Below are 55628 nucleotides of genomic sequence, written 5' to 3'. Positions count from 1 at the left end.
TTGCGGCAAGTCGCGGCAGGGCAAGTTCCTGATCAAGCGGAAATCCCGCCGCGATCGTATGCGGATGAAGTTGCAAGCCGTGAAGCAGGAGCTGCGACGGCGTATGCATCAGTCAGTCCCCGAACAGGGTAAATGGCTGAGGCGAGTCATCCGTGGCTACTTCAACTACCACGCCGTACCGACCAACAGGCGGGCGGTCGCAAACTTCCGGGAGTTCGAGGCTGGTGGCGGACGCTGAAGCGTCGCAGCCAGAGGCGCTCGCTTGGATGGGAGCAAATGAGGCAGCTCGCGGACGTGTGGCTCCCCAAACCGGAAATCCTGCATCCTTGGCCCAACCGGCGGTTCGCCGTCAGACACCCGAGGTAAGAGCCGTATGCGGGAAAACCGCACGTGCGGATCTGTGCGGGGGGGCGCGAGGCAACTCGCGTCCCTACCGCGACCACTCAGTGCACGCTCGACCTGATAGATCGCAAAATAGCTAGTTAAGTGCACTGTCACCGGCTGGCTATCGTGACTCCTTCGCTCGCGACAGCTCAAAATATTCGGAGATCGCCCAAGCTGAGAGCCCGAAACTAGCGACCGGGCGTCATGAAGCACGAAACGTTGTGGTTCGTCGTCCCGGCCCTTGGGGTAGTAATGCTGTTGATCGCAATCATCCTGCTCCTTGGCAGGTAAGCGGCCGTCCGCCGGCTACTTGAACGGATCCTGGATCGACGGTGAGGACTGCCGGACGCGGCGCACGCTCACCGGCGTGCCGTCGGAGACGAACAGCAGCTCGTACCTGCGGCCTTCGTTGTCGGTCGCCGTGCAGGTGATGTTCGAGACCTGCCGGGCGGCGAAATTGCCGGTCTGGCGGCAGACGCCGGTGGAGATCTGCTCGGCCGGCACCGGCAGGCCGTCGACCCTGGGCCGGTCCTTGGAATTGAGCAGCATGCGGTCGATCGGCAGCTCATAGGAATTGTCGTCGGCGCGCTTGCCGTTCTCGCCGGAGAACGAGACGACGTGGCTGTCATCAGTGGGGTCGTCGATCGCGACCGCGAAATTGACGCGGCCCTTGTCACCATGGGCGTAGGCCACCGTCTTGCAGGCGAACTCGCGCCCCGCGATCCGCAAGGTCTTGCATTGGCCCGACATCAGCGCCAGCAGGTCGATGAAGGAGTTTTGCGGCTCCGCCTGGTTGTTGACTCCTATGGGGGCGGAAGACCCGGCAAAACAAGGAGTTGCGAGAGCAATCAGGCTCGCGGCCAGAACCGGTCGGAAGCGGCGGCGCATCATGGGGCTCGCATGGCGCGTGGCGGAAACGGAAAAGTTCCGTGCCTCAACCATCCAGCCACCAATTGGTTGCGATCCCGTTTGTTGTGCGAAGCACATGCCCGTCTGGAATACCACCGCGCCACCCGCCGGCGATTCACGAAAACCGCCTCAACCCCGACCCGGCGCGCACTTGCCGCCAGGGCCATGTTTTTTTCGTGGCAAAGCTTGTCGCCGCCACCGCCCTCCGGCAGTGTCTCCGGAAATCTACGGGGAGGCTTCGCATGACCAAGGTCATCCCGAGCCGCGTCGCCGGCCGGATCGAAGGCGATTTCGTCGTGTTTCTGATCGGCATGCGCGTCAACAAGCCGTGGGCGCTCCACAAATGGCTGCCGGTCGCGCTCGCCATGCCGAGGATGATCAAGGAGCTGGAGAAGGCCTCAAGGGAGGTGGGCTTCCTCGGCCACACCGAGCTCGGCCTTCTCAACATGGTGCAGTATTGGCGGAGCTTTGATCATCTGGAGCGCTACGCCAGGGCGCACGACGCGCAGCACTGGCCGGCCTGGGTCGATTTCAACCGGCGGCTGAAGGACAGCCGCGGCGACGTCGGCATCTGGCACGAGACCTACCGGGTCCACGCCGGCGACTATGAAGCGATCTATAGCGGCATGCCCCCGTTCGGCCTCGGCAAGGCCGGCGCCCCCAGCGGCATCACCGACGCCAACGACAGCGCACGGCAGCGGCTCGGCGCTGCCTGATCGAAACTTCTCACTGGAGTGCAGTCTGCCAGCGCGCATCGCGCAGCGAGGGGCGGCGATGCAGGCGGGCATCGAGTAGGGCATGGGCCCGCGCGAGTTCGCCGCTGCGCATCAATGCGACGATAAAAGTGTCCTCTATAAGCTCGCGCTGGGCATGGCTGCCGCCGATCCGCACGACCTGGCTGAGAACCGGCGCAAGCTGGCGCACGCAGGCGGCATAATCCTCGTCGGCGAAGGCCGTGAACGCCCGGCAGATCGCGGGCACGACGGGGCCCGCAGGCAGCTTGCCGTCGGCCAGCCGCTGCTCGATGACGGCAAGACGCGCGGCAAGTGCTTCGCGATCCTGCGTGGCGGCCGCGAACAGCGCCATGTGGACGTCGGCAAAGGGGATGCTCGATTTCGGAAACAGCTTTTGCGCGGCGGCGTCGGCCTCGATCCAGAGCTCTTTCGGCACGGCGTGACCATAGGCCAACAGGCGCCACAACAGCGAGGCGCCGTCGGTGATCACGTTGAGCGGCGGCGCCTGTGTCATCGACGGTTGCAGCACGTCGGCATAGATCGCGAGCGCGCGCGCCGCATTGCGGTGCTCGAGCGCACCAAGCGCCTGGTGCCAGCGGATATGGCCGTGCAGGATTCCGGAACGGTCATAGCCGCCGATCCATTCGTCGACGAGGCGGTCCGCCTCGTCGATTGAGCCGTCCTCGAACATGGCATGCAGCACTGCGTGGGCGCCATGCGCATTTTTGCGCTTCAGGCCAAAGCCGCGCTCGGTGATCGCGCGGCCGCGCGTAACATCGCCGTTCTCGGTGATCGCCCAGCCGTAGAGCGTCAGGAACCACCAGTCCTCGCCATAGTGATGCGCGATGCTTGCGCAGAGATCCTGCCGCGCGCGGTCGTGATCGGCCATGCCGGAGAAGGCGAACAGGCCGAAGGCGCCGAGCGGCAGCGCCAGCACCACCGCATCGCGTGGCCAGGCCTCGATATGCTTCAAGGTCGCGGCCAGCGCTTCGGGCATCCGCCCTTCGACCGCGAGCGCCAGCGCCTCGACGTGCGAGCGTTCGCGCTCCGTGCCGCGCTTCGCCACCAGCTCGCGCGCCAGGCCCGCTTTCTTCCGCGCGAGCTCGCCCTGCTGATAGAACGAATGCACGCGTGCGCGCGCAATGTGCGCCAGCGCGAAATCAGGATCAGCCTCGGTCGCGCGCTCCAGCGCTTCCGCAGTGCCCGTCCAGCCTGCGAGCAAGAGGTCGATGCCCTCGCGATAGGAGGTCGCAGCCGCATCGGATGTGGTGGAGAGCGGAAGCCCGTAGCGGTCCTGATGCGCCATGCTCACTTCCTTATGCTGTTCGCGCGCGGCGGCCCTCGATCGGATAGGCCGGGTCATTGTAGCCCGGTGTCGAGGGATGGCCCGACGTCACCAGGGTGTCGATCAGCGCTTCGTCCTCTGCGGTGAAGCGATAGTCGAGCGCTCGGATGTAGTCGTCCCACTGCTCCTCGGTGCGCGGGCCGGCGATTACCGAGGTGACGCAGGCGGAGTTGAGCACCCAGGCGACGGCGAACTGGCCGGCGGTGATGCCCTTCTTCTCCGCGTGTTGCTTGATCTCCTGCGCGAGCTTGAGCGACTCGGGACGCCATTCCGTCTGCATCATGCGGGTGTCATTGCGGCCTGCACGCGTCTCCTTGTCGGGCGGCGCATCGGGGCGGTACTTGCCTGTCAGCACGCCGCGCGCCAGCGGGCTATAGGGCACGATGCCGAGGCCGTAATAGCCGCATGCCGGAAAATGCTCGACCTCCGGCATGCGGTTCATCGCGTTGTAATAAGGCTGGCTCACCACGGGCCGGTCGATGCCGAGCCGGTCGCAGATGTTGCAGATCTCGGCGACGCGCCAGGCGCGATAGTTCGAGACGCCGAAATAGCGCACCTTGCCGGCGCGGATCAGGTCTCCCATCGCGCGCACGGTCTCCTCGAGGGGTGTCGCATGGTCTTCCTTGTGTAGATAGTAGATGTCGATGACATCGGTGCCGAGGCGCTTCAGGCTTTCATCTGCCGCCTGCAACACCCAACGCCGCGACAGCCCGCTGCGATTGGGATCATCGCCCATGGGATTGGCGAGCTTTGTGGCGAGCACCCAGGCGTGACGGTTGTTGGCGATCGCGCGGCCGACCACCTCTTCCGAGCCGCCGTTGGAATAGGCGTCCGCGGTGTCGATGAAGTTGACGCCGGCCTCGCGCGCCTTCGCGATGATCTTTTCGGAATCGGCTTCATTGGTGGGGCCACCGAACATCATCGTGCCAAGGCAGATCGGCGACACTTTCAGGCCGCTGCGGCCGAGCTGGCGGTATTGCATGGGTCAATCCTCGATGCGTTTGTGGGTACCACCATAGCGATCTCACTCCGTCATTGCGAGCGCAGCGAAGCAATCCAGTATTGCCTCAATACGCGTGCTCTTTCAGTATCGTCGTCCTGGACAAGCGAGCGGAGCGAGCGCTGATCCAGGACCCATAACCCCAGGAAGTAGTTTGGCGGAGACTCGTGGTTACGAGCTCGCGCGACAATTGCGCCATGGGGTAATGGGTCCTGGCTTTCGCCAGGACGACGTCGGAGGACGTCTTGCAATGAGGCTACTCCGGCCCCTTCAAGATCTTGAACACCCCATTCGCCATCACGATGCAGCGGTCGTCGACGGTGACTTCGGTGCTCATGAAGATCAGGCTGCGGGTCGAACGCACCACGCGCGGGCGCGAGATCAGGATGTCGCCGACCTTGCCGGCCTCGACGAAATGCGTGTCGAGCTGCGCCGTCGCCATGTACTGCTTGCCGGTGGCATAGCGCGCGGTCATGCCGCAGGTGCGATCGGCGAAGGTCATCGTCACGCCGCCCTGCACCATGCCGCGGCGATTGTGATGCTTGTCCTGCGTGATCAGCGCGTATTCGTATCGGCCGTCGACCTGGCGCTCCCACAACGGACCGATCAGGTGCATGAAGCCGGTGGTTTCGACAACGGTCCAGCCGTCGTGCTTGAGTCTCGCGGCGGCCTTGTCGATCATGTCCGGGTCCGTCTGTGAAAGCGGGCATCTGCGCCTCATTTCATCAAGCGCGCTCCTGGTGTAGTCAAGCATCATGAGACCGTTCGACGATGCCACACGGCGGAATATCGCCGGCGCCTGCGCGGCGTTTGCGCGCCTGCCCGATGATGGCGAGCCGCCGGCGCTGAAGCGCGCCGCGGTTGCCATTGCGCTTGCCGCGGCAGGCGAGGGGCGCGACACGGCGCTGCTGCTGACCTTGCGTGCATCTCACCTGCGCGCTCATCGCGGGCAATGGGCCTTGCCCGGCGGGCGCTGCGATGACGGTGAAACGCCGGTCGAGGCGGCGCTGCGCGAGCTCGACGAGGAACTTGGATTGAGGCTTAGCGCGGACGCGGTGCTCGGCCTCCTGGACGACTACCCGACCCGCTCCGGCTATCTGATCACGCCCGTCGTGGTCTGGGCCGCGAGCGGCACGACACTGGTGCCGAACCCGCAGGAGGTCGCCTCCGTGCACCCGATTGCACTTGCTACGATCGAGCGCGAGAACGCTTTCGACTTCGTCGCCATCCCCGAAAGCGCGCGGCGTGTGATCCGCTTCCATCACGAGGAGAGCCTGATCCATGCCCCGACTGCGGCGCTGATCTATCAGTTCCGCGAGGTGCTGGCGGGGCGCGCAACCCGCGTTGCCGAGCTGGAACAGCCGGTGTTCGCCTGGAAATGACCTTAGACGTAAACGGGTTTTAACCTGACAGTCACGCGATGCTTGCTACAACGGTGCCATGCATCACCAACCGATTCGGCGCGCCCTGACGCTTGCACCGCTCGCGCTCGTCCTGCTCGTGCCGCCCGCGCTTGCGCGCGACTCGTCTGCACTGCCACCCGCCGTCAGCAACGCGATGGCGCAGGTATCGCCCCAGGCCATCCTCGAATATCGCCGGCGCCTCCAGGAATATCAGGAGGCGCGCGCGGCTTTCGACGCGGAGGCTGGCGCCTATTGGGGCGCGATCTCCGAGAAACGCCGCACCCGCAATGCCAAGCGGCGCGGCGGGCAGCAGATCACGCTCGACGACTACGTGCTGGAGCAGCCGCCGCTCTATACCGGGCCGAAGCGGCCGGTGAATCCGGAGCCCACCGAGGAGCCGGAGCCGCGCCCGCGCAAGCCGATCCCCGTCGTCGCCGATCTCTTGCGCGCGGCGCAGGATCTCTACCAGTTCACGCCGCAGCGGCCGGCGACCGAGGTCGAGTTCAAGCGCGCCTACGCCCGCTATTCACTCGCTTTCGGGCTGACGCGCGAGCAGGCGGTGCGGGTCTATTCGTTCGAGACCGGCGGCACCGGCAATCACGACGTGCAAGCGGGAATTGAACATGGCGGCAAGCGCGCGATCTCGACGGCGATGGGCTACAATCAGTTGCTGACCACCAACAGCGTCGAGCTGCTCGCCGAGCAGGGCCACGAGTTGATCCGCGCGCTTTCCGAGAAGACCGCACAGAGCTCGGGCGCCGCGCGCAAAACGCTCGAGCACAAGCTCGCCGTGTTGAAGAAGATGGTGGCGCAGGCGAAGTCGGTGCCCGACACCTGGTCGGAGCATGAGAAGATCGGCGACACCGCACAGGGCTGGGCGATGCACGCCATGGTGCTCGACATCGACGTCGGGCCGATGCTGCAGACCCACAAGCTGCTCACCTCGGTGCTGTTCGCGCGCGCCAAGGGGTACACCCGCCCGCTCACCGCCGCCGAGCTCGAGATGATGAATCTCACCGGCGACGGCACCGGACTCGACATGGTGACGATGCCGCAAGCCATGCGCGTGCAGGTGCCGACCTCGAACTTCTTCCAGCGCAGCGGCTATGAACGCAACCCGGTCGCGATTCGTCACAACACGGTGGCGAAGCTGCTGGCGGTGACGGATGCGCGGATGGACAGCAACAGCAACAATGCTGGGGCAAAGGAGCTGGCGGGGGCGTTTTAGAAGGTGGCCGTCATGCCCCGCGAAGCGAAGGCGGGGCATCCAGTACGCCGCGGCCTCTCCGTATCCCATCGCTGTCTCTGGAATACTGGATCACCCGCTTTCGCGGGTGATGACACCGACTGAATGGCGCCGCTCCGCCGCCCCCTTATTGATCCGGACCGAACTTGAACCGCCCGTCGCCCTCGAGGTACGGGCCGGTGCGCATGTAGAGCTGGCCGTTCTGGCCGATGAAGAACAGCGTGCCCCGCGGCACCTTCTTGGCGCCCTTCAGGAGGTCGCCGGCATTGCTGGTGCCCATCTTGTAGGAGAATGTCTTGCCTTCCTTGTCATAGGCATAGCCCATGTCGGGCTTCAGCTCCCACGGCGTCGCGGCGGTCTGCGCGACGGCCGGCGCGGCGAGCGCCCCGAGCATCGCCGCGGCCATCAAGGCCTTCGTTGGAAATCCAGTCATCCTCATCCTCCCCGTAACTTCTTGGTTGCCGTTCCGAACAAATCACGAACGGTCTTTGCCGGTCAATACGCGCCTCGGTCGCAACGCACGTCCCGTCAGGCGGGTCGTCGTGCCCAATCACATCCCGACCAGCAGTTTGTGATTTTCCCTTCGCCCTCTCGCGACTATGTTCCGCTTTCCGTCTAGAACGCAATTCGACAAAGAGATTGGGTAGGGATGATTCCAATGAACCATGTCATAAAAATTTGCTTGTCCGCCGCCTTGCTGGTGACGCTCGCGCCCGTCGCCCATGCCGATGACTACCAGCTCAGCCACAACCAGCGGATCTCCTGCAGCCGCGGCCTTGCCCCTGGCAAGCTGAACACCGCGACCTGCAAGTCCTACACCTATCTCTTCAACACCAAGACCTCGGAATATTTCCGTTGCCAGGTCTCGCTGGCGCTGACCCGCGACAACAAGGAAGTCATCAACGTGCAGACCGACGGCGGCTGCACCAAGAAGCCGCGCATCTTCGAGACCGACGGCCACTACGATTTCGATGCGACCGAGACCGAGCCGCCGAATACCAATTCGTTCTTCGGCCCCGGCGGCTATTCGGTGTGGGCCGCAGACGTGACCACGCAGAAGGTGCGCGGCTGCATCATCATTTCCTCCGGCCTCGGCTCCGACATTTCCAAATGCCTGGACATGACGTTCCAGTGAGGGGGCGCTCCCTCCCCCGCTTGCGGGCGCTTGCGGGGGAGGCATAGGCGGCCTTTGGCCGCCGTTCTCAGGAAAACGCCGATGCGAAGCATCGGCTATGGGAGAGGGTGTCTCCGCAATTGAGAACCCGAGAGGACAGAGTCCTCACCCGCGCCTTCGGCATAGCCGAGGCGCTTTGCCTCCGCGTCTCTAAGAGGACGGCCGCCGAAGGCGGCCTATGCTCTCCCGCAAGCGGGAGAGGTGACCGAGACCGCGGCTCAGTCGATCCGACTCGAAGCTGAAGTGCGCCACGTCGCCGCACCCGCCGAGCTCCCTGAAAATCAGGCATAACGGCTGTTTCGTGCAGCCCTGTTTTGCCTTTTGGATGGGTTGACCCGCACCCCCCATCCGGCCAATTTCGCCGCCGGTTTGGGGAGATGAAAATCATGAAATTGAAGTTGATCGGCGCAGCCTCGGCTCTTGCTCTGGCGGCGTCGGTGCCCTTGTCAGTCTCTTGTGCGCAGGCACAATCGTTCATCAACGTGCTGACGGGCGGCACCTCCGGCGTCTACTATCCGCTCGGCGTCGCGATCGGGAAAATCTACAGCGACAAGATTCCGAACGTGAAGACGCAGGTGCAGGCCACCAAGGCGTCGGTTGAGAATCTCATCCTCCTGCAGCAGGGCCGCGGTGAACTGGCGTTCACGCTCGGCGACTCCCTGAAGGCTGCCTGGGATGGCGAGGAGGAGGCGGGCTTCAAGAACAAGCTCGACAAGCTCCGCACCATCGGCGCGATCTATCCGAACTACATCCAGATCGTCGCGACTGCCGAGAGCGGCATCAAGACCCTCGCCGACCTCAAGGGGAAGAGCCTTTCGGTCGGGGCGCCGAAATCCGGCACCGAGCTCAACTCGCGCGCGATCCTGGCCGCCGCCGGTATGAGCTACAAGGATCTCGGCAAGGTGGAATATCTGCCGTTCGCCGAATCCGTCGACCTCATGAAGAACCGCCAGCTCAACGCGACGCTGCAATCGGCGGGCCTCGGCGTTGCCTCGCTGAAGGACCTCTCGACCTCGAGCCCGATCACGGTCGTCGCCGTGCCGAAGGAGACCGTCGACAAGATCGGCCCGCCCTTCATCTCGGCCGTGATCCCCGCCAACACCTATACCGGTCAGGACAAGGACGTGCCCACGGCGGCGGTCGTGAACTATCTCGTGACGAGCGCGGCGGTCTCGGATGATCTCGCCTATCAGATGACCAAGCTGATCTACGAGTCGCTGCCCGAGCTTGCGAACGCGCATGTCGCCGGCAAGGAGATCAGGCTCGAGACGGCGGCGACCGGCAGCCCGGTCCCACTGCACCCCGGCGCGATCCGCTATTACAGGGAAAAGGGACTGATCAAGTAGCGCGACTTTCTCCGTAGTCATTCCGGGGCGGCTCGAAGAGCCGAGCTATGGTGCGCAGTTGCGCACCTGAGAATCTCGAGATTCCGGGCTCGATGCTCCGGGCCGCGCTTTGCGGTCCCGTCGCATCGCCCCGGAATGACGGAGCAAAGCGCATGACGTATTCAGGACGCAGCGCAAATGCTGTAAGAACGCCCCCATCGGGGCGCGGGGAAACGGGCATGTTGCAGGCGGAGGGCGCACAGGCGCCCATCAAGGTCGAATTCGACAATTTCGAGCATGGCTTTCCGGAAGGATTCGGACCGGGCTGGTGGGGTCATCTCGCCTACTGGATCGGCATCGCGTTTGCGGCCTTCCAGCTCTACGTCGCCGCCTTCAACTATCTGCCAAGCCAGGTGGTGCGCGGCGTCCATGTCGGCTTCCTCGTGCTGCTCACCTTCGGCCTGATCGGCAACTTCACGGCCCGAAGCGATGCCGGCCGCGCGATCGGATGGCTGATCGGCGGCGCCGGATTTTTGTGCGGCCTCTATCAATGGATCTTCTACGCCGATCTGATCGCGCGCGACGGCGATCCGACGCAGGTCGATCTCGCCGTCGGTACGCTGCTCGCGGTGCTGATCTTCGAGGGCACGCGGCGCCTGATGGGCGCGGCGCTGCCTTTGATGTGCGGCGCGTGCCTCGCCTACTGGTTCTTCGGCCAGTACCTGCCGTCGCCGCTCAACCATCGCGGTTATGACTTCGACCAGATCGTCACGCATCTGTCCTTCGGCACCGAAGGTTTCTACGGCGTGCCGATCTACGTCTCGGCGACCTACATTTTCCTGTTCATCCTGTTCGGCTCGTTCCTGGAGCGCGCCGGCATGATTCAGCTCTTCACCGACGTCTCGCTCGGCCTGTTCGGCCGCACCCGTGGCGGCCCTGCCAAGGTCGCGGTGTTCGCCTCGGGCATGATGGGCACGATCTCGGGCTCGGGCGTTGCCAATGTCGTGACAGTCGGCCAGTTCACGATTCCCCTGATGATCAAGTTCGGCTACCGCCGCGCCTTTGCCGCCGGCGTCGAGGCCACCGCTTCGATGGGCGGGCAGATCATGCCGCCGGTGATGGGCGCGGTGGCCTTCATCATGGCGGAGACGCTAGGGGTCCAGTACTCGGAAATCGTGAAGGCGGCTGCGATTCCTGCGGTGCTCTATTTCGCTTCCGCCTTCTGGATGGTGCATCTGGAAGCCGGCAAGCACGGGCTCACCGGCATGAAACGCGGGGAAATCCCGAGCGCCTGGAAAGCGCTGGTGACGCGCTGGTACCTCGTGCTGCCGCTTGCGGCGCTCGTCTACATGCTGTTCGAAGGCTTTACGCCGCTCTATGCCGGCAGCATGGGCCTTGCGCTGACGGTGACGCTGATCCTGGGGGCCAGCATCACGGCGGGGGCATCGGCCATGGTGATCCGCTACATCTTCTGGATCGGGCTTGCGCTCGTCGTCGCCGCACTGTCGCGCGACGGCCTTCAGATCGTGCCGGTGTCATGTGTCGTCGCCGGGTTGATCGTGATCACCGCCTTCGTCCGCGGCGGGCTTGCCGCTTTGCGCGCCTGCCGCGATGCGCTGGCCGAAAGCGCGAAATCCGCCATCACGGTCGGCATGGCCTGCGCCATCGTCGGCGTCATCATCGGCATGATGTCGCAGACCGGCGTCGGCACAATCTTCGGCGGCTGGGTGATCGGGCTCGGCGAGAAGAGCCTATTCCTGGCGCTGATCATGACCATGCTGCTGTCGATCCTGCTCGGCACCGGCATTCCCACGATCCCGACCTACATCATCACCGCCGCGCTCGCCGCACCCGCGCTGGCAAAGTTAGGGGTGCCCCTGATCGCGAGCCACATGTTCGCGTTCTACTACGGCATCATGGCCGACCTCTCGCCGCCGGTCGCGCTCGCCGCACTCGCCGCCGCGCCGATCGCCAAGGAGAATCCGGACAAGATCGGCTGGGAGGCGATGCGCATCGCGCTCGCCGGTTACGTCATCCCCTTCATCTTCGTCTACTCGCCGGCGTTGATGCTGCAGGCGGGCGATCCGATGGCCGCAAAGCTCGGCTTCTATGGCGCGGTGGCGCTCGCGACCTTCAAGGCGCTGGCGGCGATCGGCCTGTTCGGCATGGTCGCGATCGGCTTCCTGTTCACGCGGCTCAGCTTGCTCGAACGCGCGCTCGCGCTCGGCGCCGCGCTCTGCCTGCTTGGCGACTTCCCGCTCAGTGACACCATCGGCTTCGTGCTGATGGCCGCGATCGTGCTCTGGCAATGGCGGCAGCGCCCGCCGGCAACGGTCGAGGCGGTGTGAGCCTCTGCCTCGCCTCGGCCGGAAGCGTGAAGGCGCTGGCGCTCGCAGCCTTCACGCTTGTCTGGACGCATTCGATCGAGAAGATCGACTGGCAGGAAGACTGGCGCGTCACGCCGGAGGGCCTCGAGCTCGTGCAGGCGCGAGTCAAAGGCTCCGGCGCCGGCATGGAGCCGCCGCCCGAGGCGCGCCTCACTGACGGCTGGTTCCAGTGGCGACCCGCGCGCCCACCCATGCGTGAGGTGATGCTCGGCAATTCCGGCGTCGCCGGGGAGTGGCGGTTGTGCAGCGAAGGAAAATGCCGGACGTTGTCGGAGATCATCGGCCACGCCGTCGGTACTGATGTCACCCGCATGAGCGTCTGCGAAGAACAACAGAAGTAAGGGAGAAACGCGATGGATCGGCTCAAGGGCAAGGTCGCGATGGTAGTCGGCGCCGGCTCGATCGGACCGGGCTGGGGCAACGGCAAGGCGACAGCGGTGACCTTTGCGCGTGAGGGCGCGTCGGTGTTTTGCGTCGATCGCAGCGGCACTGCGGCCGAGGAGACCGCGAAGATCATCACAAGCGAGGGCGGCAAGGCGGCCGCTTTCACCGCCGATGTGTCGCGCGCGAGCGACATTGAGGTCATGGTCGCAGTGTGCCTGAAAGCCTATGGCCGCATCGACGTGCTCGACAACAATGTCGGCATCGCCGAGATGGGCAGCGTGGTCGAGGTGACCGAGGAGAGCTGGGATCGCGTCTTCACCGTCAACCTCAAGAGCGCCTACCTCGCCATGAAGCAGGTGATCCCCGTGATGACAAAGCAGGGCGGCGGCTCGATCATCAACATCTCCTCGATCGCCTCGATCCGCCACATGGGCCTCTCCTACGTCAGCTACGGCACCTCGAAGGCTGCGATGAACATGATGACGCGCACCACGGCGGTCGAGTTCGCGCGCCACCATGTCCGCGTCAACGCGATCCTGCCCGGCCTGATGAAGACGCCGATGGTCGAACATTCCGCAGGTCTCGCTGCCAGCTACGCCAAGGGCGACGTGGAGGCGATGTGGCGCGCCCGCGACGCCCAGGTGCCGATGGGCCACATGGGCGACGCCTGGGACGTCGCCAACGCCGCGCTGTTTTTGGCCTCCGACGAGTCGAAATACGTGACGGGTATCGAGCTCATCGTCGACGGCGGCATCACGTGTAAATCAGGGGCGTGATCGCCAGCCACACCCTCCTCTGTCGTCCCGGATCTGCGCTTCGCTTGTCTGGGACGACGACTGAGCATCATCCCCCCGCGCTCAGCTCGGCACGATCCAGCTCTTCCTCGAGCTTGTGAAACGCGTCGTCGCCGATGACCTCTGTGGCACGCAGGTCGAAGATGGTCTTGCGGGCGGCGTCGATGGCGCGGCGGCGCAGGGGATCGGCGGGCAGCTCGCCGCTGGCGACGCCGCCATTGGGATCGTTCTCGGCCTGCATCAGCAGCGCCCGGTATTCCAGCCGCAGGATCTCGGCCTCTTCCGACGGATCCGCATCGATCTCGTCGAGCGCGGCCTGATAGGCGAGCGCGCGTCCGCGAGCGACCTCGCCCGCGACGGGATCATCGTCCTTGAGGTCGAACGCCAGGATCAGCGGCCGTAGCGTCAGGCCCTGGATCACCAGTGATCCCAGCACGACGGCGAAGGCTATGAACAGGATGAAGTCGCGATAGGGGAAATTCTCCGGCAGCGCAAAGGCGGTGGCGAGCGTCACCAGCCCTCGCATGCCGCACCAGGATACGATGATGCCGCCCTTGGGCGAGGTCACTGCATTCGGGTCCGTCGGGCAATAGATGCCGTACGCGACGAGGATGCGCAGGATCGTGCGGTAGGTCATCACCCAGGCGAGCCGCACCAGGATCACCGTGAGCAGGATCCACGCTGCCGCCACGCAATACTCCCAGCGCACATCCTCTGCGAGGCGCGACCAGATCGGCTGAACCTGCAATCCGATCAGTATGAAGGCGAGCACGTTGAGCACGAACACGGTCGTCTCCCACACCGCGTAGGACGGCACCCGCAACCGCGCCGGCATGCGCGCCGGCGCCATGCGCGCGACGGCCATGGCGTAGACGACGATGGTCAGGATACCGGAGAGGCCGAGATGCTCGGCGCCGATCCAGATCATGAAGGTCGTAGCGAATTGCACGATGATCGCGCTCGGCGCTTCCGTGATCCGCGTGATGAACAGCGGCATGATGCGCGCCGCGAGATAGCCGGCGATGACGCTGCCGCCGAGCGCGAGCGCGATTGTCGGCGCGATCTCGCTCCACTTCAGGTGCTCCATCACGACCGCGCCGACCGCGATGCGATAGATCAGCAGCGCGCTCGCATCATTCAGCAGACTCTCGCCTTCGAGGACCTTGACCATGCGATAAGGCAGGCGGACTTGACGCAGGATGGCGACCGCGGCAGCCGCATCCGGCGGCGCGACGATCGCGCCGAGCGCGACCGCGGCGGCCCAGGGCATATCGGGGACCAACCGATGCGTCACCAGTGCGACACCGGCCGTGGTCAAGCCGACCGCGGCGACCACAAGCGTCGAGACCGGAACCCAGTTGTTGCGGAGATCGCGCAACGAGGTGTCATAGGCGGCATCCAGTAGCACCGGTGCTACAAAAAGCGCCAAGGCGAGATCGGGCTGGAGCGTCCAGGAGGGGCTCGCGGGCACGAAAGCGAGCAGCGCGCCGCCGATGGCGAGAAAGGTCGGGTAGGGGACCTTGATCCGCCGCGCCAGCGCCGATAAGGCAACGGCGCCGAGCAGAAGTGCGATGATCCATTCGAAGGTCGACACGAGATATCCCCAAACCGTCAGCGGTACGATGCTAGCATCAATCCGGCTGTATAGTGGAGAGCGCCTCCACGACGCGAGAATTTCCGACTGCAACGATGATGCGCCGATCCATTCTGATTCCGAGCCTCTGCACCGCCATGATCCTGTGCGTGCTGCCGGCCCATCAAGGCCGGGCCGCGACCGGCGGCGAGCCGGCCGCAGTCGCGCAGATCGACATCGCGCCGTGCCTCGCCGCGACGGCGGCGGATGACGTCGAGAAGGCAATGTCCGCCTGCGGTGACGTGATCGACAACGAGAAGACCGCCAAGCCCGATCTCGTCAAGGCGCTGGTCGCGCGCGGCGCGCTGCTTGCGCGGCACGACCAGATCGATCGCGCCATCGCCGATTACAGCCGCGCGCTATTGCTCGATCCATCGCTCGCCGACATCTTCAACGCGCGCGGCGAGCTCTGGCTGAAGAAGGGCGATCGGCCCAAGGCGGTGCAGGATTTTGGTGCGGCCTTGCGGATCAATCCCAATCACGAGAAGGCCAGGGCCAACCACAAGGCGATGGCGCAGGAGCTCGAGCGTCTGGGCGCGCAGATGGCGATCGCCGGCAAGCCGAGCTTCAACTGCGCACGCGCCCGCCGCGCCGTGGAGAAGGCGATCTGCGGCAGTCCCGAGCTTGCCGATCTCGACCGCGAGATCTTTGCCGCCAGCGCGCGCGTCACGCGCGAGGCCCGTAGTCCCGCGGAAGCCAAGACCCTCCAGCGCGAGCAGGACGATTTCATCGCCCGCCGCAACGCCGAATTTGGCCGGCCCGGGTATGATTTGAAGAAGGCGATGAAGGACCGCTTGCAGCGGCTGAACGGCGTGGATGGGTACTGAACTGCTTCGGCGCGGGAGGTGCGCTCCCTCTCCCGCATGCGGGAGAGGGTTGGGGTGAGGGTGTCTCCACAGAGAGAGATTCCCTGAGGGGAGAGAGCCCCCACCCGGCGCTTCGCGCCGACCTCCCCCGCAAGCGGGAGAGGTGCACCGAGCGTGTGGCGCCGTCTTGAACCTGTCTCCGCGCGACTGCGACAACGGAGAAAGCCGTCGTCTCGGAGCCATCGCCATGTGCGGTCCGCATCATTGCCCGCAACTTTCGTTCCTTGCCAGAACCTCGCTGCTTGGCGCCAGCCTTGCGGTCGGCCTCACTCTTGCTGCAGGCCCCGCCGCGGCCGGCGGAACGCCCGTCGATTGCGTGCTCGGCAGCAAGGAATCCATTCCGCGGCTCATTGCGGCCTGCACCACGATCATCGACCAGACCGCGAATGCGGCGACCGACCGCGCCGCGGCGCTGGTGGTGCGCGCCGATGCCAACGCGAAAACCTCCGGCGGCTCGGCGGACGCCCTGAAGGATCTCGATCGCGCGATCGCGCTCGATGGCAGGAACGCGCGCGCCTTTCGCCTGCGCGGCGATCTCCTGCGCGAGGCCGGCGGCGATCTCGGCCGCGCCGCGGCCGACCTCGGCAAGGCAATCGAGCTCGATCCGCAGGATGCGGAAGCCTACGAGCTGCGCGGCATCGTCTACACCAACCAGCGCCGGCTCGACCGGGCGCTTGCGGACTATGACCAGGCGATCAAGCTGAAGCCGGACTATGCGCAAGCCTGGTCCGACCGCGGCGCGACCTGGTATCTCCGCGGCGACCATGAGAAGGCGATCCGGGATCTCAGCGAGGCGCTGCGGCTCGATCCGAACCACGCGCGCAGCTACACCAACCGCGGCGCCGCCTACAAGAAGCTCGGCCAGCTCGACAAGGCCATTGCCGACGACAGCGAGGCGATCCGGCTCGATCCCACGGAGGCGGAATTCTACGATAATCGTGGCCTGTCCTACGCGGAGAAGGGCGAGTACGACAAGGCGATCGCCGACTACGACCAGGCGCTCAAGCTGGAGCATCGGCCGAACTTCTTCACCAATCGCGGCGACTCCTATCAGTTCAAGGGCGAGCTCGGTGCTGCGCTCGGCGACTATGATGCCGCGCTCAAGCTCGATCCGAGCTTTGCCCTCACCTACAACAACCGCGCCGTGCTCTACGGCAAGATGGGCGAGCGGAAGAAGGCGCTGGCCGATTACGAGACGGCGCTGCGGCTCGATCCCGGCAACGAGAATGCGGCCGATGGCCGCCGCACCATGATTGCCGAGATCGCCAAGTTCGGTGCTCAACCGTCGCGCCCACTGCATGCGCGGTCCGCCGACGATAGCGGCCCGTCGTTCGATTGCGCCACCGCAAAGCGCGAGGTCGAGAAGGTGATCTGCGCCGATCCGCAGCTCGGCGTACTCGACCGCCAGATCGCCGACACCTATGCGCGCGTGCTGAAGTCATCTAACGGCCGCACCGCCTCCGACCTCCGCCGCACCCAGCGCGATTTCCTGAGTGCCCGCAACACTGGCTTCGGGCGGCCGGGCTACGACCTGAAGAAGGCCATGCAGGAGCGTTTGCAGCGACTGAACGGGTTGGAGAGCTGAGGCCCCTTTCCACCTCTCCCCGCCTGCGGGAAAAGGCCGGATCGCATCGCAGATGCAATCCGGGTGAGGGGGAACCTCCGCGAGTTCAGCTATCTCTGTTTTTGCGGACGCAGTCCCTCGCCCCAACCCTCTTCCCGTAAGAACGGGGAGAGGGAGTGCAGCACCGCCGGGGCGCGCCCAAGGCGGAATGTCCGCCGAAAGCCCATCCTTTTCAGCTTGAACCGCAGCCCGTTCCCGGGAAAATACCCCCAAACAGCGCGGGCAATTGACCCTGATCATGGCGGAACAGCGTTTTCGCCGTCAGGTCAAAGCCAGCGAATAAGAGGAAACGGGAGCCGGGTATGAACGTCCAGGGAAGCCTCGAAGGAAAGAGCCGATATCACGAGGTCCATGCGCGCTCGCTGGCCGACCCCGGGAGCTTCTGGGCCGAGGCCGCGCAGGAGATCGACTGGATCGAGCCTGCGAAGAAGGTTTTCGACCCCGCCCAGGGCACCTATGGCCGCTGGTTCGCAGGCGCCGTCGTCAACACCTGCTACAACGCGCTCGATCGCCACGTCGAACGCGGCCGGGCCGACCAGCTCGCGCTGATCCACGATTCCCCGCTTACGGGCAGCGTCACGAGATTTACCTATGCCGAGCTCCTGAAAGAGGCGCAGGCACTCGGCGCGATCATGCAGGATTTCGGCGTCGCCAAAGGCGACCGCGTCCTCCTCTACATGCCGATGGTGCCGGAGGCCGTGGTCGCCATGCTCGCCTGCGCGCGCATCGGCGCGGTGCACTCGGTGGTGTTCGGCGGCTTTGCCGCCAAGGAGCTCGCCACCCGCATCGACGACGCAGAGCCAAAGCTGATCCTCTCCGCAAGCTGCGGCATCGAGCCGGGCCGCATCGTGCAGTACAAGCCGCTGCTCGATGAGGCGATCAAGCTGGCGACGGCGAAGCCAAAAGCCTGCATCATCCTGCAACGTCCGCAGCATATATGCGAGCTGACACCGAGCCGCGACTATGACTGGGCGAGCCTGCGCCGCAAGGCGCTGAACGACGGCAAGCGCGCGCCTTGCGTGCCGGTCGCGGCCACCGATCCGCTCTACATCCTCTACACGTCGGGCACGACCGGCATCCCCAAGGGCGTGGTGCGCGACAACGGCGGGCATCTCGTCGCAATCAAATGGTCGATGTTCAACCTCTACGGCGTCAAGCCGGGCGAGGTCTGGTGGTGCGGCTCCGACATCGGCTGGGTGGTCGGCCACAGCTACATCGTCTACGGCCCGCTGATTCATGGCGCGACCACGGTCATGTATGAAGGCAAGCCGGTCGGCACGCCTGACGCGGGCGCGTTCTGGCGCGTGATATCAGAGCACGAGGCGGTGGCGCTGTTCACCGCGCCGACCGCCTTCCGCGCGATCCGCAAAGAGGATCCGGACGGAAAATTCATCCGGCAATACGACCTGTCGAAATTCCGCACCCTGTTCCTCGCCGGCGAGCGCGCCGATCCGCCGACGGTGGAATGGGCGGAAGCGCAGTTGAAGGTGCCTGTCATCGACCACTGGTGGCAGACCGAGACCGGCTGGTGCATCGCCGGCAATCCGGTGGGCCTCGGTCAGCTGCCGGTGAAGCACGGCTCGCCGACCGTGCCGATGCCGGGCTATCAGGTCGATGTGGTGGATGAAGCTGCGAAGCCCGTCGGCGCCAACACCATGGGGTCGATCGTCATCAAGCTGCCGATGCCGCCGGGCTGCCTGCCGACGTTGTGGAATCAGGACGCGCGTTTCAAGGAAGCCTATCTCACCGAATTCCCCGGCTACTACAAAACCTCCGACGCCGGCTACAAGGACGAGGACGGTTATGTCTGGGTCATGGGCCGCACCGACGACATCATCAACGTCGCCGGCCATCGTCTGTCGACCGGTGGCATGGAGGAGATCCTCGCCTCGCATCCTGATGTCGCCGAATGCGCCGTGCTCGGGATCAAGGACGCAATCAAGGGCGAGGTGCCCTGCGGCTTCTTGGTGCTGAAGGCCGGCGTCAAGCGCGCGCCAGCCGAGATCGAGAAGGAGATCATCGCGCTGGTGCGCGATAAGCTCGGCCCGGTCGCGGCCTTCAAGCTCGCCATCACCGTCGGCCGCCTGCCCAAGACGCGCTCCGGAAAAATCCTGCGCGGCACCATCAAGAAGATTGCCGACGGCGAGTCATGGACCATGCCGGCCACCATCGAGGATCCCAAGGTGCTGGATGAAATCGGGGATGCCTTGAAGGGAAGAGTGTGAGGCGAAACGCATCCTGCGAGCGTGACGGGACGCCATCGCTTCGGCCTCCGCTGTCATTCCCCGCGAAAGCGGGGAATCCAGTACGCCGCGCCCTCTCCGCATCTCTCGGGGTCTCTGGAATACTGGATGCCCCGCCTTCGCGGGCATGCGAAAGCACGTCGGGAGACTTACATTTTCCTCATTCCGCGCTACAGAGTGCCTGGCAAATCGAGGACCCCTTATGCCCATCACGACTGCGTCGCGCTTTCTCACAGCTGCTCTGCTTGCGCTGGCCCTGTCCGCCTGCGCTGCGCGCAACCAGGCGCCGGTGGCGATGGGCAACGACGATGACGACGCCGCCTGCCAGAGCCGCGGCTATGCGCAGGGCTCGCCCGAATACGTCGCTTGCCGCAAGGACCGCGATGTCCAGCGCAGCGCCGCGACTGCCCGCGCCGATCGCCGCCAGCGCGATCTCGGCGAGTACATGCTCAACCATCCGGAGCGGCCGTAAGCCGGCCCGGTCAACGGAGGCCGTCATGAACGAGGACCAGTTCAACACGTCCTTGCGTAAATTCCTCAAGCAAGTCGGCGTCACCTCGCAACGCGAGATCGAGAAGGCCGTGCGCGATGCGATCGCGGGCGGCAAGATCAAGGGGCATGAGAAGCTGAAGGCGAAGATGGTGCTGACCATCGACAGCGTCGGACTCGTCCACGAGGTCGACGACACGATCGAGCTGGGTTGACGAAGTATTTCAGGCTTTGTTCACGGCATTTGCAAGACGCGCCAGATCGGGGGACGCGCCGGGGCCGGCCGCCAGTCCACGCGTTGAGCCGATCGCAATCAAGAGCGGCACGAGCCAGCATAGCCAGGCCGCAGAGGCGTAAGCCGGTGCGAAAGGCCACATCAGTTGCACCGCTGCCGTGGTCGCCAGCCGCAGCCAGATTGCGCCCGACGTCACGGCCGCCATGGCCAACATGCAGCGCGCATGGCGCCGGAAATCCCTGGCCCTGAGCGCGAGAAGACCGGCAACCGTCAGCGCAATCCAGACCGTCCCCTGGGCGATAAAACCGGCGCGCGCCATCGCGTTCGCCTCGCTCGCCATCGCGACGGGAAGGGATGTAAAGCCGCCGATCAGCACGCACCCTGCCGCGATACGGCCGAGCGGACGGTGCCACGCCGGATATCGCCGCAGCAGGATCACGAGGGTAACGATCATGAGCGCCGCGCCCGATGCGATCATGTGCAGCGAAAAGATTATCGGGAGGCGTTGAAGCACGACGAATAACGGGTAGGGCAGGCGCAGCACGCCGAGGCCCGATGCCACCGCCGCAAGCCCGATCGGCAATGTCAGCAAGCCGATTGCAATCGTGATTGTAATGCCGGGACGCCTCATCGGTCGGATTGAGCTTCCGTGGAACGTTGCTCACCGCTGCGGCTTTGTCGCGGCGCTTGCGCGTGAACCCGCCTCGTCGAGAGCACGACACAAATGGATCACTCTGGAAGGCATACACCATGACCGTCACGTTCCTGACACGCTTTCGCGACTTCATCCTGGCGGGCGGTGGACGTCGCCATAGGCCGATGTTCGCGCGATGGGCTGCTGCGATCGCGCTCCCGTTTGTCGTTGCAAACGCCGCGTCGGTTTGCTTCGCCGGCAAGGCACATGCCGAGTCCGACCTTTCCGCCCTCGCGCTTGGGGGCCGCTGGGTCGACGAGATGCCCGGCGACAAGCTCGTTCTCGACATCTCATCCTGTGGAGAGGGTTGGTGCGGCGTCAACGTAGTGGAGGGGATGTGCGGCGCCACGGTCTTGCGGGTGAAGCAGTCCAAGGAAGGACCGGAATTTGTCAGCCTGAGCGGCAAGCTCGAACTGGCGCCTGGAGCGCAGCCCTACTTTGTCCGGGCTCGCGTCTTCCGCACCAACGACGCGCCGCGCCTGCAAATCCTGGGTGATAGTCGCGCCGACTTCAGCGTCATGCGCCGCTCGTATCCGTTCGTTTCCAATATGGCCCGCAGTGGCGACGCGCTGTGCCGTCCGGATGCGAAGACATCGTGATGCTTTCGCCGTTGAACCGGTGAAAGCCAACCGCCGGGAAGGCCGTACCGTGCTCCTCAGAATGAGGGGCCGCGCGATCCGCTGTGCCCAAAAAACAAAAACGCGGCGGATGGCCCCGCCGCGTCCGAATCGATTTCGACGTTCAGCCGAGGAGCTGCAACCTACTCCTCTTCCTCCTGCTTCTTGCCGCCGAGCGTCTTCAGCTTGGCGAACACGGCGTCGACGTTGAGGTCGTCGCTGCTCTTCTCCGCCGGCTCGTATTCGTCCTTCTTCGTGGTCTCGGAGGCCGGCAGCAGGGTGGCGCCGCCATAGGCTGCGTCGATCGGCTTTTCCTTGGCTGCGCGCGCCACCTCGAAATCGAGCTCGATCTGCGAGCAGAGGCCGAGGGTGACGGGGTCGATCGGCGTCAGCCCGGCGGTGTTCCAGTGGGTGCGGTCACGCACGCTCGCGATCGTGCTCTTGGTCGTGCCGACCAGGCGCATGATCTGGGCGTCCTTCAGCTCGGCATGGTTACGCAGCAGCCAGAGGATGGCGCTCGGGCGCTCGTGGCGACGCGAGACCGGGGTGTAGCGCGGCCCCTTGCGCTTGGGCTGGGGCGGCAGCACCACCTTGCTCTCCTGGAGGCGGAGCCGGTAGTCGGGGTTTCTCTCGCCCTTCTCAATCTCCTCGCGGGTCAACTGGCCGTTGGAGAGGGGGTCCATGCCCTTGATGCCCTGGGCGGCGTCGCCGTCGGCGATCGCGCGCACCTCCAGGGGGTGCATTTTGGTGAAATCGGCGACCTGATCGAAGGTCAGCGCCGTGTTGTCGAGCAGCCAGACGGCGGTCGCCTTGGGCATCAGAGGTGCGTTGCTCATGGGCAAATCTCCTTTGTGCTTCGCCCACCTCTTTGGAGGCGAAACCGGGGGGTCATCAGCGATGACGGGAATTAACCCCTATATAAGCCGTGAGGGGCCATTCACGCAATGGTTCTGCTATAGATAGTGCCTTGACAGCGCCCGAAAGGGGGCCCAAGTCCCTAGCAGTCCGTGCCAAGCCCTATTTCATCAATCGACCGGTCCCGGCCCAATGGCCGTTGGGTGATTCGGTCCCGAGATCGCTTCATGTCAGCCAAACCAGACCTCAAGATCGTGCTTTGTTCTCCCCGCGGCTTTTGCGCGGGGGTGGTGCGGGCCATCGACACCGTGGAGCGGGCGCTCACCATGTATGGCGCCCCGGTCTATGTTCGTCATGAGATTGTGCACAATAAATATGTCGTGGATGGATTGAAGAAGAAGGGCGCGATCTTCGTCGAGGAGCTGGCTGAGATCCCGGAAAATACCACCGCTCCCGTGGTGTTTTCGGCCCATGGCGTGCCGAAGTCAGTTCCGGCCGACGCGCAGTCCCGCAACCTGTTCTCGCTGGATGCGACCTGCCCGCTGGTGACCAAGGTGCACCGCGAGGCCGCGATTCACTTCAAGCGTGGCCGCGAGATCTTCCTGATCGGTCATTCCCATCATCCCGAGGTGGTCGGCACCCTCGGCCAGCTGCCGGTCGGTGCCGTGACCCTGATCGAGACCGCCGAGGACGCCAAGACAATCGCCCCGAAGGATCCGAACAACCTCGCCTTCGTGACCCAGACCACGCTGTCGATCGACGACACCGCGGAGATCGTGGCGCTCCTGAAGGAGCGCTTCCCGAACATCAACGGGCCGCACAAGGAAGACATCTGCTACGCCACCACCAACCGCCAGCTCGCGGTGAAGAAGGTGGCCCCTGTGGTCGATGCGCTGATCGTGGTCGGCGCGCCGAACTCGTCGAACTCGCAGCGCCTGCGCGAGGTCGCCGAGCGTGAGGGCTGCAAGATCGCCGTGTTGGCCCAGCGGGCGAGCGACATCGACTGGGACAAGTTCGGCGACATCACGAGCCTCGGCATCACCGCGGGTGCCTCGGCGCCGGAGGTGATCGTCGAGGAGATCATGGACGCCTTTGCCGAGCGCTACGCGCTGCATGTGGAGACGGTATCGGCCGCGGAAGAGAACGAGTTCTTCCCGCTGCCGCGCTCGCTGCGCCCCGAAGCTGCTGCCGAGTAGTCTTGTATGGCGGTCTACACCGACGTCGCCGCCGACGAGCTTGCGGATTACCTGAGCCAATACGATCTCGGCGAGTTGCTCTCCTACAAGGGCATCGCCGAGGGCGTCGAGAACTCCAACTTCCTGCTGCACACGAGCAAGGGCTCGTTCATCCTCACGCTCTACGAGAAGCGCGTGGCGAAGAACGACCTGCCGTTCTTCCTCGCGCTGATGACGCATCTGGCCGAGCACGGCATCAATTGTCCGCTGCCGGTGAAGGCGAAGGACGGCGAGGCGCTGCACGAGCTTGCGGGACGGCCGGCGGCGATCATCACCTTTCTCGAAGGCATCTGGCCGCGCAAGCCGAACGCTGCGCATTGCGCCGGCGTCGGCGAGGCGCTGGCGAAGATGCATCTGGCCGGCGCCAATTTTGCGATCAAGCGCGCCAACGCGCTCTCGGTGTCCGGCTGGCGGCCGCTGTTCGACCAGGCTGCCGCCCGCGCCGACGAGGTGCAGCCAGGCCTGCGTGCGTTCCTCGGAGCCGAGCTCGACCATCTCTCGAGCGGTGTCTGGCCGACCAAACTGCCCGAGGGCGTGATCCACGCCGATCTGTTCAACGACAACGTCTTCTTCCTCGGCGACAAGCTCTCCGGGATCATCGACTTCACCTTCGCCTGCAACGACATGTTCGCCTATGACGTTGCGATCTGTCTCAACGCCTGGTGCTTCGAGCCGGATCATTCCTTCAACGTCACCAAGGCGCGCGCCTTCCTCAATGCCTATGGTCGCGTGCGAAAGTTGACTGAGGCGGAGGAAGCCGCGCTGCCGCTGCTGGCGCGGGGTGCGGCGATCCGCTTCCTGCTGACGCGGCTGGTCGACTGGCTCAACGTGCCGCCCGGCGCGCTGGTGCGTCCCAAGGACCCGGTCGAATACGTCCGCAAGCTCCGCTTCCACCAGAGCGTTTCGAGCGTGCGCGACTATGGCCTCTTGCCGTCAGGACTGGTCGCGTGAGCGAGCTGCCCAATGTCACGATCTTCACGGACGGCGCGTGCTCGGGAAATCCCGGGCCCGGCGGCTGGGGCGCGATTCTGAGGTTCGGCGACAAGGAGAAAGAGCTGAACGGCGGCGAACGCCACACCACCAACAATCAGATGGAGCTGATGGCGGCGATCTCGGCGCTCGAAGCGCTGAAGAAGCCCTGCACCGTCGATCTCTACACCGACAGCCAATATGTCCGGCAGGGCATCACCGGCTGGATCCATGGCTGGAAGCGCAACGGCTGGCGCACCGCCGACAAGAAGCCGGTGAAGAATGTCGAGCTATGGCAGCGCCTCGACGCTGCGCTGAAAGCGCATGAGGTGCGCTGGCACTGGGTCAAGGGCCACGCCGGCCACCCCGAAAACGAGCGCGCCGATCAGTTGGCGCGCGACGGGATCGCGAAGGCAAGGTTGCAGCAGAGGGTCGGGGAGTAGGCGGACGCCTCGCAGCGCGCTCCGGGAGTCATCGCTGCAGACGCCGCCACACTCTCCGCCGTCATCGCCCGGCTTGACCGGGCGATCCAGTACGCCGCGGCGGTCGTTGTGAATCTCGCTGCCTCTGGAATACTGGATGCCCCGCCTTCGCGGGGCATGACAGCGTCAGAGGTGACTGAAAGCGGTGGCCCCCTTACAGCTGCCCGAGCAGCGTATCGCCGCCGGACACCTCGACCTTGCCGGGCATCGCCTCGAGGTTCAGCTTCTTCACCACGCCGTCCTCGACCAGCATCGAGTAGCGCTTGGAGCGGATGCCGAGACCGTTGGCGGAGGCGTCGAGCTCCATGCCGATCGCCTTGGTGAAGTCGGCATTGCCGTCGGCGAGGAACGTCGCTTCGTCACGCTGGTCGGTGTCGCGCTTCCAGGCGTTCATCACGAAGGCGTCGTTGACGGAGACGATCGCGATGGTGTCGACGCCCTTGTCCTTGATGGCGTAGGCGTTGAGGAAGATGCTCGGCAGATGCATCTTGTGGCAGGTGCCGGTGTAGGCGCCGGGGACCGCGAACAACGCCACCTTCTTGCCCTTGAAAATGTCGTCGGTCGATTTGACCTGCGGCCCCTCCGCCGTCATCACGCGGAATTTCGCCTCGGGCAGCTTGTCGCCAATCTGGATCGCCATCGTCATTCTCCCTGAAAATCGGTTCCGCTTTGTAGACCGGGCGGCCGGGCCGCACAATATTTCCGATGCGCAAAGCGCGCGGGGTTCGTAGCCCTTCACCGTGATGTCATCAGCCGGAAAAGCCGCCCTCATCCAGGAACGCTTGCTCGTCCGGCTTGGTTTCGCGGCCGAGGATGCGATTGCGGTGTGGGAAGCGGCCGAACCGTCGGATGATGTCGGCGTGCTCCTCGGCGTATTTCAGGTTTTCGCAGTCGTCGATCTTCCGAAACAGCGCGACGCAGTGCAGCTGATCGGGCAGATGCTCCGAATGCATGAACGGCAGGTAGAAGAATTCGCGCAAGGCTGGATCGACCCGCCCGTCGGCGCCGCGGGCGAGCGCCCGGCGGGCCACTTCGCGGGCCAGCGCATCGCTCGCATAGGTCATGGCGTCGCCGCGGAACATGTTGCGGGGAAACTGGTCGAGCACGATGACGAGCGCCAGCGCGCCGTCATCGCCCGCTTCCCACGATGATAAGTCTCCATTCGCCGCGCGCCGCCACAGCTCGAGAAAGCGGCTGCGGATTTCGGCATCGAAGGCATCGCGCGCTTGTACCAGCGCTCGCCGCCGGCTTCGCGCCAGAAGGCGAGAACGCCGGCCGGCGCAATGTCGTTGGCATCAGGCACCGAGGCGCCGGCTTACGCCGCCTCGGCCTTCTTCTCGTCGCGGAGCTGCCGGCGCAAAATCTTGCCGACATTGGTTTTCGGCAGCTCGGTCCTGAACTCGATGTGCTTGGGCACTTTGTAGCCGGTGAGCTGCTCGTGGCAGAACTTGATCACGTCCTCGGCCGTCAGGTTCGGGTCCTTCTTCACCACGAAGGCCTTCACCGCCTCGCCCGACTTCGCATCGGGAATGCCGATCACGGCGCATTCGAGCACGCCCGGATGGCTCGCGATCACTTCCTCGATCTCGTTCGGATAGACGTTGAAGCCCGAGACCAGAATCATGTCCTTCTTGCGATCGACGATCTTGATGTAACCCTTCTCGTCCATCACGCCGATGTCGCCTGTGCGGAAATAGCCGTCCGCGGTCATGACCTTGGCGGTCTCCTCGGGCCTGTTCCAGTAGCCCGCCATCACCTGCGGGCCCTTGGCGCAGATTTCGCCGGGCTGTCCCAGCGCCACCTCGTTGCCGTCGTCGTCGCGGATCGAGATCCAGGTCGAGGGCACGGGAATGCCGATCGAGCCGGAGAACTCGGTCGTGGTCGCCGGATTGCAGGTGAGGGTCGGCGCGGTCTCCGACAGGCCATAGCCTTCCGCGATGAAGCAGCCGGTCACCGATTTCCACTGCTCGGCGACCGGGCGCTGCACGGCCATGCCCCCGCCGTTGGAGATCTTCAGCTTCGAGAAGTCGAGCTTCCTGAAGTCGGGATGGTGCATCAGCCCGTTGTAGAGCGTGTTGACCGCCGGGAAGCTGTTGACCTGATACTTCGCCAGCTCCTTGATGAAACCGGGGATGTCGCGCGGGTTGGGGATCAACAGGTTGCAGCCGCCGGCACGCACCGCGAGCAGGTAGCAGGCCGTCAGCGCGAAGATGTGATAGAGCGGCAGCGCGCAGACGATCATGAGCTGGTCGACATGCGGAGGCGCGGCGACCGCCGGTTGGAGCCAGGCGTCGTTCTGCAGAACGTTGGCGACGATGTTGCGGTGAAGCAGCGTCGCGCCCTTTGAGACGCCGGTCGTGCCGCCGGTATATTGCAGGAAGGCGACGTCGCCGGGTGACAGTTTTGGCTTGTTGAAGGTCGCGCTGCGGCCCGCCGCCAGCGCATCGTTGAAGGCGATCGCGCCCGGCAGCGAATAGGCCGGCACCATCTTCTTCACGCGGCGAACGACGAGGTTGACGATCACGCCCTTGAAGCCAAGCAGGTCGCCCATGCTCGCCATGACGACGTGCTTGACGGACGTCTTGGCGATCACCTGCTCGACGGTGTGGGCAAAATTCTCCAGCACGAAAATGGCTTCGGCGCCGGAGTCCTTGAGCTGGTGCTCGAGCTCGCGCGGCGTATAGAGCGGGTTGACGTTGACGACCGCGAAGCCCGCGCGCAGCACGGCCGCGGTCGCGACCGGATATTGCAGCACGTTCGGCATCATGATCGCGACGCGCGCGCCGCGCTGCAGGCCGCGGCCTTGCAGATAGGAGGCAAGCGCCAGCGACATCTGGTCGAGATCGCGGTAGCTGATCGCCTTGTCCATGCAGATGAAGGCCTTGCGGTCGGCGAACTTCGCAAAGCTCTCCTCCAGGAGATCGACCAGCGATGCGTATTGCGTCGGCTCGATATCGGCTGGCACGCCGGGCGGATATTGCTTGAGCCAGATGCGCTCCATGGAAACTCCCCTCCTTGACCAGAGCCCGTTGTGTCTCGGGCTTGCCTCGTTGCCGGCAGTATTGAGCCTGCCGGAACCGGTGGCAAGCCGTCGAGGCTTAGGGCAAAGGGCGAGGGGAGGCTACTGGAATCGTCGGAATTCGCGCTGTCGCACCTGCGAGGTGCGGCCTCAGCGTCGCCTGCTGTTCCGTTAACTGTTGTTGGCCGTCGGCTTGGGTTTGGTGGCGGCCTTGGGCTTGGCGGGCTTGGACGCCTGATCGCCGTTAGATGCAGGCTTCTCTGCGGGTTTCGCCGCCGCATCGGATTTGGCTGCAGCGTGCTTGATCCCAGCCGGCTTTGCCGCGGTCCTGGTATCACTCTTGGCATCCGACTTGGCATCAGGCTTTGCGGCCGTCGTCTTGGTGTCCTTGCCGGCGTCCTTTGGCTTGTCGGTTGCGTCGGGCTTCTTGGCGACACGTGACTTCTTGCCACGCGCCTTCGGGGTGGCCTGCTGGTCGGCATCGGCGGCGACCGCCGCGATCAGGGCTGCGCCGGTGCGGGTCGGACCGGTATAGACCGGCACTGGCTCGACGGCCGCCGCGGCCGAGGCCATCAGATCCGAAGCCTTCATCGTGGGCGGTTGCAGGCCGGCGGTGAAGAACGTCACCTGGGCTTCGCCGCCGGTCAGGGACGTCGATCCGCCCGTGCCGCCATTGGTTGCGATCAGTGCATCGTCGTCGTCGCTGGCCGGCCGCTTGCGGTGGCCGCCGCACATCTCGTCACGCAGGTTCGGCGGCGAGGCGTCGACCGGCGCGAGGCTGTCGACCGTGCCGAGCGCGGGACGCAACCACGACAGCGTGTCCTGCGAGAAACCGCGCTCGAGAAGCTGCGCCGCCTTGACCGCGCGCGCGGTGCCGGAATTGGCGCCGAGCACCACCGCGATCAGCCGCCGTCCGTTGCGCGACGCCGATGCCACGAGGTTGTAGCCGGAGGCGCAGATGAAGCCGGTCTTGAAACCGTCGGCGCCGGGATAGCGGCCGATCAGCTTGTTGAAGTTTGGCGTGATGCGCTTGCCGAAACGGATCGCCGGGATATGCACGAAATATTCGTATTCCGGCAGGTCGCGCAGGAACGAGCGCGAAAGGATTCCGAGATCGCGCGCCGAGGTGATCTGGCCGTCGGCGGGCAGGCCGTTGGGATTGACGTAGCTCGTCTGCGTCATGCCGAGCTTTTGCGCGGTCTGGTTCATCATCGCCGAGAAGCCGTCGATCGAACCGCCGACGCCCTCGGCGAGCACCACGGCCATGTCGTTCGCCGACTTGACCATCATCATCTTCAGCGCGTTGTCGACGGTGACCTGCGTGCCGGGGCGAAAGCCCATCTTCGAGGGCGATTGCGAAGCGGCCGTCGGTGAGACCGTCAGCAGCGTGTCGAGCGTGAGCTTGCCGTCCTTCACCGCCTTCAGCGTGACATAGGCGGTCATGATCTTGGTCACCGAGGCGGGATACCAGGGAATGGTCGCATTTTCCGCCTGCAAGACCTTGCCGCTCTCGGCCTCGATCAGAAGCAGCGCCTCGGCGCGCGCGTCGCGCGGCGCAAGCAGCATCAGCGCGGCGGCCACGACGGCCAGGTTCAACGGGGCAAGGCGAAGCAGCGGGCGAAAGAAGTGCACTATCCGATTCCGGTCCTTGGAGAGCCGCTCGATAATGCGGTTCTCATGATCTGAGGTTCGGGTTTGAAGCGTATGTCAGCGCCGCCGCCTGCGGCGGGTGCAAAGCTATACCGGCTCGTTCACCGAGAACAGGGGGCTGGGCCCGGTATTCAGCGATGAAATAGGCCAAATTTCGACGGTTTTACCGGGACTTCACAGCCGAGGCTGCGGCCTCGGCCGCCGCCACGCTCGCCCGTGCATTTTCCTGCACCATGAACTGGGCCTTGGCGAGCGCGGCGAAATGGCCGCCTTTGGCCACGAGTTCATCGAAAGTTCCGCTTTCGATCACGCGGCCGCTGTCGAACACCAGGATCCGCGTGGCGTTGCGGATGGTGGAGAGGCGATGGGCAATCACGAAGGTGGTGCGGCCTCGCATCACTTCATCGAGAGCAGCGTTGACCTTCGCCTCGGTGACGGCATCGAGCGCGCTGGTGGCCTCGTCCAGGATCAGGATTGGCGGGTCCTTCAGCAGCGCACGCGCGATCGACAGCCGCTGCCGCTCGCCGCCGGACAGCATGCGCCCGCGCTCGCCGGCATTGGTCTCGAAGCCGCCGCTGCGCTCGATGAATTCGAGCGCCTGCGCGCGCTCGGCCGCGAGCCGCATCTCCGCGTCGGTTGCGTCCGGCTTGCCGACGCGCAAATTCTCCGTGATCGAGCGGTTGAACAGCAGCGCCTCCTGGAACACCACGCCTATGTTCCGCCGCAGCGATGTCAGCGTCACGCCGCGCACGTCCATGCCGTCGATCTTGATGAAGCCGGATTGCGGATCGAACGCACGATGCAGAAGCGCGATCGCGGTCGACTTGCCGGCGCCGGTCGAACCGACCAGTGCGATCGTCTGTCCGGGCAGTGCGGTGAAGGAGAGGTCCTCGACCGCCGGCCGCTTGCCGTCATAGGAGAAGGTGACGTCGTGGAACTCGACAAGGCCCGACAGGCGCCCGACGTCGATCGCATCGGGCCGGTCGTGCACGGCGGGCACGGCATCGAGCACGTTGAAGAATTCGCGTAAGCGTGGCGCCTCCATGAAGACGTTGTTGACGAAGCCCACGACCTGCTCGAGCTTCTGGATCAGCAGCGTTGCAAAGCTCACGAACATCACGATCTCGCCGACCGTCGTCAGCCCCTGGTCGTGCAGCGCGATGCCGAGCGTGAAGATCGCGAGCACCGTAATGGTGGTGGAGGCGCGCGTGATGACGGTGACGAGCGCCCACCAGGACAGTACGGGCATTTGTGCCGCGAGCAACTGGTCGGCAACGAAGCGCAGTCCCTGCACCTCGGCTTCGACGCGCACGAAACTCTGCACCAGCGCGACATTGCCGAGCGCGTCGGAGGCGCGCGCGGAGAGGTCGCTATAGTGCTCCTCGACCGTCATCTGCATGCCGTAGGTCTTGCGCACGACGAAGGTCGTCAGCGCCGTGAACACGATGCAGAGCGCGAACAGCAGGATCGCGAGCCGCCAGTTCAGATAGAGCGACAGCGGCAGCAGCACGAACACCGACAGGATCGCGGCAAAATGCTCGCGGAAGAAGCCGAGCCACAGCCGCCACAGCGCGTCGGTGCCGTTCAGCATCACCTTCATCAGCCGTCCGGAATGGGTGCCGGAGTGGAAGGTCAGCGGCAGTTGCAGGATATGCTCGAAATAATCCGTCAGTACCGCTTGGCGCTGGCGATGGGCGAGCCGGTCGGCATGCAGCGCCACCAGCGCGCTGCAGCCGATCGTGAACAGCCCGAACGCGACCCAGGCGAACAGGAACGGCCAGGCGGAGTTCGAGCCCGCGACGGTCTTGCCGGAGAGCACGTCGACGATCTTGCCGAACAGCACGGGCTCGGCGAACTGCGCCGCCGCAAGCAGCAGGTTGGCGACCGCCAGCAGCCAGCCCAGCCGCGCCTCCTTGCCGAGCAGCTCAAGAACGCGGGTGTAGAGACGAAGGATCGACATGAAAGGCACGGCACTCGCGCGGGCGGGATCGAACGAGGTAGCATTCTAATCAGGGATGGGCCGCAAGATACAGCCGAAGCTGTCAGTTTTATTCAATTGATCAGCCGGCCAGCCACAGGCGGCAGGAACTGTTCGTCGAAAATATCGCTCGCGGTGGGGCGCTTGCGGAACTTGAAATCCAGCCCGATCTGGTCGATCGCGCGATCGAAGCGGGCGGGATCGACGCTGCCGAGGCCGTTGCGCCGGACCTCGTCGGTCAGGATGTTGTCGGCAAGCACGGTGGATAGCCGCGCGAGCTCGAGGTCGCGCACGCCGTCCTCCATCCGGCTGACGGTCTCGTCGACCGCGCGCTCCGGCTCCTTGACCGTTGCATTGAGCCCGCCGATCAGCGCGCGAACGAAACCTTTCACGGCGTCCGACTTCGACGCGGCAAAGGACGGGTTCACCACCACGGCAAAGCCATAGGCCTCGCAGCCATAATCGGCATAGCGCAGCACCGCGAGATCGTCGGCCGGCACGCCACGGTCGCGCAAATTCACGGCCGACAGATAGCTGAACCCGGCGACGGCATCGACCTGTCCGGCGGACAGGATCGGTTCGCGCACCGCAGCACTCATCTTGTAGAATTTCACGTGCGCCGCGTTGACCCCGTTCTGATGCGCGAGCGCCGGCCACAGCCGGATCGACAGATCGCTGTCGGCAACGCCGACCGTCTTGCCCTCGAGATCGGACAGCGTATGGATGCCCCGGCTCCTGCGCGCGACGATCGCGTAGGGCGCGCGGTTGAACAGCACGAACACGGCCTTGATCGGCGGGGCGTCTGCCCTGTCGCGAAAGCGGATCAATTCGTTGATGTCGACGAGGGCGAGATCGCTGTCACCCCTGGCGACGCGCGCAAGCGCCTCCGGCGAGCCCGCGGCGCTGCCGAACGACACGGCGAGATGCTCGGCGCCGAACAATCCGTCCTTCGCCGCCATGAAGAACGGCGCCATGCTCGATTCAATCGGGCGGTCGAAAGTGAACTGGATCGCGACATGCCGGGCGGCGTCGTCTGCGGCGCTCGCCGAGCGCGGGCCCGAGCACGCCAGCACCGCGAGCCCGATCCAGAGAGCCAACAGACAGCGGGAGAGGGATGTCGGGCATGCGCGCATGAATTCACGCCGGACCAGCATTGTTTCTTTTTGTGACGCTTGCAAAGCGCCGGCGGTCGTCATCCTGGCCGATCAAACCTGAACGGTTGATGAGCGGAATGCATCACGATTTCGCAATCTCCGCGCGAATTTGTCGCCGTTCAGCTTCTGTTGGGTTGGGGAACCCAACATGGGATGCGCGGGTTTTAAGTGAATAAAGCCTGTCCCCAGGCACCCATTGAAGGTCCCAAGGAGTCCAAAGTCATGTTCGACCGAGCTTCAAGATTTGCAGGCCGCAAGGCCATATTCGCCACCGCCGCCGTGCTGGCGCTCACGACCGCTATCCCCTCGACCTCGTTCGCGGGCGGCCGCCACTGGCATGGTGGTGGCGGAGCCGCTGCGGCCGCGGCCTTCGCCGGCATCGTCGGCACGGGCCTTGCGATCGCCGCCGCCCGCGATGCGTACGCCTATGACTATGGCGGACCCGCCTACTACGGCGGGCCAGTCTATTACGGTGGGCCGGCCTACTACAGGGGCCCGGGTTACTACGGGAGCGATCCGAACTACCCGTACAATGGCAATGTCGGTCGCGATCCCTTTGCCACTTGTAGCCGAAGCGGCGCATATTGTTGGTAAGCCGTTGACCACGACGAGCCGGCGCGCTTGCCGCGCCGGCTTAAATTTTGCTTTTATTGTCGGACGTTAACGCGTCTACCATTGGTTTAGAGTAGTTTTGAGTACATGAGTGATTCGCTTGAGCGGCTATATCTGGCTGTGCTCGCGGCCAGGGATCTTGATCCGGCAACATCGCGCACCGCCCGGCTGTTTCAGCGCGGCCCGGCCAAAATGGCGAAAAAACTGGCTGAGGAAGCCATCGAGGTGGTCATCGACGCGGTTCATGGCGATAGCGAAGCCGTGATCCGGGAAAGCGCCGACCTTCTCTACAATCTCACTGTGCTCTGGGCCGCGGCCGGCGTGCGGCCTCAGGATGTCTGGCGCGAGATGGCGCGGCGGGAAGACATGCTCGGCATCGCCGAGAAGCTGCCGAAATCGCCGATGAAACTGCCCAAAGTTGCCTCGCCCCGCGTTGCCGCCCGGCGGCCAATTGTCGCGCTCGAGGGCCGCGCGGCACGCAAGCGCCACTAGAAGCGGAACAAACCGGCCCCATCTTGCGATGGACAAATCCGTCCCATGGTGCTTCATCGCGGCGCCATGCTGAAACGTATCTACGATTGGTGCATCGACGCCGCCCACAAGCCCTACGCGCTCTGGATCATGGGCGCCGTGGCTTTCGCAGAAAGCTCGTTCTTTCCCGTCCCTCCGGACGTGATGCTGGTGCCGATGTCGTTGGCGCGCCCGCAGCGCGCCTGGGTCTACGCCACGGTCTGCACCGCGACCTCGGTGCTGGGCGGCATCCTGGGCTACGCCATCGGTGCGCTGCTCTATGACTCGCTAGGTCATTGGCTGATCCAGCTCTACGGGCTCGGCGACCAGGTCGAGGGATTCCGTGCCAAATACGCCGAATGGGGCGCCGTGATCATCCTGCTCAAGGGCCTGACACCGATCCCCTACAAGCTCGTCACCATCACCTCGGGCTTTGCCGGCTACAATCTGCTTCTGTTCGTCCTGTTCTCCATCATTGCGCGCGGCGGCCGCTTCTTCATCGCGGCCATCCTGCTCAACCGCTATGGCGATTGGATTCGGGTCAGGATCGAGCGGCATCTCGGATTGTGGGTGGCGATCTTCGCTGCGGTGCTGGTGCTCGGCTTCGTGATCGCGATCAAGCTGATCTGATCAAGCTTATCTGACGGCGCGTCAGGCGCTTTGCCGGCGCGCCGGCTTCGGTTACGGTTGGGCCATGATGGTTCGATCCGGCAATCCGGTCACGCGACTCTGGATGATTGTGACAGCGGCGCTATTCCTACTGCCTGGCATCGCCGGGCCCGGATGGGCACAGTCAACGGCCCCCGCGCCGTCGCTCGGCCTTCAAGACGCCGGGCCGCAGGCGCCGCCGCCACAATCTACTCCCACGGCATCAGCCCCACCGGCGCGCGAGGAGAATCCCGGTCTGATCAACGAAATGGGCAAGCTGTTCGACAAGCTGCCCTCGATCCTGCCGCCGATCAAAAGTCCGAGCGAGACCATCGACGATCTGTCGCGCATGGCAAAGCCATCGAGCTTGGTGTCGGGGCGTGTGGCCTGTCCGGCCTCGCCAAACGGCGCGCCCGATTGCAAGCAGGCCGCCGACAGGCTCTGCCAGGGCAAAGGCTACAAGGAAGGCAAGAGCCTGAACGCGGACTCCGCGCAAAGCTGTTCGGCAAAGGTCCTGATTCCCGGCAGGACCCGCAAGTCGGATGACTGCCGCACCGATACGTTCGTCACCAGCGCGCTGTGCCAGAACTGAGGCGATGACCTGCGCGCGAGCAAACCTCAAGGAGCGCCTATGAGCCGTACGGAGCAGGACTTCCTCGGACAGCGTGAGATCGCCGACAACATCTACTACGGCGTCCAGACCATCCGCGGGAAGGAGAACTTCCACATCACCGGCATTCCGATGAACCAGGAGCCTTACTTCGTGAAGGCGCTTGGCTACGTGAAGAAGGCCGCAGCGATGGCCAATCGCGACCTCGGCGCGATCGACGCCAAGGTCGCGGACGCGATCATCCTCGGCTGCGACCGCGTCATCGCCGGCGACATGATGGATCAGTTCGTCACCGATTTCATCCAGGGCGGCGCGGGCACCTCGACCAACATGAATGCCAACGAGGTGATCGCCAACCTCGCGCTGGAATCGCTCGGCTTTGCGAAGGGCGACTACCAGCACGTCAGCCCGAACGACCATGTCAATTACGGCCAGTCGACCAACGACACCTATCCGACCGCCTTCCGCCTGGCGCTGATCCTGCGGCTCGAAAGCTACATGACGGCGCTGCGGCAGCTGCAGGAGGCATTCTTCGCCAAGGGGCGCGAGTTCGATCGCGTGCTGAAGATGGGCCGCACGCACCTCCAGGACGCGGTGCCGATGTCGCTCGGCGCCGAATTCCGCGGCTGGGGCACCACGATCGGCGAGGAGGTCGATCGTATCTCGGAAGCTCGCGCGCTGTTGCGCGAGATCAATCTCGGCGCCACCGCGATCGGCACCTCGGTCACCGCGGCGCCCGGCTATCCAAAGGTCGCGGTCCGGCATTTGAGCGCGCTGACCGGTGTCGACTTCGTGCTCGCCGGCGACCTCGTGGAGGCGACGTCGGACACCGGCGCCTATGTGCAGCTCTCCGGCGTCTTGAAGCGCACCGCGAGCAAGCTCACCAAGATCTGCAACGACATTCGTCTGCTGGCCTCCGGCCCGCGCGCCGGCTTCAACGAGATCAACCTGCCGCAGCTTCAGCCGGGCTCGTCCATCATGCCCGGCAAGGTCAACCCTGTGATTCCCGAGGTGGTCAACCAGACCAGCTTCCTCGTCATCGGCCTCGACACCACGGTGACGCTCGCGGCCTCCGCCGGCCAGCTCCAGCTCAACGTGATGGAGCCGGTGATCTCGTTCGCGCTGTTCTTCTCGATCCGCACCATGGAGCGCGCGGTCAACAGCCTGCGCGAGAACTGCGTCGTCGGCATCACCGCCAACGAAGAGCACACCCGCAACATGGTGCTCAACTCGCTCGGCATCGTCACCGTTCTGAAGCCGCTGCTCGGCTACAAGCAATGCGCCGAGATCGCCCGCGAGGGCTACAAGAGCGGCAAGTCGCTGCACCAGATCGTGGTGGTCGAGCGCAAGCTGCTGACGCAGGAGAAATGGGACGAGATGTTCTCGTTCGAGCGGCTGATCAATCCGGATCTGACCGAGTGAGAGCTTTCGCGTCCGTGTGGTGAATTCCGCGCCTTGGAATTGCGGTAATGGCGTCCGCCTGGCGGCGCTAAAACGCAATACTTGACAGTGGAAAGATTGCCTTGTTGGTATGGCGCCAAGCCTTCAACTTGTCCGCCAATAAAGGATCGTTTCGCAATGTCCATGCCTGCCTTGTTCAAGGGGCGTCTGTCGATCCCCGTGATCGGCTCGCCGCTCTTCATCATCTCGGTGCCCGATCTTGTGATCGCGCAGTGCAAGGCGGGTGTGGTCGGCTCGTTCCCGGCGCTGAACGCGCGGCCGCCGGAGCTGCTCCACGAATGGCTGGCGCGCATCACCGAAGAGCTCGCGGCCTATGATCGCGCGCATCCCGAGCGTCCTTCCGCGCCGTTCGCGGTAAACCAGATCGTGCACAAGTCGAACAACCGGCTCGACCATGACATGGCGCTTTGCGCCAAGTACAAGGTGCCGATGATCATCTCCTCGCTCGGTGCGCGCGAGGAGCTCAATCAGGCCGTGCACAATTGGGGCGGCATCGTCTTCCATGACGTGATCAACCAGAAATTCGCTCGCAAGGCGATCGAGAAGGGCGCCGACGGTCTGATCCTGGTCGCGGCCGGCGCCGGAGGTCACGCCGGCACGATCTCGCCGCTGGCTTTCGTCGCCGAAACGCGCAAATGGTTCGACGGCCCGATCGCGCTGTCGGGCGCGATCGGCAACGGCAAGGCGATCCGCGCTGCGCGCATCCTCGGCGCCGACTTCGCCTATATCGGCTCGGCCTTCATTGCGACCAAGGAAGCCAACGCGGTCGAGAAGTACAAGGAGATGATCGCGGGCTCCTCGGCCGACGACATCGTCTATTCGAATCTCTTCACCGGCGTGCATGGCAACTATCTGAAGCCGTCGATCCTCGCTGCCGGCATGGATCCGGAGAACCTGCCGACGTCCGATCCCTCCAAGATGAATTTCGGCACCGATGCTTCCGGCGATCGCGCCAAGCCGAAGGCATGGAAGGAGATCTGGGGCTCGGGCCAAGGCATCGGCAGCGTCGAAGGAATTGTGCCCGCCGCCGAGCTGATCGCGCGCTTCAAGAAGGAATACGAAGAAGCGATCGATCCGCCGTTATAATGGCTCTCGCGATGACCGCCATCTATCGCGTCGACGGCAACAGCGTCGTCACCAGCCCTGATGCTGCGGGTCCATGGGATCCGCGCATGCAGCACGGCTCGGCGCCGGCTTCGCTCGTGGTGTGGGCGGCCGAGCGGATGGCGACTTCCGTGCCGATGGACATCGCGCGCGTCACTATCGATCTGATGCGTCCGGTTCTGGTGGCGCCCCTCACCATCGCGACCGAAATCTTGCGCGAAGGCCGCAAGATCCAGCTCTGCGGAATCAAGCTCCTGGCGGACGGCGTGGTCGTGGTCGGGGCAACCGTGCTGAAGATCAGGCGGCAGGCGCTGACGCTGCCCGACGCCGTCAAGGAGCTGCCGGTGACCCTGCCGGCGCCGGAGCAGTCGCTGGTCGAGGACGGACATGCTGCCACCAGCCCGTTCGTGCGTTCGGTCTCGATGCGTGCGGCGCGCGGCCGCTTCGGCCAGGCCGGCGCCGGCGCAATCTGGTTTCGCGTCGATAAGCCACTGATCGAGGGACAAGCCGTCTCGCAGGCCATGCGCGCGGTCGTCGCCGCCGACTTCTCCAACGGCACGGCCTCGACGCTCGATTTTCGCGCCTGGACCTACATCAACGCCGACCTCACCGTGAGCTTTGCTCGGCAGCCGGTCGGCGACTGGATCCTGCTCGACGGCGAATCCTGGATCGGCGCAGACGGCACGGGCCTCGCGATGTCGCGGCTCGCCGACCGGCAAGGCTATTTCGGCCGCGCGGTGCAAAGCCTCGTGATCGAGAAGCGCTGAGGGACTCGGCAAATCGGCAGCCGCGGGCTGAACAAACGCCATTTAACGCAGCATTAACCATCGCGCTCCCAGAATCTCCTCGCAGCCGCCAATCGGCACGAAGAGGGGACGGGCGATGGACTACGATTTTCTCAACGCCAGGACGCAGGCTTCGCTGGATGAAATCCGCGACCGCGTTGCGCATGCACTCGCCCGTCACCCGCTCTGCCGCAACGTGCGCTTCGACATCGTCAGCGTGCCCCGCACCCGTCGCGGCGGCAACTGGACCGTGACGCTGCAGGCGGTCGAGCCGCGTGCGGTGTGGGAGGCCTCCGAGATCGTCGCCGATATCCAGGACGCCTATGACTTGGCGCTAGCCGCCTGATTTCGTTGAATTTCCAATGCAATGTCGCCATCGGCCCAGCGTTTTCCGCTGTGGTGGCACGGTTAGGCCTTAATTCCTGCCCAGTTTCGGGGCATTGAGCGATCGAGAGCCGGACGCGGAGAGACGTTTGTCGAAAGCCATCACCATCGTCGTGCTGACGTGCTTCCTGGTTCTTGGCGTCGCCGCCACCGCCATTTTCGGCCGTGACAGCGTGCCGGCCGCGAGCAGCGACATGGTCTCGCAGGTCGTCCCCAAGCCGGTCGCCGCCAACCGCGCCAGCAAGGCCGACCGGCTGAACGTGCCGACGCTCGCGCTAGCCTCCGCTGCCGTCGAGCCGGTGGACAGGCCTGTTCTTACCGAGACGCTGCGCCAGGCCTTCGCCGCCGCCACGCCATCCGATTTCCCCCCGGCGCCCAAGGCGAACGCTTCCGAGGCGCCGGCCGCAGCGACCGACGCGCCTGCCAAGCCGAAAGTGGTCGCAAAACCGCAGCCGCAGAAATCCTATTCGCTGCTCTCCGACGTGCAGATCGCGGGCATCAAGGAGCGGCTGAAGCTGTCGTCGTCGCAGGAATATTACTGGCCCTCGGTCGAGACCGCGCTGCGCAACGTCGCGCGCAAGATCCAGGCGAACAAGCTCTCCAATCCGCAGGTGCAGGGCGTGCCGATCGATCCGAACTGCGATGAGGTCCAGCAGCTGAAGTCGGCCGCGATGCCCCTGCTGTTCCAGTTGCGCGACGATCAGAAAGAGGAAGTGCGCAAGCTCGCCCGCATCATCGGGCTCGAGAAGGTCGCCCAGCAGATCTGACGTAGCTCGCAAGTTCCGCGCGCTTGGCGGCGGAGCTGCAGCATTTTCCCTGACGTTGCTCCGTTCCCGGAACATCAAATTGCGCGACGCGTTGCTCGCTCGAAAGAGGGAGTGGATCGATGCGCGCCTTGACAGCCTATTTCGTCGGTGGGGGAACCATCGTCGCAGCCATCGCCATCGGTCTTGGTGGCGGCATCGTTGCCGGCAACATCATGAACCCCATCGCGCTCAAGCACGGCCCCGATACGGGCAAGCAGGAGCGGCGTGCAGATTCGACGGCAATAACCCATGCGCCATCCGAGCGCGTGCAATATCTCACGGGATCGCAGGTCTTCGGCGCCGTGGTCGCTCCGCCTGTCCAGGCCGCGGCGCCGACCGCCACGGCCAATGCCGAACCTTCCGCGCCGCCTGCACAGCCGGCCGCCAGCCATGAGTCCCAGCAGGCCAACACGCAAGCCGCGCACCCTGCCAAGCCTGCGGAGCAGCAAGCCACGACCGAGCAGGCTGCCTCGCCGGATAATGCCTATGCGAAAGCGAAGGACGCCGACGTGAAGCGCGCGGCGTCGGAGCGGCATCGTGCCGACCGGCGGCAGCGCTGGGCCGAGCGCCGCCGCTACGACATGCGCGATCCTCGCGAGACGCGCGATCGGACCGACTGGGACGACGTCGCACGCAATACTCGCGAAGATGCCGATGTCCGCGAATTCGGATCAGGTCCGCGCCGCAGCTTCGTCCCGCAGAGCCGCGGCTTTCCGCAGCTCAGATTATTCGGAGCTGATGGCGACGATTAGAGCAGATGGCGGTTCATCCTAATCTCATCGCGTTTTAGCGCGCGCATCAACCTCCGTGCGACTCCACGACCTTGCGGCAGGCGTCCGAGAGCTTGGCCTTGTTGTCGCGCAGGCATGCGTTCATCTGCGGCGGCTTGCCGATATGTTCGGCGCAGAACTTGCTGGCGTCGCCGCGGCAGGCCATCTGCTCCTGCGGCGTCGGGCCCGATTGCGCCGATACGGGCACGACGGTCGATGCGAGCATGACGGTCGGCGCGAGCACGAGCGCGGCAATAACTGAAATCTTCATCATTCACCTCTTCGGGTTTCGTTGTCCGGCTTGAAACCAGGCGGCGCGACCATCTGCGGAGCGGGCCCGCGGGTCCATGCCATGTTCATGGCAGCCGAAACGTCCGGTCTCTGCGACCGCACACGCGCCCCCCCATCTTCATGGCATGTATCGGCGCGCGATCTTTTGCCATTGAGCCCTTACGTCGGCCCGCGAGAAGCGATGGTTGCATCGACAGGCCGGACGGCAAGCAGGAGAGCTGAGATGGCAAGGAAAGCAGCAACGCTGAGCATCGGCTTGGCGATTGCGGCGCTGGCGGGTGCAGCGATGCTGTCGCTGGGCACAAGTCCGGCGCAGGCAGTGGTCTATTGCAAGACGGTCGGCGTGCCCAAGGGCTGCGTCGTGCGGCCCACCGCGGCGGTGGTGGTGGCTCCGGCCGCGCCGGTCGCTGCCGCTGTGGTAGCGACCCCCGGCGTCGGTGCGCCCGGGGTCGGTGTTCGAGCGGGCACGCCGATGAACCGCGGCGGCCCGGTCAACCGCGTCGGCGTGCGCTGAGCGAGCTCCTTCTCCACCTCGGCCGGTTTGCGGGGAGAGGAAGAAGATTTCGGGCGCAGGGATGCCTGCAAGCGCACCCCCTCTCTCCGCGCGTCGCCCACACGTTCGGGGAGGGGGCTTTTTCAGCCCTCGGCCGCATCGCTGTCGGGAAAGCGCTGCGGCAGTTGCAGCCGCACGGATGTGCCCGAGGGGGAGGAGTCGAGTTCGAGCGTTGCACCACAACGGCAGGCGCGGCTCTTCATGTTGCGCAAGCCCCGCGCGGTCTGGCTCGCCCCTGTCGCCTCGCCATTGCCGGCACCATCGATGGGAAGAGCAAAACCCTGGCCGTCGTCCGCGATGCTGATCACGCCGCGCTGATCTTGCGGCGCCCCGCCGAGCGTCTCGATCGTCACAGTGATCCTGCGTGCCTTCGCGTGCTTGACCGCGTTGGTCACGGCTTCATCCAGGATGCGCACGATCTGGATGACGTGCCATGGCCGCAGCTCCGGATGCAGCGGCAGGCCCTGTGGCGTCGTCACGTGCCAGTCGAGCGCGATGTCGTGCGGGCGCAATTGTGCCGCGGCGCGCTCGCGCCATGAGCCGAGCGCCAGCATCAGATCGCCGCCGATATCGTCCATGGAATCGATCACGAGCCGCAGATCCTTCAGCGCGGCGCGCGCGGCGTCAGCGATCGGCGCGCCGTCCGCGCCGCGTTCGGAGAGCGCGACGATGCTGACGAGCTGGCCGCCGAGGCCGTCATGCAGGTCGCGCATCAGCCGGGTGCGCTCATTGGCGAGGGCTGCGGCCCGCGCACGCTCCTCCTCGCGGGCAAAGCTTGCCTTCAATCGGTCCTCGGCCTCGCGCACGCGTGCGATCAACTGGCCGGCGAAACTGTCGACCTGGTTCAGCGCGCGGGCGAACCGCCAGGTCAGGCCGGCGCCGATCGCCACCAGCATCGCCGAATAGGACAGGCGCGAGACGAAGGTGCGTTCATTGGGCAGGATCTCGAACACCGAGAGCATGTCGTGGCCCCAGCAGGTCAGCACGATGGTCACCGCGCAGCCGAGTGTGAGGCTCGCCGCATCCTGGCGCCGTACCACCGCCGTTGCCGTGACGCCGGCCATCAGCAACAGGCAGATGCCGACCGTCGGGATGCCGAGAAGCAGAAAAAGGATGCGCGGCAGCGGCTGGCCCGCGACCAGCCCGACCGCGAACACGGCGAGACCGGGCGCGAACAGCAGCGTGCCATAGCGCGGCCAGCGCCAGCCGAAGAACAGCACGGCGAAAACCACGATCAGGGCGCTCTCGATCGGGGCGGAGGCCAGCAGCACCGCGGCGAGCCGCGAGGGGTGGGCTGGCGGCACCGGCGGCGGCAGGAACGCCTGGATCACGCCGAGCACCATCGCGATTGCCAGCACGCCATAGACCGGCTCGTGGCGCCGCATCAGCCACATGATCGCGAGAATGACCGCCAGGATCGATTGCCAGGCGGAGAACACCACGGGCAGCGTGACGAACAGCAGCGTACGCGTCTCGTAGGCGCCGCGCAGGCTCTCATCCGGTCCGACATAGACGGTGTCGAGAAAGCCCTTCAACGGCCCCCACACGAACAGCCGCAACGTGATGGTGTTGGCGCCGTCGCGCAACAGCGCCGACGGGATCGGTGCGATCTCCGGCGTGTTGCGGTCGGGCCGGTTGGCGGTGGCGTCGCGCCTCGAATCGAGGATCACCACGTCGTTGACCGCGACCTCCACGGCGTTGCTGAAGCGCGGCAGGAACACCGACCACGCCGCCGCGTCAGCAGTCCTGAAGGTGAAGCTGCCCGTGTAGAGCGGCGGATCCGCGAGCGAATAGCGCGAGTTGGTGAAATGCGGCAGCGTCACCGGGCGTGTCACGCCATCCTCCAGCTGCGTGAACTCGCTCAGCGCAAAATCGTCGGGGTCGCTCGGCTGCAACAGCCGCAGCACCAGGATGCAGGCGATCACGATCAGCACCTGGAGCAGCAGATAAGGCACCAGCCGCGCCAGCCGCAGCCGCGCCCTTGCGGTCACGAGCGGCTTTACGGCGACCTCGCTCACAGCTTGATCAGGCCCTGCTGCACCGCCTCGAACACAGCTTCGCTGCGGGTATGCACCTCGAGCTTGCGATAGATGTTCTTGATGTGGCCGGGCACGGTCTGGCGCGACAGGCCGAGATGGCTCGCGATCTCGGCGTAGCTGAAGCCTTTGGCGATGCCCCAGAGGATGTCGATCTCGCGCGGCGTGAGCCTTGCGGTGTTGAGCGCCGGCCCCGGCGGCGGCTCGGCGGTGGTTTGCGTTCGCCGCACGATGAAGCGCGCGATCGAGGCCGAAATCGGCGAATGCCCGGCGACCAGTTCGCGCACGGTGGTCGCGATGTCGGTCGGGAAGGCGTCCTTCAGGAGATAGCCGGTGGCGCCGACCGTGATTGCCGAGATCACGCTTTCCTCGTCGCCGAGTGCGGAGATCACCATGATCTCGGTGTCGGGAAAGCGCCGCCGCGTCTCGCGGATCAGCTCGATGCCATGGCCGTCGGGCAGGCGGAGGTCGGTCAAGAGCACCCGCGGCGCGCGTGCATTGAGGGCTTGGCGCGCCTCACCGAGCGTGCCGGCCGTGCGCACCTCGTACTCCGCCTTGACCAGCGCATCCTGCAAGCGCCAGCAGGTCGGCGCATCATCCTCGACGAGGAGGATGGTGATCGCAGCAGGAGCCCCGTCCCGTTCCGTCATGGCAAAAACCTTGGGCCGCGTGTCCCCCGCGGCGCAAAACCGAGCTTAGCTGCGCCGCGTCGCCTGCGACACCCATAATCATGGGGCGGAGTGGCGGAGTGCGTTGTTTGCGGATCAGGAGCGAGCTGCATCAAGTCGCGCGCGGACGTTTGACGGCCGCGGCGATCCTCTCCCCGCGGATCGTGCGGAGAGAGGGGGAGTCGTCTTACCTTCCGTTCCCGCGGCAACCGCCATTGGGGCCGATGTGATAGCCGCGCGGGCAGGCGTGGGCGGCGGGATTGGCGTAGTTCTTCAGGCAGCCGCCATAGGGTCCGCGATGCCAGCCGGCGCCGCAGCCGCCGGCCACCGCGACGATGTCGCTCGTCGCGGGCGTGCCGACCGGCGCGAGAGGAGCGGCCTGGGCGGAGCCGGTGATCGCGGCGAGCGCAAAGGCGGCGGCATGGATGTGTCGCATCATGTACTGTTCTCCGTCCGGCGGCTCAATGCGTGGCGGCAAAAGCGATACCGGCGCGCACTTCGGCGATCGCCTGGTCGATCAGGCCGAGCGCCTTCTCGCGGTGGCCGCCCTTGTTCGGTTCGGCCTTGGCGAGCTCGGCGCGGGCCTGTTGCAGGATCGTGACGCTCTCGTCCATGTGCGGCTGGGCGCCGATTGCGTAGCCGATGCCGAGGCTTGCGGCGATCGTCGCGCCGAGCGCGAGGCTGCGGGGTAGAGAAGTTCGCATGTCGTTGTCTCCTCCAGCGGGCGTCAGGCGGCGGCCGCCCGGATGCCGGGATGCGCCGGCGCGAAGACGAGCCCGACGCATCCGCGGCCTGAATAAGGCTCTCGCCCGCGCGCCGTCTTGGACTGTCCGGCGTCGAATGATTTCGGGTTTGGACTGACCGGCGCTGTTTAAATCACGTCATCGTGCTGATAGCCTGACGAGGTGCGTTCACCGGGCGTTCAGTCCGCGCCCGGCAAGTTCGCTCCGTTTCTTGCCAGTCAGTCTTCACAAGTCTCTCTTCAAAGTCCTTTCCCCAAAAATTCCTTCCCCGATGCCCGTCATCCGGAAAGCGTTATCGACCGATATGCTGCCGCAGGGGCTGTCTGAGCGGCAGCGCTTCATTCGCTTTGCGGAATTGTTCGAACATTTTTCCAACACCGGTGAGCTCGACCCCGCGTTCGACGTGCCGTTTCGCGCCGCCATGAACTCGATCCACATCGGCACCACCATGCTCGGACGCTGCGACGGTAGCTTCGTCACGGTGCGGCGTGAGAAGCGGCAGGTGATCGAGACCGGCGACGACCGCTTCTGTCTCGTGCGCAACACCGGTGATCGCGCTTCCTATGTGCGTCACCGTGGCCGCGAGATCACCTTGCGGCCGGGATCGATGGTGCTGCTCAAGCTCGACGAGCCGTTCTTCGCAGCTGACGGCGCGAACCACAAGCGCTTCACCAACGTGCATCTGCCGGTCGCAACCTTGCGCGCGATGGTCGCCGACGTCGATGAATTGGTCGGGCAGGAGCTTGCGCCCGGCGGGGCGCTGTCGCTCGCGATGGACTACAGCGATCTTCTGCTGCGCCATCCGGTCGCCGTCGACGAGGCCGGCATGGCGATTGCGGCGCATCTGCTCGACCTCGCGGCGCTCGGGCTCGGCGCACGCGCCGACATCGCGTCCGCCGCCAGCCGGCGGGGCCTGGGTGCCGTGCGGCTCCAGGCCGCGCTGGCGATCCTGCAAGCGCGTTTCCAGGAGCCGGATTTTTCTGCGCAAAAGCTCGCGGCTGCCGCCGGTCTTTCCGAGCGCTATGTCAACGAACTGCTGTTTGAGGCCGGCGCCAGCTTCACCACGCGCTTGAACGAGCTGCGCCTGCGCAAGGCTGCGGATCTGCTGGCCCGCAGCGAGGGACGCATCAGCGACATCGCCTTCGCCTGCGGATTCAACGATCTCTCCTATTTCAACCGCTGCTTCCGCCGCCGCTTCGGCCTGACGCCGACGGCGGCGAGGGGGAGGTGAGCGCTCGCTCTGGTGGGTTACGACGCCTCCAGTCGCGGCGGCGGATAGCGCCGCGCGAGCGCCGACAGCGACAGATGTCGCTCCTCCTCCGGCAACTCGAGATAGGCCAGCACCTGCGCCCGCTTCCAGCCGTCGACGCCGAAATCCATCGCCATCCATTTCTGCGGCTCGGGCCCTTCGAGCCCACGCACCCAGACGAAATAGCGGGGGAGGTCGCCTGGCTCTGCCTCGGTCGCGCGTCGTCTGGCCATCAAGCTGCTCGCTGAGTGGAGACCTGCGGAGGAGAATATAGGCGGACCAGATGATTGCTAGGGGAGGGCTTCGCTTCACTGCGAGAAGAACGGCGAGCCGGTCCGTCTTCGCCAAGAGGCTTCGCCGCACACGCTTCGCGCTTTCGGTCTCGCATGGCTGCGCCACGCGAAGCCCGAAAGGGCGTAGCGTGGTGCCCCTGGCCGACAATCGCCTAGTCCTATAACGAATTGAATTTGCGCCAGTTTTAGTTGCCGATTGCTGCGGATACCAACAGGAATACCAACAAGATGGCGGAAGGCAGTAGCTCGCAAAAATAAATCAGCAAGCGCTCGGCAGCAGGCGGTCCTGCGGTCCTTGTTTCCACAATCGCCTACCGGAATCGAACCCGGCTCAGACTCGAATCTTTGGAGGAGGCAGGCGAGCGCTTACTCAGCAGCTTTCAGTCTTCTTCGAAATGGAGTGATTGAAAATCGTGAGTTTGACTCCCACTCTCTCCGCCATAGCAGATTGATATTATTAATCTTTTTTGAATAATCTGAATCCGACCCCCGGATCAACCTCCGTCACAAAGAACCTTTAGCCCGAAAAATCCGGGGCTTCAGCGTAATCCTGCCTAAGTGGAACAGGAGGTCGGTGGTTCGAGCCCACCCAACTGTAGGCGCGCGTTGTGGTTTGCCATTCGTGACGCTATCGGGCAGGCCATCACACTGCTCGACATTGAAGACGTGTATTCCCGCATCACTGGGGCTAGCCGCGTGCTGGTTTCGCCGTCGCCTCCTTCCTTAATCTGCAGTTGTTTGACGAAATATGCCTTCGTGCCGCGTTCGCCCTTGTGCACACGCCCGCCTAATTCGAGCGCCTGCTTGAACGTCAAAAACCGCGGCGTGTGATATCCTGCCGCTTGCGCCATCCAAAGCAAGACAACATTGCATCCGGAATAGGGCCGGTTCGTCACAGCATTGCACGGGGTGTTCGCGCCAGCCGTTGCCGACCATGGTTTAATCCAGGGGGCGGCGTCGGCTTCTAGTTCTGTGATGATGCGCGCGGAGACTTCCGCGTAAAGGTCGCGTTTCATGTCGCTCGCTCCTGTAGGGAACGCCGACCACCACTTGGTCGCGGGCATACAGGGCGCGTCGGGCCCTCGCTGCGCGCTTTTGACCCCCGGGGGGTGCATGGACAGGCCCGCGTCTCGCGCGCGCGCAGACGTGGGTCGGAAATATGTAGCCTAGGAAATCCGCGCGTTAACGAAGGTAAACGCGCAATCCGTGGCAGGTCTCAGAAGGCAAAGCCACGGCCGCTAAAGTGTGGACACTCTGTTTCGCCTGGGGGATCATGCAGTGTTAGGCGAACCGGGGCGCCGCCATGGACGTCGGAGGTTGGCTGCGGAGGCTTGGCCTCGAACAATACGAGACGGCTTTCCGCGAAAATAGGATCGACGATACCGTCCTGCCGAGATTGACGGCTGAGGACTTGAAGGAACTCGGTGTCGGATTTGTTGGGGATCGGCGTAAGCTGCTCGACGCCATTGCAGGTTTGCGCGCTGAAGCCACCGCACCAACGCCGCTGTCCGACGCTCCTCTGGCAACCGACAAAGCCGCCAAGGATACCGCCGAGCGCCGTCAGGTGACGGTGATGTTCTCCGACTTGGTCGGCTCGACGGCGCTCTCCGCGCGGATGGACCCGGAGGACCTGCGGGAGGTCATTTCGGCCTACCAGAGGTGCGTCGCCGATACCGTTCAGCTCTTCGGCGGCTTCGTCGCGAAGTTTATGGGTGATGGGGTGCTCGTGTACTTCGGCTATCCGACAGCCAATGAGGACGACGCTGAGCGCGCCGTGCGCGCCGGGCTACATGCGATTGCCGCAGTTGCCGGGCTCAAATCGTCCGTTCCGCTGCAAACGCGCGTCGGTATCGCAACGGGCTTGGTCGTCGTCGGCGACCTGATCGGCACGGGATCGGCACAGGAGCAGGCGATCGTCGGCGAAACACCCAATCTTGCCGCCCGCCTCCAAGGCATCGCCGAGCCGAACACGGTCGTCATTGCGGAGGCCACGCGCAGGCTGCTTGGCAATCTGTTCGAGCTGCGGGACCTCGGGGCAAAGGAGCTCAAGGGGATCGCCGGGCCGGTGGGCGCTTTCGCGGCGTTGCGGGCCAGTTCCATCGAGAGCCGGTTTGAGGCGATGCACCCGGGCGGCCTGACGGCACTTGTTGGACGAGAAGAAGAGCTTGAACTGCTGTTACGCCGCTGGACCAAAGCCAAGATTGGCGAAGGCTATGTGGTGCTGCTATCCGGCGAGGCAGGCATCGGCAAATCCAGGCTCTCCGCCGCGCTCATCGAGAGTATCGCGGCCGAACCCCACACGCGCTTGCGTTATTTCTGCTCGCCCCAGCACACCGGCAGCGCCTTTTATCCGATTATCGGACAGCTCGAACGTGCCGCCGGATTTGCGCACGGCGACCCGCTGCAAACCAAGCTCGACAAGCTCGACGCGCTACTAGCGCAGACCTCGACGGCCAAGCAGGACACAGCGCTGGTGGCCGAGATGTTGTCACTTTCCAACGACGGACGCTACCCCGCTCTCGAGTTCGCCCTGGAACAGCGCCGAGAGAAAACACTTGCCGCCCTCGGCGTCCAATTGGAAGCCCTGGCGCGCGCCAGCCCAGTGCTCATGATCGTCGAGGATGCGCATTGGGCCGACCCCACGAGCCTGGAAGCGTTCGGTCGCATTGTGGACCGGATCGCGGCGCTTCGCGTGCTATTGATTGTGACGTTTCGGCCGGAGTTCGAGGCGCCCTGGGTCGGACAACCGCAGGTCACAGCTCTTGCTCTCAATCGGCTGGGATATCGCGAGGTCGGCACCATGATCGACCGCGTGCTCGGCAACAAGCTGCTGGCGGCGGACATCCGGAAAGATATCATCGAGCGCACCGACGGCATCCCCTTGTTCGTCGAAGAGATGACAAAGGCGGTGTTGGAAGCCGGGGGCGAGCTCGAAGCGAAGCAGATTGCGGCCGCGGTTCCCTCTCCGATGGTGGCGGTCCCGGCGAGCTTGCATGCTTCTCTGATGGCGCGGCTCGACCGGCTCGGCCCGGCTAAGGAGTTGGCGCAGATCGGGGCGGCGATCGGTCGCGAGTTTTCTCACGCGCTATTAGCCGCGGTGGTGCGCAAGCCAGAGACGGAATTGGCCGCATCACTCGATCGTCTGATCCGGGCCGGGCTGCTGTTCCACAAGGGCGTGCCGCCGCACGCGACCTATCTGTTCAAGCATGCCCTGGTGCAAGACGCCGCGTACGGAACGCTGGTGCGCGAACCGCGACGCGCGTTGCATGCCCGCATCGCCGGCACCTTTGAAAGTCAGTTCGCTGAAATCGCTGAGAACCAGCCTGAGATTTTGGCGCGTCACTGCACTGAGGCTGGACTGATCGAGAAAGCCGCCGGTCTATGGGGCAAGGCCGGACAACGGTCGCTGGCGCGCTCGGCTCTGGTTGAAGCCGCAGAGCAACTAACTCATGCGCTAAATCAGATTGACACCTTACCAGCAACTCCCGCGCTACGTCGCGAGCAAATTAACTTTCAGGTCTCACTCATAACGCCACTTATGCATGTTAAGGGATTTGGCGCGCCAGAAACAATGGCCGCTGAGGAGCGAGCGCTTCAATTGATTGAACAAGCCGAAGCGCTCGCTGAACCGCCTGAAGACCCACTGCTATTGTTCTCGGTTCTTTACGGCTTCTGGGTAGCGAATCATGCTGCGTTCAACGGCGACGCCGTGCGCGAGCTCGCAGCGCAATTCTTGACGCTTGCGGAGAAGCAAAAGGCGACAGTTCCTCTCATGATCGGGCATCGCCTTATGGGCAGGTCGCTACTGGATACGGGAAACATCGTCGAAGGTCGGCTACATTGCGGTCGAGCCCTGTCGCTTTACAATCGTGCCGAGCACCGTTTGCTTGCAACGCGTTTTGGCCAAGACACCGAGGTGGCGGTCTTGTCCTTTGGATCGTTGGCGCTGTGGTTGCTCGGATATCCCGATGCTGCACTCGCGGACGCAGACCGCGCGATCAAGAATGCGCGCGAACTGGGCCAAGCGGGCGCGCTGATGTTCGCGTTGGCCCACATTCCGCTTACCCTCGTACATTGCGGAGATTACGCAGCAGCGAGCGCCAACGCCAATGAACTCGTCGACCTGGCAACCGAGAAAGGTGCCTTGCTGTGGAAGGCGTGCGGAACGATGGTGCAAGGTCTTTTGATGAGTTCGCTAGGCAAGGCGCCTGACGCCGTCCGCATGATCACGTCCGGGACTACCGCATGGCGGGCAGCCGGGTCACAAGTTTGGATTCCGTTGTACTTATCTCACTTGGCGAAATCCTATGCGGTGCAGGGACAACTTGATGATGCTTGGCAGTGCATCAATGAAGCAATCACAACTGTCAAAACAACAAAGGAAAAATGGTACGAGGCCGACGTGCATCGCGTCGCCGGCGAAATCGCCCTGATGTCGCCAGAGCGGGATGCGGCAAAAGCCGAAGGCCATTTTGAGCAGGCTCTTGCAGTCGCCCGCGCTCAGCAGGCGAAATCCTTTGAGCTGCGCGCGTCCATGAGCATGGCGCGGCTGTGGCGCGATCAAGGGAAGCGGGACGAGGCCCGAGAACTTCTCGCTCCGGTTTACGGCTGGTTCACCGAGGGGTTTGACACGTTGGACTTGAAGCAGGCCAAGGCCCTGCTCGACGAGTTGGCGCAATGAGAAGCTCAGCTTTGAAAGGTAACAAGGTGAAACCACCGAGCTCTCGCGCTCGTTCACTTCGCGAACGTTTTGAGCTTGTTACCTTTGAAAGCCTTCACGCAGCGACAGCGAGCTCCGATCGGGACCCGCCATCGCGAATGGCAAAGTAGCTTTCAAGTTCGCTGATTGCCCGACGCTCCCATTCATATGCCTGCTCCAATAGCGTCCATTTTTGACCTGGACGGAACGCGGCGGTCTGCCGGCACAGTGAAGCGATGGTGCGATATCGTCTCACGTTTTCCAAGATAGCCGTTCCACTCATCGAATGTCCCGTTTGCTGGTCGTGAGTGAAATGTGCGGCGGGCGATTTTCAAATTCGTTAGCGGGCTTGGCTGAGAAGGCGGATTGGTTTGCAAACTGTTGAGCTGCGGACGAGGGTCAGGGCGGCCTGTCGGCTATCTCGAGAAAAGCGGTCATAGATCGCGGTAGGTGCGGCTGGCGCTTTTTGACCCATTTCCGACCTGGTGCAAATTGCGGGATTAATTGATAAACTATCAATTCTCGGTGGTCGCCGATGCGTCCTGCCGAACAATCCAAGCAGTCGCCAAGGGGGGGACCAATGACAACCGCCTTCCCACCCGCGCTCGGCTTCCGCTCTTCGGGACGCGAGCACAGGATATGTAGAAGTGCATTTCGCGATCATCGTAGCACCGCCCACCGCGCGGAGTTTGCAAAGAGGGATATTGGCTTGGCTGGGAATTCGGCCCCCCTGCGCCGGGCGATGCTTTGAATGGACCGGCCGTTTCCGCTGAACAATCGGATCAGAGGAGCTCGCCGGACGCCAGGAAATTCAATAGCTCGGAGTTCGCAGGTTCGCAGGAGCTTACAACCGGAAGCACCGAGATGCGACAAGATCCACCACAAATTGGAAGCGCGAGTACTTCTTCCGAACAAACACAACGAGACCGTGTCGATGCGCCACGACAAGCCTGCGCACCAATCGGAGTGACCGCTGGAGGCGATCTCGTTTTTCCGATGGAGTGCCGAGAGCAGCTGCATCGCGGCCCCGCTTCCTCGCACGATCGATCGGACGCAACGCAAACAGCCAACGAAAGCCAACAACGCGCGACAGTTGCACCTCAACGCAGCGCAGAGGCGACGAGTGAACGATCGCCATCTCTGAAGAGCCCTGATCTCGGCAGCAGGACCGGCTCAGCAGCTACGAAAATGGATTCGAGAGGTGATGAGAACACAGCAGCCCGCAACGGCGATTCGACAAGAGTCCGGCCGTCTAGCGGGGCATATGCTTTCGCCAGAGAGAGCACATCAGCTAAAGCGCGCTCCCTTTCTCAGTCGGATGAATGGTTCAACCCCTTAGGGGAAAGCGCTTGGTCTCGAAATACCTGCCTCAGTGCTTGCCAGCGCCGACGAGGTCATCGAATAGCTACCGGTTACGGCAAAGAAATGACAGGCGGACTTCACCTAGCCGACACTCCCGCGAGAGTGCTGAACGTTGGCGCGAATTTGAGCCCTATGGTCCATGAACCACTTTGCCAAATCGACAGCAGTCATCCGGAGGCCCGGCCCTTCAAGCGATGTGATGCAGTAACCCTTCTCATTGAAGGAGTATGCTTCCATAATTGCCTGCTCTCTCGTTGAAAAGAAGCGGGACTGCTTTGCGTTCTGATGCTTGTCGAGATAGCGGAAGAACCAGGCGCCGGGCATTTGTTCCTCGTATAACATGAGTAGCGGGTCGCAAACCACGGCGTTCGCCGGGCGCTAGCTCCCCATTTTGGACCGTCGCATCAGCGCCGTCTGTTTAGACCCGCACAAACGACGTATCTGAATTTTCGACCGACAGTTTGCATTTGTTATTGAGCGTAAAAGTTTAAACAGACCCGCACCGGCTCGATCAAGTTCACGACAGCTCGCGTGATAGCGACGCCGCAATACCTCCTGCCGAACAGACGAAGCCATCGCACCGAATATTATGCGCGACGGCTTCGCCATTGGGGCCGGACGACGGGCAATGTCCGTGTTGAGAAGCTAGCGCTCCGCGGCGACGCTGCAATCGAGTTCTAGAATTAAGCTTGATGTTGCGAGACCATGTTAATTCTGGAACCGCTTGCCGCCGCCGATGCCGTGAGGCCAAAAAAGCACTGCGGGTTAGCGCCGCCGCGGCATACTGGTTGATCGCGAAAAAGAGGCCGCCGGGAACGAACCCGACGACCTCAAAAGTTATGTTGCGTTGCGACGAGGTGCGTCGCGCTACATGGCGGAGCGGGGCGTTAAGCGCCTTGCCTTGCTGTGCCAAGAGCCGCCTTGTAAGCGAACCCATGTAAGCGATGCAAGCCCGAACGCATGTTAGTGATGCAAGCCCTCATGTGAACGATGCAAGCCACGGTATAATTATCGAGAGCGCTTTGGGTTTTCTGCGCGACATGTCGCAGCGACGACTGGTCGCGCGGCCTTACGGGACAGTTACGCGGTCTGCCTGACCGCATATAAGGCACGGCGGCTCGGGGGAAGGAGAGCAGCCATTGTCATATGACCCCCAACGCGCGATCAAGCGCCACCGTCGTCTCGATGAAATTGAGGACGAACTGAAAACCATCGAGAAGAAACTTTACTGGCGGCTACGGGCTAAGCAGATCGCCCTTATTCGGCGGGATGATGCAGTGGCCGCGCTGCTGCGCCAGTTTGAACGCGACGCGCGCCTCTAATGCTCGCAGCCCGACCCCAGAAGATCACCTTTGGCGAAATGCGCGACATGGGCGTTCGCGGCGTCCTGGTCTACTGCGCCGACTTCCAGTGCAGCCATTCCGTCGCTCTTAGCGCCGACCACTGGCCTGACGACGTGCGGCTATCCGACATCGAGCCGCGGTTCGTCTGTGCCTGCCGCAAGAGAGGGGCGGAGGTCCGGCCGGATTTTAACTGGAGCCGGCCTGTAGCTCCCGCGATGGGATGTCGGAATACGGGAGACTAGCCCCTCGGACCTGCCGGCCCCGGCGGCGTCTTGGCTGGCAGTGTTGAGCCGGCGGTCCTTGGGCTGAGCGCACGGGGGAGCGCTCGAACGTGTCGAGGCTAGAGCAGTTCTTCGATGGACAAAATTCAAAAGCCTGACATGTGCGGTTAGGCCGCGCAATGAATGAGGCCGCAGGACAGCTCGATCTCGCGGCCTCACCTCCACCGATCGACGAAGAAAAGGTTTAAGTATGAAATTCCTGCCCGGTGTTCCTCCAATAGAACACCGTGTTCCAGAATTGGCAAGCCGCTTGGAAAGGCCCGCCAGCGTAACCCGGTGGGCTCTGGCCTCGGATGCTCCGGCAAGTCAGGCGAACTGATCCCGCAGGTTATTGCCTGTCTCGCCACCGACGAGATCGGCGAGCAGTTGGCGGGCGGCGCGACGCACCTAGGATGCCGTTTCCTTGACTCCGGCGGGGCTCAGGATTCGCTCTCCGGATCGAGCGCTAGGGTAGGTGTCGTCCAACGGACGGCCGCTCCAGCGCGCCGCCACCGCGTGGCAAATGCCAGCTGGACCGACCAGCCTCCTGGGCGTTTTATCGACACGCGCGGCATGAGCAACCGCGCATTCCCGTCGTCGCCCGTGGCAACGCGATTCGCACTTGCCCGCTGGACCACTATCTTCGGCCCATGTCCCAGTTCGAGTTCTGCCTTTGACGAGCGGCAAGGCTGTGTCTGCCGACGCCGAGTGATACCACGAAAGTAACTGGATGGTTAGTGTCGAAGCGCGCCTATCGCACCGGTCACGTCCCGGAGATTCTCGGTTTGCTTGATCTGCTGACTGATTTTGTCTGTGGTCGCGCGGAGTGCGTCGACACCGATCTCGCTGTTCGCCGCACTGGCGCGTAGCGAGCCCATCTCGTCCTTGAGTTCGGTTAGATTAGACGCGATCCGGGCAGCCGTGTCGCGCCCGTGCGCCTCATTCTCATCGATGGTGGTACGCAGCGCCCCAAGGCCGATCTCGGCATTGGCGAGGCTCGCCCGTATACGGGAAAGCTCCTCGGAGGTGTCGCTCTGGCTCTCGCGCAGCTTGGCATTCTCCGCCTTGACTTGGGCAAGCTCTGCCGCAAAGGCAGCGACGCGATCCGCAAGCGTAATGGTAGTTTCCTTGGCCTCATCGACGCCATACTCGCTCGCCGAGACGCGGTGGGTGCCAATGCCTCCCAACATCACGCCTGTGCTAGCCGCCAGCGCCAGACCCATGGTGACACGGAAAGGGGCGACTGTCCGCCGACACAGCGTCTTTACTGAATCACTCATACACAGATCTCCAGTCTTGAAAGAAAGACAGGATGATCTTGTTTAGCTTGCCAATTCCCTAATTCGCATCGACCTGTTCTGAAAATCTGGGCTTCCTCCACGGAACTTGGAGCCTGTTGTCGTTTCATGACTCTCCGGTGAGGATTGCGCTTTGCGGGTCACTTCCAGCGGGCCGCCCGCGGGCCTGGCGCGAACTTGGCGCAAATTCACAAATCGCCGGCAGCGATGGCGCGCGGAAGACGGGTTGGCTGCGGGTTAGGTGTGGCCTGTCAGGAGGTTGTCCATCTGGTCTGAACCGAGGAAGCTGAGGTTGCGAAGCTTCAGTGTTCCAAG

Annotated in this window: 55 protein-coding genes and 1 pseudogene (1 of these 56 running past the window's edge); 32 read left to right on the top strand and 24 right to left on the bottom strand. The window is 64.2% G+C overall.

Translation table 11 applies throughout. From position 1 onward, the window contains the following. A protein-coding gene (locus tag Q2941_RS29745) for a reverse transcriptase domain-containing protein (RefSeq protein WP_458194596.1) crosses the window boundary here: on the top strand, window positions 1-238 show its 3' portion. Its footprint begins 419 nt before the window's first position; only the last 238 of its 657 coding nucleotides appear in the window; the start codon falls outside the window, past its left edge; it ends in the stop codon at window positions 236-238. A 452-nt stretch (window positions 239-690) separates the two neighbouring features. On the opposite strand, the gene Q2941_RS29740 is transcribed toward Q2941_RS29745, so the two are convergent. Next, entirely contained in the window at window positions 691-1272 is a 582-nt protein-coding gene (locus Q2941_RS29740; protein WP_027520678.1) for a hypothetical protein, read from the bottom strand. Between the two features lie 263 nt (window positions 1273-1535). On the opposite strand from Q2941_RS29740, the gene Q2941_RS29735 reads away from it, so the two are divergent. Beyond that, the gene (locus tag Q2941_RS29735; RefSeq protein ID WP_458194592.1) at window positions 1536-2009 is read left to right on the top strand and encodes a DUF4188 domain-containing protein; all 474 of its coding nucleotides are present in this window, start codon (window positions 1536-1538) and stop codon (window positions 2007-2009) included. A gap of 10 nt (window positions 2010-2019) precedes the next feature. On the opposite strand, the gene Q2941_RS29730 is transcribed toward Q2941_RS29735, so the two are convergent. From Q2941_RS29730 to Q2941_RS29720, 3 genes are all read right to left on the bottom strand, one after another. After that, window positions 2020-3333 (bottom strand): tetratricopeptide repeat protein, encoded by a 1314-nt coding sequence (locus Q2941_RS29730; RefSeq protein ID WP_458194591.1) that lies wholly within the window; start codon window positions 3331-3333, stop codon window positions 2020-2022. A 10-nt stretch (window positions 3334-3343) separates the two neighbouring features. Next, window positions 3344-4354, bottom strand: coding sequence for an aldo/keto reductase (locus tag Q2941_RS29725; RefSeq protein ID WP_458194590.1), 1011 nt, complete (start codon window positions 4352-4354; stop codon window positions 3344-3346). A 274-nt stretch (window positions 4355-4628) separates the two neighbouring features. Then, complete coding sequence (locus tag Q2941_RS29720; RefSeq protein ID WP_458194589.1) at window positions 4629-5054, bottom strand: PaaI family thioesterase; 426 nt, start codon at window positions 5052-5054, stop codon at window positions 4629-4631. 70 nt (window positions 5055-5124) lie between these two features. Between Q2941_RS29720 and Q2941_RS29715 the strand changes: the two genes are divergently transcribed. Beyond that, window positions 5125-5754, top strand: a complete 630-nt coding sequence (locus tag Q2941_RS29715; RefSeq protein ID WP_458194595.1) for an NUDIX hydrolase — start codon at window positions 5125-5127, stop codon at window positions 5752-5754. A 58-nt stretch (window positions 5755-5812) separates the two neighbouring features. Further along, window positions 5813-7003: a hypothetical protein gene (locus Q2941_RS29710; protein WP_458194588.1), complete on the top strand. Its 1191-nt coding sequence runs from the start codon at window positions 5813-5815 to the stop codon at window positions 7001-7003. 145 nt (window positions 7004-7148) lie between these two features. On the opposite strand, the gene Q2941_RS29705 is transcribed toward Q2941_RS29710, so the two are convergent. Beyond that, the gene (locus Q2941_RS29705) at window positions 7149-7454 is read right to left on the bottom strand and encodes a hypothetical protein (RefSeq protein WP_027520672.1); all 306 of its coding nucleotides are present in this window, start codon (window positions 7452-7454) and stop codon (window positions 7149-7151) included. Window positions 7455-7679: 225 nt separating this feature from the next. Between Q2941_RS29705 and Q2941_RS29700 the strand changes: the two genes are divergently transcribed. The 5 genes from Q2941_RS29700 (at window position 7680) to Q2941_RS29680 (ending at window position 13067) form a co-directional block, all read left to right on the top strand. Continuing rightward, entirely contained in the window at window positions 7680-8156 is a 477-nt protein-coding gene (locus Q2941_RS29700; RefSeq protein WP_027520671.1) for a hypothetical protein, read from the top strand. 425 nt (window positions 8157-8581) lie between these two features. After that, window positions 8582-9541: a TAXI family TRAP transporter solute-binding subunit gene (locus Q2941_RS29695; RefSeq protein ID WP_458194587.1), complete on the top strand. Its 960-nt coding sequence runs from the start codon at window positions 8582-8584 to the stop codon at window positions 9539-9541. Between the two features lie 218 nt (window positions 9542-9759). Then, window positions 9760-11868 carry a TRAP transporter permease gene (locus tag Q2941_RS29690; RefSeq protein WP_458194586.1) on the top strand — a complete coding sequence of 703 codons (2109 nt, stop codon included), beginning with the start codon at window positions 9760-9762 and terminating at the stop codon, window positions 11866-11868. Next, window positions 11829-12248 carry a DUF1850 domain-containing protein gene (locus Q2941_RS29685; RefSeq protein ID WP_254110199.1) on the top strand — a complete coding sequence of 140 codons (420 nt, stop codon included), beginning with the start codon at window positions 11829-11831 and terminating at the stop codon, window positions 12246-12248. The genes Q2941_RS29690 and Q2941_RS29685 overlap by 40 nt, the downstream gene beginning before the upstream one ends. Window positions 12249-12260: 12 nt before the next feature. Further along, the gene (locus Q2941_RS29680; protein WP_458194585.1) at window positions 12261-13067 is read left to right on the top strand and encodes an SDR family NAD(P)-dependent oxidoreductase; all 807 of its coding nucleotides are present in this window, start codon (window positions 12261-12263) and stop codon (window positions 13065-13067) included. Between the two features lie 67 nt (window positions 13068-13134). Here Q2941_RS29680 and Q2941_RS29675 read toward each other — a convergent pair whose 3' ends face one another. Then, window positions 13135-14679, bottom strand: a complete 1545-nt coding sequence (locus tag Q2941_RS29675; protein WP_027520665.1) for a cation:proton antiporter — start codon at window positions 14677-14679, stop codon at window positions 13135-13137. Window positions 14680-14816: 137 nt separating this feature from the next. Here Q2941_RS29675 and Q2941_RS29670 point away from each other — a divergent pair, with 137 nt between their 5' ends. The 5 genes from Q2941_RS29670 (at window position 14817) to Q2941_RS29650 (ending at window position 20155) form a co-directional block, all read left to right on the top strand. Beyond that, window positions 14817-15545, top strand: coding sequence for a hypothetical protein (locus Q2941_RS29670; RefSeq protein ID WP_458194594.1), 729 nt, complete (start codon window positions 14817-14819; stop codon window positions 15543-15545). A 226-nt stretch (window positions 15546-15771) separates the two neighbouring features. Then, the gene (locus Q2941_RS29665; RefSeq protein ID WP_458194584.1) at window positions 15772-17169 is read left to right on the top strand and encodes a tetratricopeptide repeat protein; all 1398 of its coding nucleotides are present in this window, start codon (window positions 15772-15774) and stop codon (window positions 17167-17169) included. A gap of 341 nt (window positions 17170-17510) precedes the next feature. Beyond that, window positions 17511-19433 (top strand): propionyl-CoA synthetase, encoded by a 1923-nt coding sequence (locus Q2941_RS29660; protein ID WP_458194583.1) that lies wholly within the window; start codon window positions 17511-17513, stop codon window positions 19431-19433. A 220-nt stretch (window positions 19434-19653) separates the two neighbouring features. Beyond that, a complete protein-coding gene (locus tag Q2941_RS29655; RefSeq protein WP_458194582.1) occupies window positions 19654-19923 on the top strand; it encodes a hypothetical protein in 270 nt (89 codons plus the stop codon). Window positions 19924-19948: 25 nt separating this feature from the next. Next, entirely contained in the window at window positions 19949-20155 is a 207-nt protein-coding gene (locus tag Q2941_RS29650; RefSeq protein WP_027520660.1) for a DUF6494 family protein, read from the top strand. Between the two features lie 9 nt (window positions 20156-20164). Here Q2941_RS29650 and Q2941_RS29645 read toward each other — a convergent pair whose 3' ends face one another. Next, on the bottom strand, window positions 20165-20806 hold the full coding sequence (locus tag Q2941_RS29645) for a DUF2306 domain-containing protein (RefSeq protein ID WP_254110203.1): 642 nt from the start codon (window positions 20804-20806) through the stop codon (window positions 20165-20167). A 119-nt stretch (window positions 20807-20925) separates the two neighbouring features. Here Q2941_RS29645 and Q2941_RS29640 point away from each other — a divergent pair, with 119 nt between their 5' ends. Beyond that, window positions 20926-21468, top strand: coding sequence for a hypothetical protein (locus Q2941_RS29640; RefSeq protein WP_458194581.1), 543 nt, complete (start codon window positions 20926-20928; stop codon window positions 21466-21468). Window positions 21469-21629: 161 nt separating this feature from the next. Here Q2941_RS29640 and Q2941_RS29635 read toward each other — a convergent pair whose 3' ends face one another. After that, the gene (locus Q2941_RS29635; protein WP_027520658.1) at window positions 21630-22322 is read right to left on the bottom strand and encodes a DUF1013 domain-containing protein; all 693 of its coding nucleotides are present in this window, start codon (window positions 22320-22322) and stop codon (window positions 21630-21632) included. A 246-nt stretch (window positions 22323-22568) separates the two neighbouring features. On the opposite strand from Q2941_RS29635, the gene ispH reads away from it, so the two are divergent. The 3 genes from ispH to rnhA are packed head-to-tail and all read left to right on the top strand — an operon-like array spanning window position 22569 to window position 24988. Then, window positions 22569-23537 carry a 4-hydroxy-3-methylbut-2-enyl diphosphate reductase gene (gene ispH, locus Q2941_RS29630; RefSeq protein ID WP_027520657.1) on the top strand — a complete coding sequence of 323 codons (969 nt, stop codon included), beginning with the start codon at window positions 22569-22571 and terminating at the stop codon, window positions 23535-23537. A 6-nt stretch (window positions 23538-23543) separates the two neighbouring features. Next, window positions 23544-24527 carry a homoserine kinase gene (locus Q2941_RS29625; RefSeq protein WP_458194580.1) on the top strand — a complete coding sequence of 328 codons (984 nt, stop codon included), beginning with the start codon at window positions 23544-23546 and terminating at the stop codon, window positions 24525-24527. Beyond that, window positions 24524-24988: a ribonuclease HI gene (gene rnhA, locus Q2941_RS29620; protein ID WP_027520655.1), complete on the top strand. Its 465-nt coding sequence runs from the start codon at window positions 24524-24526 to the stop codon at window positions 24986-24988. The genes Q2941_RS29625 and rnhA overlap by 4 nt, the downstream gene beginning before the upstream one ends. Before the next feature lie 193 nt (window positions 24989-25181). Here the strand turns inward: rnhA and Q2941_RS29615 are convergent, their stop codons facing one another. The 6 genes and pseudogenes from Q2941_RS29615 to Q2941_RS29590 form a co-directional block, all read right to left on the bottom strand. Further along, on the bottom strand, window positions 25182-25667 hold the full coding sequence (locus tag Q2941_RS29615; protein WP_027520654.1) for a peroxiredoxin: 486 nt from the start codon (window positions 25665-25667) through the stop codon (window positions 25182-25184). Window positions 25668-25776: 109 nt separating this feature from the next. After that, window positions 25777-26330, bottom strand: a pseudogene (locus Q2941_RS29610) (DUF924 family protein). 12 nt (window positions 26331-26342) lie between these two features. Then, window positions 26343-28028, bottom strand: a complete 1686-nt coding sequence (locus Q2941_RS29605; protein ID WP_254110207.1) for a long-chain fatty acid--CoA ligase — start codon at window positions 28026-28028, stop codon at window positions 26343-26345. A 189-nt stretch (window positions 28029-28217) separates the two neighbouring features. Next, on the bottom strand, window positions 28218-29678 hold the full coding sequence (locus tag Q2941_RS29600) for a D-alanyl-D-alanine carboxypeptidase family protein (RefSeq protein WP_458194579.1): 1461 nt from the start codon (window positions 29676-29678) through the stop codon (window positions 28218-28220). A 181-nt stretch (window positions 29679-29859) separates the two neighbouring features. Further along, window positions 29860-31656: a glucan ABC transporter ATP-binding protein/ permease gene (locus Q2941_RS29595; protein ID WP_027520650.1), complete on the bottom strand. Its 1797-nt coding sequence runs from the start codon at window positions 31654-31656 to the stop codon at window positions 29860-29862. A 92-nt stretch (window positions 31657-31748) separates the two neighbouring features. Beyond that, window positions 31749-32828 (bottom strand): ABC transporter substrate-binding protein, encoded by a 1080-nt coding sequence (locus Q2941_RS29590; RefSeq protein WP_458194578.1) that lies wholly within the window; start codon window positions 32826-32828, stop codon window positions 31749-31751. A 222-nt stretch (window positions 32829-33050) separates the two neighbouring features. Between Q2941_RS29590 and Q2941_RS29585 the strand changes: the two genes are divergently transcribed. The 10 genes from Q2941_RS29585 (at window position 33051) to Q2941_RS29540 (ending at window position 40500) form a co-directional block, all read left to right on the top strand. Continuing rightward, window positions 33051-33422: a hypothetical protein gene (locus tag Q2941_RS29585; protein WP_458194577.1), complete on the top strand. Its 372-nt coding sequence runs from the start codon at window positions 33051-33053 to the stop codon at window positions 33420-33422. A 105-nt stretch (window positions 33423-33527) separates the two neighbouring features. Further along, on the top strand, window positions 33528-33932 hold the full coding sequence (gene hisE / locus Q2941_RS29580) for a phosphoribosyl-ATP diphosphatase (RefSeq protein WP_458194576.1): 405 nt from the start codon (window positions 33528-33530) through the stop codon (window positions 33930-33932). Window positions 33933-33977: 45 nt separating this feature from the next. Next, window positions 33978-34580: a YqaA family protein gene (locus tag Q2941_RS29575; protein ID WP_198031673.1), complete on the top strand. Its 603-nt coding sequence runs from the start codon at window positions 33978-33980 to the stop codon at window positions 34578-34580. A 64-nt stretch (window positions 34581-34644) separates the two neighbouring features. Then, a complete protein-coding gene (locus Q2941_RS29570) occupies window positions 34645-35190 on the top strand; it encodes a hypothetical protein (RefSeq protein WP_027520645.1) in 546 nt (181 codons plus the stop codon). Window positions 35191-35229: 39 nt separating this feature from the next. Beyond that, entirely contained in the window at window positions 35230-36630 is a 1401-nt protein-coding gene (locus Q2941_RS29565) for an aspartate ammonia-lyase (RefSeq protein WP_027520644.1), read from the top strand. A 156-nt stretch (window positions 36631-36786) separates the two neighbouring features. Further along, the gene (locus Q2941_RS29560; RefSeq protein ID WP_458194575.1) at window positions 36787-37755 is read left to right on the top strand and encodes an NAD(P)H-dependent flavin oxidoreductase; all 969 of its coding nucleotides are present in this window, start codon (window positions 36787-36789) and stop codon (window positions 37753-37755) included. An 11-nt stretch (window positions 37756-37766) separates the two neighbouring features. Then, window positions 37767-38540, top strand: a complete 774-nt coding sequence (locus Q2941_RS29555) for a thioesterase family protein (protein ID WP_458194574.1) — start codon at window positions 37767-37769, stop codon at window positions 38538-38540. 115 nt (window positions 38541-38655) lie between these two features. Continuing rightward, complete coding sequence (locus tag Q2941_RS29550) at window positions 38656-38904, top strand: hypothetical protein (RefSeq protein WP_458194573.1); 249 nt, start codon at window positions 38656-38658, stop codon at window positions 38902-38904. 127 nt (window positions 38905-39031) lie between these two features. Next, the gene (locus Q2941_RS29545) at window positions 39032-39709 is read left to right on the top strand and encodes a hypothetical protein (RefSeq protein ID WP_458194572.1); all 678 of its coding nucleotides are present in this window, start codon (window positions 39032-39034) and stop codon (window positions 39707-39709) included. Between the two features lie 119 nt (window positions 39710-39828). After that, entirely contained in the window at window positions 39829-40500 is a 672-nt protein-coding gene (locus Q2941_RS29540) for a hypothetical protein (protein ID WP_458194571.1), read from the top strand. 46 nt (window positions 40501-40546) lie between these two features. Here the strand turns inward: Q2941_RS29540 and Q2941_RS29535 are convergent, their stop codons facing one another. After that, entirely contained in the window at window positions 40547-40789 is a 243-nt protein-coding gene (locus tag Q2941_RS29535) for a cysteine rich repeat-containing protein (RefSeq protein WP_458194570.1), read from the bottom strand. A 243-nt stretch (window positions 40790-41032) separates the two neighbouring features. Between Q2941_RS29535 and Q2941_RS29530 the strand changes: the two genes are divergently transcribed. After that, entirely contained in the window at window positions 41033-41323 is a 291-nt protein-coding gene (locus Q2941_RS29530) for a hypothetical protein (protein ID WP_254110211.1), read from the top strand. Window positions 41324-41445: 122 nt separating this feature from the next. Here the strand turns inward: Q2941_RS29530 and Q2941_RS29525 are convergent, their stop codons facing one another. The 4 genes from Q2941_RS29525 to Q2941_RS29510 form a co-directional block, all read right to left on the bottom strand. Further along, entirely contained in the window at window positions 41446-43380 is a 1935-nt protein-coding gene (locus Q2941_RS29525; protein ID WP_458194569.1) for a sensor histidine kinase, read from the bottom strand. Beyond that, window positions 43377-44048 carry a response regulator gene (locus Q2941_RS29520; RefSeq protein ID WP_027520635.1) on the bottom strand — a complete coding sequence of 224 codons (672 nt, stop codon included), beginning with the start codon at window positions 44046-44048 and terminating at the stop codon, window positions 43377-43379. The genes Q2941_RS29525 and Q2941_RS29520 overlap by 4 nt, the downstream gene beginning before the upstream one ends. Before the next feature lie 205 nt (window positions 44049-44253). After that, window positions 44254-44505, bottom strand: a complete 252-nt coding sequence (locus tag Q2941_RS29515; protein ID WP_371933010.1) for a GCG_CRPN prefix-to-repeats domain-containing protein — start codon at window positions 44503-44505, stop codon at window positions 44254-44256. A gap of 22 nt (window positions 44506-44527) precedes the next feature. Next, window positions 44528-44770: a hypothetical protein gene (locus tag Q2941_RS29510; protein WP_027520634.1), complete on the bottom strand. Its 243-nt coding sequence runs from the start codon at window positions 44768-44770 to the stop codon at window positions 44528-44530. Between the two features lie 310 nt (window positions 44771-45080). On the opposite strand from Q2941_RS29510, the gene Q2941_RS29505 reads away from it, so the two are divergent. Next, a complete protein-coding gene (locus Q2941_RS29505) occupies window positions 45081-46040 on the top strand; it encodes a helix-turn-helix transcriptional regulator (RefSeq protein ID WP_027520633.1) in 960 nt (319 codons plus the stop codon). A gap of 17 nt (window positions 46041-46057) precedes the next feature. Here Q2941_RS29505 and Q2941_RS29500 read toward each other — a convergent pair whose 3' ends face one another. Both Q2941_RS29500 and Q2941_RS29495 read right to left on the bottom strand, forming a co-directional pair. Further along, on the bottom strand, window positions 46058-46291 hold the full coding sequence (locus Q2941_RS29500) for a hypothetical protein (protein ID WP_027520632.1): 234 nt from the start codon (window positions 46289-46291) through the stop codon (window positions 46058-46060). A 614-nt stretch (window positions 46292-46905) separates the two neighbouring features. After that, window positions 46906-47367: an ArdC-like ssDNA-binding domain-containing protein gene (locus tag Q2941_RS29495; protein ID WP_458194568.1), complete on the bottom strand. Its 462-nt coding sequence runs from the start codon at window positions 47365-47367 to the stop codon at window positions 46906-46908. A 287-nt stretch (window positions 47368-47654) separates the two neighbouring features. On the opposite strand from Q2941_RS29495, the gene Q2941_RS29490 reads away from it, so the two are divergent. Continuing rightward, a complete protein-coding gene (locus Q2941_RS29490) occupies window positions 47655-51032 on the top strand; it encodes an adenylate/guanylate cyclase domain-containing protein (RefSeq protein WP_458194567.1) in 3378 nt (1125 codons plus the stop codon). Window positions 51033-51126: 94 nt separating this feature from the next. Here the strand turns inward: Q2941_RS29490 and Q2941_RS29485 are convergent, their stop codons facing one another. Both Q2941_RS29485 and Q2941_RS29480 read right to left on the bottom strand, forming a co-directional pair. Then, entirely contained in the window at window positions 51127-51333 is a 207-nt protein-coding gene (locus Q2941_RS29485; protein ID WP_458194566.1) for a hypothetical protein, read from the bottom strand. Between the two features lie 1160 nt (window positions 51334-52493). Next, complete coding sequence (locus Q2941_RS29480) at window positions 52494-52736, bottom strand: hypothetical protein (protein ID WP_458194565.1); 243 nt, start codon at window positions 52734-52736, stop codon at window positions 52494-52496. Between the two features lie 815 nt (window positions 52737-53551). Here Q2941_RS29480 and Q2941_RS29475 point away from each other — a divergent pair. Next, entirely contained in the window at window positions 53552-53734 is a 183-nt protein-coding gene (locus Q2941_RS29475; protein WP_458194564.1) for a hypothetical protein, read from the top strand. 1015 nt (window positions 53735-54749) lie between these two features. Here the strand turns inward: Q2941_RS29475 and Q2941_RS29470 are convergent. Further along, window positions 54750-55238, bottom strand: coding sequence for a hypothetical protein (locus Q2941_RS29470; RefSeq protein ID WP_458194563.1), 489 nt, complete (start codon window positions 55236-55238; stop codon window positions 54750-54752). Between the last annotated feature and the right edge of the window lie 390 nt (window positions 55239-55628).

This window comes from Bradyrhizobium sp. UFLA05-153 (assembly GCF_054185185.1).
Note: the sequence above shows the minus strand (reverse complement) of the source record. Positions and strands in the feature narration are given on the sequence as shown.

Excerpts from the sequence above, each read along its gene's own strand:
- Q2941_RS29595 (WP_027520650.1), bottom strand. The coding sequence starts at position 31,656 with ATGTCGATCCTTCGTCTCTACACCCGCGTTCTTGAGCTGCTCGGCAAG.
- Q2941_RS29740 (WP_027520678.1), bottom strand. The coding sequence starts at position 1,272 with ATGCGCCGCCGCTTCCGACCGGTTCTGGCCGCGAGCCTGATTGCTCTC.
- Q2941_RS29660 (WP_458194583.1), top strand. The coding sequence starts at position 17,511 with ATGAACGTCCAGGGAAGCCTCGAAGGAAAGAGCCGATATCACGAGGTC.
- Q2941_RS29485 (WP_458194566.1), bottom strand. The coding sequence starts at position 51,333 with ATGAGTGGAACGGCTATCTTGGAAAACGTGAGACGATATCGCACCATC.
- Q2941_RS29535 (WP_458194570.1), bottom strand. The coding sequence starts at position 40,789 with ATGAAGATTTCAGTTATTGCCGCGCTCGTGCTCGCGCCGACCGTCATG.
- Q2941_RS29685 (WP_254110199.1), top strand. The coding sequence starts at position 11,829 with ATGGCGGCAGCGCCCGCCGGCAACGGTCGAGGCGGTGTGAGCCTCTGC.
- Q2941_RS29700 (WP_027520671.1), top strand. The coding sequence starts at position 7,680 with ATGAACCATGTCATAAAAATTTGCTTGTCCGCCGCCTTGCTGGTGACG.
- Q2941_RS29695 (WP_458194587.1), top strand. The coding sequence starts at position 8,582 with ATGAAATTGAAGTTGATCGGCGCAGCCTCGGCTCTTGCTCTGGCGGCG.
- Q2941_RS29515 (WP_371933010.1), bottom strand. The coding sequence starts at position 44,505 with ATGATGCGACACATCCATGCCGCCGCCTTTGCGCTCGCCGCGATCACC.
- Q2941_RS29735 (WP_458194592.1), top strand. The coding sequence starts at position 1,536 with ATGACCAAGGTCATCCCGAGCCGCGTCGCCGGCCGGATCGAAGGCGAT.
- Q2941_RS29560 (WP_458194575.1), top strand. The coding sequence starts at position 36,787 with ATGTCCATGCCTGCCTTGTTCAAGGGGCGTCTGTCGATCCCCGTGATC.
- Q2941_RS29625 (WP_458194580.1), top strand. The coding sequence starts at position 23,544 with ATGGCGGTCTACACCGACGTCGCCGCCGACGAGCTTGCGGATTACCTG.
- Q2941_RS29605 (WP_254110207.1), bottom strand. The coding sequence starts at position 28,028 with ATGGAGCGCATCTGGCTCAAGCAATATCCGCCCGGCGTGCCAGCCGAT.
- Q2941_RS29540 (WP_458194571.1), top strand. The coding sequence starts at position 39,829 with ATGCGCGCCTTGACAGCCTATTTCGTCGGTGGGGGAACCATCGTCGCA.
- Q2941_RS29690 (WP_458194586.1), top strand. The coding sequence starts at position 9,760 with ATGTTGCAGGCGGAGGGCGCACAGGCGCCCATCAAGGTCGAATTCGAC.
- Q2941_RS29570 (WP_027520645.1), top strand. The coding sequence starts at position 34,645 with ATGATGGTTCGATCCGGCAATCCGGTCACGCGACTCTGGATGATTGTG.
- Q2941_RS29635 (WP_027520658.1), bottom strand. The coding sequence starts at position 22,322 with ATGAGCAACGCACCTCTGATGCCCAAGGCGACCGCCGTCTGGCTGCTC.
- Q2941_RS29585 (WP_458194577.1), top strand. The coding sequence starts at position 33,051 with ATGTTCGACCGAGCTTCAAGATTTGCAGGCCGCAAGGCCATATTCGCC.
- Q2941_RS29495 (WP_458194568.1), bottom strand. The coding sequence starts at position 47,367 with ATGAAACGCGACCTTTACGCGGAAGTCTCCGCGCGCATCATCACAGAA.
- Q2941_RS29490 (WP_458194567.1), top strand. The coding sequence starts at position 47,655 with ATGGACGTCGGAGGTTGGCTGCGGAGGCTTGGCCTCGAACAATACGAG.
- Q2941_RS29550 (WP_458194573.1), top strand. The coding sequence starts at position 38,656 with ATGGACTACGATTTTCTCAACGCCAGGACGCAGGCTTCGCTGGATGAA.
- Q2941_RS29640 (WP_458194581.1), top strand. The coding sequence starts at position 20,926 with ATGACCGTCACGTTCCTGACACGCTTTCGCGACTTCATCCTGGCGGGC.
- hisE (WP_458194576.1), top strand. The coding sequence starts at position 33,528 with ATGAGTGATTCGCTTGAGCGGCTATATCTGGCTGTGCTCGCGGCCAGG.
- Q2941_RS29575 (WP_198031673.1), top strand. The coding sequence starts at position 33,978 with ATGGTGCTTCATCGCGGCGCCATGCTGAAACGTATCTACGATTGGTGC.
- Q2941_RS29710 (WP_458194588.1), top strand. The coding sequence starts at position 5,813 with ATGCATCACCAACCGATTCGGCGCGCCCTGACGCTTGCACCGCTCGCG.
- Q2941_RS29590 (WP_458194578.1), bottom strand. The coding sequence starts at position 32,828 with ATGCTGGTCCGGCGTGAATTCATGCGCGCATGCCCGACATCCCTCTCC.
- Q2941_RS29650 (WP_027520660.1), top strand. The coding sequence starts at position 19,949 with ATGAACGAGGACCAGTTCAACACGTCCTTGCGTAAATTCCTCAAGCAA.
- Q2941_RS29470 (WP_458194563.1), bottom strand. The coding sequence starts at position 55,238 with ATGGGTCTGGCGCTGGCGGCTAGCACAGGCGTGATGTTGGGAGGCATT.
- Q2941_RS29510 (WP_027520634.1), bottom strand. The coding sequence starts at position 44,770 with ATGCGAACTTCTCTACCCCGCAGCCTCGCGCTCGGCGCGACGATCGCC.
- Q2941_RS29520 (WP_027520635.1), bottom strand. The coding sequence starts at position 44,048 with ATGACGGAACGGGACGGGGCTCCTGCTGCGATCACCATCCTCCTCGTC.
- Q2941_RS29725 (WP_458194590.1), bottom strand. The coding sequence starts at position 4,354 with ATGCAATACCGCCAGCTCGGCCGCAGCGGCCTGAAAGTGTCGCCGATC.
- Q2941_RS29530 (WP_254110211.1), top strand. The coding sequence starts at position 41,033 with ATGGCAAGGAAAGCAGCAACGCTGAGCATCGGCTTGGCGATTGCGGCG.
- Q2941_RS29680 (WP_458194585.1), top strand. The coding sequence starts at position 12,261 with ATGGATCGGCTCAAGGGCAAGGTCGCGATGGTAGTCGGCGCCGGCTCG.
- Q2941_RS29505 (WP_027520633.1), top strand. The coding sequence starts at position 45,081 with ATGCCCGTCATCCGGAAAGCGTTATCGACCGATATGCTGCCGCAGGGG.
- Q2941_RS29555 (WP_458194574.1), top strand. The coding sequence starts at position 37,767 with ATGACCGCCATCTATCGCGTCGACGGCAACAGCGTCGTCACCAGCCCT.
- Q2941_RS29665 (WP_458194584.1), top strand. The coding sequence starts at position 15,772 with ATGTGCGGTCCGCATCATTGCCCGCAACTTTCGTTCCTTGCCAGAACC.
- Q2941_RS29730 (WP_458194591.1), bottom strand. The coding sequence starts at position 3,333 with ATGGCGCATCAGGACCGCTACGGGCTTCCGCTCTCCACCACATCCGAT.
- Q2941_RS29565 (WP_027520644.1), top strand. The coding sequence starts at position 35,230 with ATGAGCCGTACGGAGCAGGACTTCCTCGGACAGCGTGAGATCGCCGAC.
- Q2941_RS29705 (WP_027520672.1), bottom strand. The coding sequence starts at position 7,454 with ATGACTGGATTTCCAACGAAGGCCTTGATGGCCGCGGCGATGCTCGGG.
- Q2941_RS29670 (WP_458194594.1), top strand. The coding sequence starts at position 14,817 with ATGATCCTGTGCGTGCTGCCGGCCCATCAAGGCCGGGCCGCGACCGGC.
- Q2941_RS29645 (WP_254110203.1), bottom strand. The coding sequence starts at position 20,806 with ATGAGGCGTCCCGGCATTACAATCACGATTGCAATCGGCTTGCTGACA.
- Q2941_RS29720 (WP_458194589.1), bottom strand. The coding sequence starts at position 5,054 with ATGATCGACAAGGCCGCCGCGAGACTCAAGCACGACGGCTGGACCGTT.
- Q2941_RS29500 (WP_027520632.1), bottom strand. The coding sequence starts at position 46,291 with ATGGCCAGACGACGCGCGACCGAGGCAGAGCCAGGCGACCTCCCCCGC.
- ispH (WP_027520657.1), top strand. The coding sequence starts at position 22,569 with ATGTCAGCCAAACCAGACCTCAAGATCGTGCTTTGTTCTCCCCGCGGC.
- Q2941_RS29655 (WP_458194582.1), top strand. The coding sequence starts at position 19,654 with ATGCCCATCACGACTGCGTCGCGCTTTCTCACAGCTGCTCTGCTTGCG.
- Q2941_RS29615 (WP_027520654.1), bottom strand. The coding sequence starts at position 25,667 with ATGGCGATCCAGATTGGCGACAAGCTGCCCGAGGCGAAATTCCGCGTG.
- Q2941_RS29480 (WP_458194565.1), bottom strand. The coding sequence starts at position 52,736 with ATGCCCGGCGCCTGGTTCTTCCGCTATCTCGACAAGCATCAGAACGCA.